The following is a 57671-nucleotide window of genomic DNA, read 5'->3' on the forward strand; positions in this document are numbered from 1 at the left end:
CACCTCGGCCTCTCGCAGCTTGTGGATGATCTCTTCGGAACTAAAGCGCTTCTTGGGCATGGTCCAAATCTCCTTGGTCATAGTTTATGAACAATCGATCTGGATCAGTTTTTTCAGGTCAGGTCAGGTTTCGCGATTCGCCACTCTTGTAAAGAGCAGGTAGTTTTGGTTGACTTCGGTCCCCACTGTGGTCACGCGCTGTTCCGGCGTGCCGACCGCCTCGGTGATCGTTTCGATCTTGGCCATTCTTAACGAGGGGCCCAAGTCCGGAGCCTCAGTGTAAGTGTGCTTGGTTTGCGCACCCTTACGATCGGTCACCGTGTCCACGCGACGAAGGACATCCACAGCTTCATCGTAATAAGTGGTGCTGACGGCACCTCGGCGATCGGTTGCGCCACTTAATTTGCGGGGCGCACCGCTGGCGGGTGAGGCTGCCAAGCCGTAGGTAGTGACCTCGCCCAACGCGTTCGTCACGATTGAACCGCCTTGCGCGGGATAGGTCAGATGCACGCCATCGAAGCCACCGTCATGCGTGCTTGAGGCAACACGTCCCTTGGTGTCGTAGGAGAACCAGCTGAAACGCCTATTGTCCTCACCCGTCACTCCCGTGAGATAGCGAGGAAACCGGGTATCTTCGTAGTGATAGGTGCGACGGTGTTCGCCAGGGTAAGTCACGGTGGCGACCTGACCACCCGCCGTGTAGGTATAGGCTGCCAGCACTTGTCCGGCGGAACGGATTCTGGCGATCGGAGCGCTGGCACCCAGGCTGTCATACTCAAACTGCAAATTGCGCTCCCTATAACCGATAGAGCTCAGCCGGCCCATCTCATCGTAGTCGTAGCGCATCGTCGATCCATCATGGAAACGACGGCGGATCAATCGTCCGTTGGCTTCAAAATATAATATGTCGTTTCTTCGATACAGAATTAAGCTGCCGACGGATAAACGATCACCGCTGCCGTCGTCGCTTTCGTGAGTAGCATCGGAGAACCACGTCTGTGAACCGTCTGCCTGGATCAGCCCATAACGGATGGTTTCGCTCGAGCTGTTGGGATCCTTGCCGATCGTCAGTCTTATATTGTGCGAATGGGTCCAACCATTACCGAATCCCCCCATCGGCGTGGAAGTCAGCGAGTGGTAGAAGCGGGTGAAACTGATCCAGCCCAAATCGAAGTCGACTTCGGGCTGCATCTTGTCGCCGCTGGAAGGATCGCAGGGGTTGCCGACGCCGCATTGTGCGGGTGGCAATACCGGCCCCGAGTATGTTTTTCGATGATCGAACGCCGTGGAGATCTTGCCGGTACAAACCTTTTGATTTTCATCCCACGACAGGGCCATCTTATTAGGACAGTCGATTAGGCGCGATCTTAAGATGGCAGTCAGAGTGTCGCGCTTAGTAGTGGGCTTGCAGGTCGTTCCGAAGTCCCAAACCTGATACGTCACCGTGTAGGGCGCTTCCTCATGACTTGGACTGCCCTCGATGCCCCCACCCAGGCTCCGCCAGGGCTCCAATGCAATCGTGGTGTAAGGCGAGCAACCGGCGTCGGTGCTGAGCTTGTCGTAGTACCTTCTCTCTGCAGCGACTGCCTGCTCCAGCGTCGTGTGCCCGCCTACATACTCCCAAGGCCCGATGACGATGGGCTCGGGGCTAAGCTCGTAGTGATAAATCGTCCTGTCGCGCAGGATCGTCTGTCTTGCGACGTGGTAGTTCAGCGGACGGCTTTCGCGAACACCGGGCAGCAGGTTGGCGCGGATCGCGTCTTGAACCGCCGACTCGGTTAAGTACGGCCCTGCGGGAGCATCAATGGTGCTCCACGTCTTCTGAGTCTCTTGCGCACCGGCGCTCGCGGCATGAAGCAGAAAAGCCAGGCAGAACGCTCGGCCAAACCACCGCCCCCTTGAAATGGGATGAGGTACATCAGCGTTCAACGCGATGCGACGAATCCATGTGGACATGACTAATTTCCGTAATTGGGGTCGGGCTAGAGATGTACGTGCACTTCTCGGCCGGATGCGATCCCGGTCGAGTGGCTAGACGATTGAGCTATCCATCGCGCGGATGGGCCAGAAGATGTTCGCTGTCTCCCCGGAGTGTCACGGGCAGCGCTGGCGCATTCGATGCCAAGTCCATTTGTACTGCTTCATAGGCTCGGCATTTATGGCGGCCGATTGTCGCTTCTGTTGCGACTGATCCGGGCTCGTCGACTGCCGGATGTTCGTGGTCAGTATACATCTACGCCTGACGTATCAAAGAATTTTTCGTGATAACAGTCTTTGTATCAACGAATCACACATTCGGACCGTCGGCCCTTCCCCATCACAGCTGCGTCGAGATCCGAGCGTCGACAACAACGCAGCCCTGATCGAGTAGATCGTCAGGTCGGATCTTCCGCCAACCAACCGGCCACCCGCCCCGCATCGAACGGCCAATCCAACTCCACCCCCCGCCCCTCATCGCGCAGCACCGGCACCCGCGTCCCATAGCGTTCCTCCAGCGCCTCATCCTCATCGATGAAAACGCTCTCGAACTCGGGTGCGCGCGCTTGCGCCAGCACCTCCAGGGCCAGGTCGCACAGGTGGCAGTCGTCGCGTTGGAACAAAATCAGCACAGTCCGGTCCTGCAAGGGTCGGCGTCAATGCGCCGTGGTATGGCGGGAAACCAGGCCCGCGGCCGCAAACACGGCGCGGGCGATGGCGGGGCACGCGTAGAATAAGCGCCCTAACGCCCCCGCGGCGCGGATCAGCGTCCGGCCGCGCGGTACGCCAGCAACGTCCGACCCCTTTCGTTGGAGCAGCAAGCCCGTGGCAGTCAGCACTTTCGACCTGTTCAAGATCGGTGTCGGTCCGAGTTCCTCGCATACCGTCGGCCCGATGCGCGCGGCCGCGCGCTTCATCGAGCGCTGGCTGATCGAAGGCTGCGGCAGCGGCGAGCCCGGCGCCGATCTGGCGCGCACCGTGCGCGTGCGCGCGGAAGTGTTCGGCTCGCTGGCCCTGACCGGCCGCGGCCACGGCACCGATAAAGCGGTGCTGATGGGACTGGAAGGCCATTGGCCGAACCAGATCGATCCGGACATCATTCCCGAAGCGCTCGCACGCATCCGCAAGACCAAGCGCATCACACTGTTCGGTCGCCATGAGATCGGCTTCGACGAGAAGCACGATCTGATCATGAACAAGCGCCAGAAGCTGCCGTTCCACACCAACGGCATGCGCTTCACCGCCTTCGACGCCGACGGCGCGGTGATCGCCACGCGCGATTACTACTCGGTCGGCGGCGGCTTCGTGGTCAATCAGGACGAAGCCGCCGAAGACCGCATCGTCGCCGATACCACCGATCAGCCTTACCCGTTCCATTCCGGCGACCAGTTGCTCGCCCAGGCCGCGAGCAGCGGCCTGACCATCGCCGAAATGATGATGGCCAACGAACGCGTGTGGCGCAGCGACGAGCAGATCAACGCCAGCCTGGACGAAATCTGGAACGCGATGCAAGCCTGCGTGGCGCGCGGCATCCGCGAGACCGGCACCCTGCCCGGCGGCCTGCACGTTTCGCGACGCGCGCCGGCTTTGTTCGCCGAACTGTCGAACAAACCCGAGGCGGGGATGCGCGATCCGCTGACCGTGCTCGACTGGGTCAATCTCTACGCACTCGCGGTCAACGAAGAAAACGCCGCCGGCGGCCGCGTCGTCACCGCGCCGACCAACGGCGCAGCCGGCATCATTCCTTCGGTGCTGCATTACTACGATCGCTTCTGCCCCGGCGCTACGTTGCAGGGCGTGCGCAACTTCCTGCTGACCGCGGCCGCGGTCGGCATCTTGTACAAGGAAAACGCTTCGATCAGCGGCGCGGAAGTCGGCTGTCAGGGCGAAGTCGGCGTGGCGTGTTCCATGGCTGCCGCCGGGCTGGTCGCGGCGCTCGGCGGTACCACCAGCCAGATCGAGAATGCCGCCGAAATCGGCATGGAACACAACCTGGGCCTGACTTGCGATCCAATCGGCGGCCTGGTGCAGATTCCCTGCATCGAGCGCAACGCGATGGGCGCAGTCAAGGCGATCAATGCCTACCGCATGGCCATGCGCGGCGACGGCAAGCACAAGGTCAGCCTGGACAAGGTCATCAAGACCATGCGCGACACCGGCCGCGATATGCAGGACAAGTACAAGGAAACCTCGCGCGGCGGTCTGGCGGTGAACGTCATCGAGTGCTGAGTCCGCACGCATTGAGAGCACGATGAGCGAACCGCTGCGCCATCGAGATACCGGCAAATGGTTGGGTCGTTCGCCGACCGCGTCGAAGTGTCGTGTCCGCGCTGCGGCCATGCCGGCGCGGTTCGCGCCACCTGGGCGAATCGGCAATGGACCGCGGCCTTCGTCTGCAGCCACTGCCGGCTCGATGCGCGCAGCGAACGCGGTGACTGGCTGGGCAAGGTGCATCTGACCGGCCGGCGTCCCTGCGGCTATTGCGGATATCAGTGGCTGTACGCGAGTCAAATCCGAGACAGCTCCGGCGCTGCATCGATCCAGGCCCAGGATTGCCGGCCGACACCCATGCCCGAGGTGATCTCGGTGGATTGCCCGATCTGCAAGCGCGACAGCAACGTATCTATCGAGGCCTACCGCGAGCGCGACCGCGAAGGGCACGACCCGCACTTCGGCCTGCCGCTACGCTTGATCGAGCGCACCCGCGCGGGCCTGTTGTGGGCCTATAACGCCGAGCACATCGACGAACTGCGACGATACGTCGCCGCCAACCAACGCGAACGGCGCTGCACGATGTCCAACAAGACCATGATCTCGCGCCTGCCGACCTGGATGAAGCTCGCGCGCCATCGGCCGATGATGCTCAAGACGCTCGACCGCTTGCGCGCCAGGCTGGACGATTCCCGCGCCGCATGAGCGCGATGCCCTGCATCGTCCTGCCCGGCCTGGACGGCACCGGCGAGCTGTTGGACGACTTCATCGCGGCGATGGCGCCGCAGTTCGAAACCACGGCGATCGCCTATCCGCGCAAGCAGGCGTTGGGCTACGACGAACTGGTCGAATTCGTGCGACCGCAATTACCGACCGACGAACCTTATCTGTTGATCGGCGAATCGTTCTCCGGACCGATCGCGATCCGTTTGGCCGCGCAGCAGCCACCGCAGTTGGCCGCACTGGCGTTGTGCGCCAGCTTCGCGCGTTCGCCGCGGCCGCCGTGGTCGCCATTACACGCGGGCGCGCTGCCTTGGTTGACCGGGCTGATGCCGGTCCATCGCATCCCGCACGTGCTGGCCGCGGCCTTCATGCTCGGCGCCTGGGCGACGCCGCGCTGGCGCATGCGCCTGGGCGCAGTATTGGATGCGCTGGAACCGACAGTGATCCGGCATCGCCTGGATGAAGTCGGTTCGGTCGATGTCGGGGCATCCCTGCGGCAGGTGGCTTGTCCGCTGCTATATCTGCAAGCCACCCGAGATCGTTTGGTGTCGGCCGACAGTCGGCGTTGGATCGAACGCTTGGCGCCGGGCACGCGCTGTGTCGAGATCCAGGCGCCGCATTGCGTTCTGCAGGCCCGTGCCGAGCGGGCAGCGCAGGCGATCAAGACGTGGTACGGCGATGTTGGTGGGGCCGGCTTCGATGCCGATTGCGGGCTAAAGGACACAGCCGAGTTTGATCGCGATCCGGGCGGAAAGCGTCGGGGCTGAAGCCCCTCCCACAAAAGCGGACGCAAAGCGTTTCATGCTCTCGTTCAGCACCAGTGGCTGTGCCGAAACGAAATCTCTTGTGGGAGGGGCTTCAGCCCCGACGCTGTCCGATCAGCCGCGACCGACTTGCACCGGGCCCAACCATCGCAACGCGACACCCACAAGCCATCCACCAGCTCAGGGCGATTCGCTCACCTGCGGCAACAAGCGCCCGCACCAGTGGGCCGGGCAAACCACGCAAACGACCCGCTCCGCGCGGGCGATGGCGCCGCCATAAACGGCACGGCCGCTCCACATCCAGGCGGAACGGGCCGATTTCATCGTGTTTTGCCGCGCAACATGGGTCTACTATCGGCGCAGAGCCAGCCGGAGTTCCCGTCCATGCCAGCCCGCCTGAGCCGTCGCGACTTCCTCAAATGCAGCGTGGTCGCCGGTATTTCCGTGTACGTCGCCGCGCCCGGCAGCGCCGCGCTGGCGGCTTTGTTCGAGAAGGAACGGCTGCGGCCGCTGCCCTGGGACCCGGCCACCGGCAAGGTGCGCTATCGCACCGACGCCACCGCCAAGGTCAGCGGCGAGAAGATCTTCAGCTACGACATGCGCTCGCGCGACATGCCCGGATGGCCGCGCGAACAGGCCCACGCGATGCTGCTGCGCCTCACCCGCGCCGACAAGGTCTACCAAGGCTTCGACTTGTCCTCGCTGCCGGCCGACCTGCGGCCCGACCGCACCGTCACCGCCGCCGATCTCGCCCGCGATGGCGTCGCCTTCCCGCAGTTCTACGGCGAGGACATGCTGCTGCCGGAAGGCAAGACTCCGGCCTATCTCGGCCATGCCGTGGCCCTGCTGATCTGGCACGACTTCGCCCGCTTCCGCGCGGCCAAGAGCCGGCTCAAGTTCCGCGACGACTTGATCCGCTGGGGCGAACAAACCGGCCCGATCGAACGCCCGCCGTGGGCGACGTTCCGCTACGTGCGCGTCGGCGGCGCCGATGCGTTCGCCGACGACGTCTATTCCAGTTACAAGGACACGGTGCTGTTTCCCACCGGTTACAAAAAACATAACCCCGAATGGGTGCTCGGCGACGCCGGCGGCAAGATCGACGCGCAGGGCATCGCTCACGCCGATGCGATGGCTGCCGAACTCGATCGGCCCGAGCCGGACAAATGGGTGATCGAACGCGAGTACTTCTCGCAATCCATCGACACCGCGGCGATGGAACTGGACAACGCCAACGGCTGGTTCGATGCCGCGACCGGCACCGTGCATCTGGTCAGCGCCACCCAATCGCCGAACGAAATCGCCGAACAGGGCCCACCGATGCTCGCCGCGAGCCGCTTCGGGGTGAAGCGGCTGGTGCTGCACCCGTGCTACACGGTCGGTTACGGCTCCAAGGACCACAACCCGTTCCCGTTCATCGCGCTGATGGCGGCCCTGTACGGCGACGGCCGGCCGGTGCGCCTGGCCAACGATCGCTACGAGCAGTTCCAATCCAGCCTCAAGCGCCACAGCTTCCGTATGCACTATCGGCTCAAGCTCGACCGCAAGAGCGGAAAGTTCGAAGTCTTCCACGGCCGCATGCTCGGCGATGGCGGCGGGCGCATGAATTTCTCACCCTCGGTCTGCCTGGTCGCGGCGACCGCGGCGCAATCGATCTATTACTTCCCGCGCAGCGATCTGAGCAGCACGGTGATCGCCTCGCGCGCGCTCGACGCCGGCTCGGCGCGCGGCTACGGCACGCTGCAGAGCATGGGCGCGACCGAGATGCTGATCGACGAGATCGCCGCCGAACTCGAGCTCGACCCGATCGAACTGCGTCTGCGCAACGTGTTCGCCACCGGCATGAAGAACACCCAGGGCGCGATTCCCGGCGGCGCGCAACGCGCCGATGAGGTGCTGCGCAAATCGCGCGAACATCCGTTGTGGACCGGCCGCGCCAGGCGCAAGGCCGAGTACGAAGTGGCGCATCCGGGCAAGTGCTATGGCGTGGGTTTCGGCTGCGTGCAGAAGGATTTCGGCACCGGCGGCGAAGCCGCGTTCGCCGAAGTCGCGATCTCGCCACAAGGCCAGGTGCTGCTGCGCCATATCGGCGTGGAGATGGGCACCGGCATGGCCACCAGCCAGGCTGCGGTATGCGCGCAGTGGTTGGGTCGTCCGGCCGACGAGGTGCGCACCGGCGAAACCCAGTGGCCGGAGCTGCCTATGGTCGCCACCGACGATCCCTGGCTGATGTCGCAGGCGACCCAGGATGCGCACGTCGGCAATCCGCGCTGGACGCCGAACTACGCCAGTCCCAGCAGCGCCAGCAATTCCTCGTATTTCTTCAGTCACGCCACGCGCGAAGCGGCGCGACTGTTATTCACTCAAGGCCTTTGGCCCGCGGCCTTGGCGATCTGGGGCAAGGGTTTCGGCGGCGGCGAGCTGTCGCCGTTGGCGGTGCGCCGCGAGGATGCGCGCTGGGTCGACGGCAAACTCACCGCGGGCGGGCTGACGCCGCTGCCGTTCAAACAGCTCATCGCCAAGGTTTATGAGTTGGGGCTGGCCAGCGGCGCGGTCGTCCACTATCTCAATCGCTGGCAATGGACCGAAGCCGAGTTCCCGTTGCCGGGCGACACGCGACTACCGCTGGACGGCATCGCGTTGCGTTGGGGCGACGGCAGCGCCGGCGGCATCGGCACGCCGACGCAGAACGGCTATCGCATCGTCGAACGCAGCCGCGTGTATTACCCGCCGGTGCAACGCAACAACGCCGGCGTGGTGTATTACAGCGCGATCGGCACGATCGCCGAAGTCGTGGTGGATACCGCCACCGGAAAGGTCGATCTGCTCAATCATCATTCGGTGCTCGAATGCGGTACGCCGATCGTCGCCGAACTGGTTTCGAGCCAGTTGCAGGGCGGCCTGGCGATGGGCATCGGCCACGCATTGCACGAGTTCCTGCCGCTTTACGAAGGCGGCCCCGGCGAAGGCGATTGGAACTTCAATCGCTACGCCCTGCCGCGGGCGCGCGATGTCGCGGTGTGGCAGCAGACCGGCGAACTGCTGCCGCCGATTTCCGAAACCGACCCGCCCAAGGGCATGGCCGAAGTGGTGATGATTCCGATCGTGCCGGCGATCGTGAACGCCATCGCCCATGCCACCGGCCACCGCTTCCGCGAACTGCCGGTGACCGCGGACAAGATTCTGGCCGCCTATGCGGCCGCGGCCACCGGCGCCGGCCCGGCGGCGCCCACGAGCGCTCGCGCCGCGGCGCAGGAGACCCCCGCATGAGCGCCTCCAGCCTGCGCCTGATTCCGCTGTCGCTGACCGTCAACGGCCGCGCGCACGGGCCGATCGACGTGCCCGACGACATGATGCTGGTCGACGTGCTGCACGAATACCTCGGCCTTACCGGCACCCGCTTCGGCTGCGGCCAGGGCGTGTGCCGCGCTTGCACGGTCATCGTCGACGACGCCCAGGGTCCGCGCGAGGTGCGCAGTTGCATCACCGGCGCGCACTACTTCAACGGCAAGCGCATCCGCACCGTCGAAGGCCACGCCAAGCACGACGACGCCGGCAAGCTGGTCGAACTGTCGCCGGTACAGCAGGCTTTTCTGGATCATTTCAGTTTTCAATGCGGCTATTGCACGCCGGGTTTCGTCAATGCCGCGACGGTGCTGTTGGAGCGGCTCGGCAAGCAGCCTGTCAAACGCGCCGAAATAGAAGAGACGATCACTCAAGCCCTCAATCCCCATTTGTGCCGCTGCACCGGTTACGTGCGCTACTACCAGGCGGTTAAACAATTGGTGCTGGAAACTCCTGGCTTGATAGACGACGGCCCGACTCCGGAAGAGCTTCGCCAAATCGAGAGAGACGCCCGTGGATAGACGTCGCTGGAAACGGTTGATCGCATGGCTGACGCTACTCGCTGTCATCGCTCTGTTATGGGTGGGCGGAATGCGACTGGCTCAGTGGTGGAATGGCCGAGGCCCTACCTTGCACGTCCACGCAGAACCCGCGCTGATCGAACGCGGCCGCTATCTCGTCGCCGCGGCCGACTGCGCCGCCTGCCATACCGCCGACGGCGGCGCGCCGTTCGCCGGCGGCGTACCGCTGGCCTCGCCGTTCGGCACCATTCACGGCACCAACATCACGCCCGACGCGGACACCGGCATCGGCCGCTACGACGCCGACGATTTCTTCCATGCCCTCACCCGCGGCGAAGCGCGCGACGGCCATCAGCTGTACCCAGCGATGCCGTACGTGTCCTACAAGACCATCGCCCGCGAAGACAGCGACGCGATCTATGCGTACCTGATGAACCAATTGGCGGTGCCGCAAGCCAACCGCGCCAACGGCGTGGGTTTCCCGTTCAATATCCGCACCGGCATCCATGCCTGGAACTGGCTGTTCGCCGGCGCCGACGCGGTACCCGCATCGCAGGGCGAATCGGCGGCATGGAAACGCGGCGAATACCTGGTCGAAACCCTGGGCCATTGCGGCGAATGCCACAGTCCGCGCGGCTGGTTGGGCCAGGTCGATCGCGATCGGCCGCTTGGCGGCAATAACCGGCTAGGCCGTTTCGCCGCACCCGACATCACCCCGAAAGGGCTCAACGCGCGCGGCTGGGATCGCGCGAGTCTGCGCGAGTACCTGTCCACCGGCGTCGCCGCGCCGGCGGTGGCCTCCGATGAAATGCTCAAGGTCGTGAACCTGTCCACCAGCCGGCTCAAGCCGGACGATCTGGATGCGATCACGGTGTATCTCACCGGCGATGCGCCGCTTGACCGGAGCGCAGCCGCTACGCCGCCCGTCGCGCCATCGAGCGTCGCCGATGCCTCGCCCGCGCGCGATCGCTATCTCGCACTGTGCGCCGGCTGCCATGGCCGCGACGGCGCCGGCGTGCCGCACGTCGCGCCGGGGCTGCGCGACAACAGCAGCTTGCGCGATACCGATCCGCACAACCTGATCGTCGCGATTCTCGACGGCTTGCCCGAACACGACTTGCCGGGCCTGGAGCGGATGCAGGAAATGCCCGGCTTCGCCGACTCACTCGACGATGCGCAGATCGCCGAGCTCGCGCAGTGGTTGCGTGGCCGCCATGGCAGACCGACGCAAACGGTGACGGCCAAGCAAGTGCGAGAGTTGCGCGAATCGGCCTCCGACCACCACTGAGAAAGATTTCCGTCGAAAGTCTTTTGTCGAAGGAATCTCGTAGGAGGTCTTTTGTGGGAGGTCTTTTGTGGGAGGGGCTTCAGCCCCGACGCTTTTCGGCCGGATCGCCCGCAACTGCAGCAACCCCGATCGAAAAGCGTCGGCGCTGAAGCCCCTCGCACAAAACGTCTCCAGCAACCGCGCGCACTCACAGCGGCTAGGATGTAAGCACCCCATCGCGTAGATCCCTCCGATGCGCACCGCCGCCCTCGCCCTGCTGCCCGCCTTGCTCGCCCTGTCCGCGCACGCCGCCGAACCCGCGCCGCCTTCTTACGGACCCGAGCTGGAAGGCTTCGATTACCCTCACCCGGTTCACTACTTCGCCGTGCAATCGCAAGGCGACCCATTGCGAATGGCCTATATGGACGTACGCCCCGACCGCCCCAACGGCCGCACCGTGGTGCTGCTGCACGGCAAGAATTTCTGCGCGGCCACCTGGGAGTCGACGATCGCCGCGCTGCGCGACGCCGGTTATCGGGTGATCGCGCCGGATCAGATCGGGTTCTGCAAATCCAGCAAACCCGTCCATCATCAATACAGCCTGCACGAGCTGGCCGCCGACACCAACACTTTGCTGCAAGCGCTGAACATTCGGCACGCGACGATCGTCGGCCATTCGATGGGCGGCATGCTCGCCGCGCGCTATGCGCTGATGTATCCGCAGGCCAGCGACCGGCTGGTGCTGGTCAACCCGATCGGCCTGGAAGACTGGAAAGCGCTCGGCGTGCCCTGGAGCAGCGTCGACGACAATTACGCGCGGGAACTCGGAACCACCGCCGCGACGATCAAGCGCTATCAACAAGAGGTCTACTACGGCGGCCAATGGAAACCCGAATACGATCGCTGGGTAAACATGCTCGCCGGCCTGTATGCCGGGCCGGGCCGAAAAACGGTAGCATGGAACCAGGCGCTGACCTCGGAAATGGTGTTCACCCAACCGGTGGTGTACGAGTTTCCCAAGCTGCGCGTTCCGACTACGTTGTTGATCGGCCAGCGCGATCGCACCGCGATCAATCGCAATCTGGCTCCAGACGAACTCAAGCCCCGCCTGGGGCTGTATCCGCAGCTCGGTCGCGCCGCCGCGCAAGCGATTCCCGGCGCGACCCTGGTCGAGTTCGACGATCTAGGCCATTCGCCGCAAGTCGAGGCGCCGGATCGGTTCAATCGGGCTGTGCTGGACACCTTGGACGCGCGTCCCTGAGCGGGCGGTTCGTCCATCGTCTTGACCGTGCCGTGTGGGTTCGAAGATTTTGTCGAGCCCCGAAAGCACCCGTATTCGGGGATCGGCGCAGGCTAGCTCACGCTGCGCTGCGCAGTCTGCGATACCGATGGGGTCCAGAGCTCGAACGCCCGCAACCGTCGGCCCGGCCAACAGCCGGCAAACACGCATCTACGTCGACCTGCAGGCCGCACATACCGTCTTTCAATGTAGCCAACCGCTAATCGCGCACCTGGGCCACTTTGCGGAAGGTCAACGACACGCGCCGATGACGGGGGCCCGAGGCTTCCTTCTTCCGCTTGGGGATTTCGTGCGTCCACTGGGTTCGCGCCGGTCCATCCAGCACCACGGCGCTGTATCGAGGCAACGGCAACTCGATTTTTCGCTTCTCCGGACCACGAAACACCATGGCCCAGGTTTCGCACAGGCTCACCGTGACAATGGGCCCGACGAAACAATCCAGGCAGTCCTTGTGCGCCGAAATACCCTGATTGGCCAAGTACTCATTGACGATGACCTGATCCGGCATTTGCTGCACCACATTGCGCTCCAGCAACCGCTTGCCCAACCGCTCCGCCCAGTCCGGCAACGGACCCAGATAGGCGCTTCGATCGATCTTGCGTTTGCCGTAGTCGTATTTCCAGCCGTAGTGCTGCACCCGACGGGCCAAGTCGTCCAACCACTTCGACGCGTCCACCAGCGACAGTATGGACTGCTCTTCTTCCGGCACTAGAAAGTCAGGCATGACCTCGACTCCAGGGGGGAGCTGACCATCAGGCTCGGCGACCCGATGCCGGACACGGCTGCGAGGCGCCGACTGGCTCGACGCCTGGCTCATAGCCGGCACCGGATCGGCGTCCACATGGGTGCTTCCCGGCGGTTCCGGCAGTCGCGCAGCAATGCTTCCATTGCTGATCCAGGCGAGAAAGCGCTGCTTGTCGAGTTGCTCGATCAGTGCGTCTTGGCTGTCGAGCACGAGTTCCACATCGCCGGTCGCCGCCAAGCTCCGGTCGCCGTCCATCCGCACACTGCCGCTGCCTGCGATTTCCACTGCGCGATCGCGCAGCACCAGCGTTTTTCGAACGCAGTCGGGCTTGTGTTCACGCGCCAGCGCAAGCGCGGCCTCGCTCGTACTCGGGTCGGCCAGATCGGCGCGATACCAGCGTCCTCGCGGGCTGCCTCCACGCAGTGCCAGCAACTGATCGCCGGCGAACAAACGAATGCGCTGCCGCACGGTCCAATGGAACTGGTCCGTCGGAACCTCCGGCCACATCGCCGGTTCGCGTTCGCCGGCGGCATCGTCGGCGAATTGCCAGATACGCAAAGCCAACGCCTTGCGCAGTATCGGCAACCCACGGAAATTAAGCGGAAGATCGCGATAACCGGTGATCATGCCGGCGAGCATGGCTCCGGTCCACCAAACCGCCGGCGGCATCGCCGGCAGATCGTCCTTCCAGGTTTCGAAGCGTTCGATCCCGGGGCGCAACAGCAGCAGCTGCAATACCAACCCAAGCGGGTCGCGGTCGCCTATGCCGGCATCTACCGTCTCCCGATCAGCCAGGATATCGCGCGTGTGCTGCCGCAGCTTATCGAAATCCGACTGCTGCTCCGGCGCCAGCCGCTCGCGAATGGCTTCGAGAATTTCTTCGACATGCCAGCTGTCGCGCAGCCGCGTCCGGCCGAATACGGACAACATCGCTTCCCACAGCGAAGGCCTACGTGCCGACCGGTCGCCATGCCAAGGCGCATCCAGCCACCATGGGGCGGCGGCGATCACTCCGGCGGAGCTTGCGACCCCGCCTCTGGACAAGCTGGCGCATAGAAGATCGAGCCACGGATCGATGGCCGGCACGGCCCAGGTCGCAGCCGCGGCCGCGCCGCGCATCGCGTCCCAATCGCGAGGCGTACACAGCATTCGTGACGGCCGAGGCGGATCAGCGCTCGGCGCCTGCACCTCAAATCCGTGAACATGGATCGGTTGCTCGGGCTCGCCCACGTTGCTGAGCCCTTTGGCCAGCGCCACCAGGCGTATCGCATCAGAACGGCTGGAAACAGCGAAGGACTCCACCGCGAACAAAGGCAACGGCCCAGGCCAAAGCACCTCTTGATCGGCGGTAGTGAGACGGTCGAGGGTATCCTCGCGCCACTGCCCGTCCCGCAAGACGGGCACACGCAGGCCGGCCAATCGCGACGGCTCGAACCATGCGATCACCGTGATCCGGTCTTCGATCTGCCGACCGCAGACTTGCGCCACACCCAACTGAATCGCGTGCTCGTCCGGCTGTATCGGCCACCACTCGTCGGCCAGGAACGCAAGCCAAGTGCGATGATCCATCGCCACGCCCAACTGGACCGGCGTTCCCGCACTCTCCTCCCGAGCCGACTGCTCACGATCTGTCGAAGGCAGCAAGCTCATTTGGAGGTCGTTCATCGCTGGAGCAGGTCGGGGCCGGGCAAGCCAGATAGTTTATGGGGTGGCAACGCATCGGGGCCGTCGACCAGAGTGAGTATGTCCCGTGCCCGTGCGCACAGCATATACATTCGTCGGGCGTCCACCACCTCTGTGGCGGGCAACGAGCGCTCCAAGTCCTGCAGAAATACGGTATTGAACTCCAGGCCGATCGCCGATTCACCGGTCAGCACCGTCACCCCGCGATCCATGGTTCGGATCCTGTCGTGCCCCTGAGGCTCGGCGCTGACGTAACCTTCGACCCGCACGTCCTTGCCCAAGGTTCGGGCCAGACCCTCGGTCAGATGCTGGACCTCGTCCATGCGACGGACGATCAAGCCCACGGAACCGCCGCGATTGCGATAGTGCAAGGCCACCGCCGCCGTCAGCGCGTCCAACCCTGAGAACCGCGCCAGACGCGGCAGGTCCCCGGAGGGCGCTCGGGCCACTGTCGCCGGCGGAACCTGTGCGGCGCGGTGAAAATATTCGGCCAAACGCGCGATCTCCCGCGTGTTGCGATGGTTGACCGACAGCAATACCGGATTCGTGCCGAGACACCGGTAGATGTCGAGGATGCTCGCGCGGCCGGCGCTGGTCGTCTGATTCTCATCGGCGAACACCGTGACGACCTTGGCCACGAAGCGAACGATCCATTCGAAAAATCCCGCCGGAAGATTTTGCCCTTCGTCGATCAGCACATGCTCGATATGCGGCGTGATCCCGCGCTGTTGATAATCGGCGATGATCCGCACCCAGTCGTAGTTGAATGGGCTGGGCTCCGGCGCATAGTTCCCGGTGTTGTCGTAATAATGCTTGGAAGCGAACTGATGCATCGTCGACGCGCCGAAGCCCTCGTCCCCGCCCAATGCCTCGCGCGCCAGCTGGGTTGCCAATCCCACCAGCAGCTTGTTGCGGGTTATCACCAGAACATTCTGGCCGGTGTTCACGATGAAATTGGCGCGCATCACCGCCAAGGTGGTCTTGCCCGAACCCGGCGGCCCCACTACGAACAAATGCCGGTCGTGCGGATGTTCGTAAACCTTCATCTGCTCTTCGATCAGATCGTCCAGCTTAGGTAATCGCATCGCGCCTCTCCATGTTCATGATTTCCTGCTTGGGCCTGTGCAGCAAGGCGTACGAGATGTCGACGAATCCCTTATTGGTATCCATGAATCGTTCTTCATCCTCTTTCGCCAAAGCGAATCCGTGGCGGATCAGTGCATCCCTGAATTCGGGATACTTGCGATTGGCATACCCGTGCGCGCTATTGATGTGCAGCACCGATTGCGGGCCCGGGCCGATGCGGTTCAACGTTGCGGCGATCGCTTCGGCCATAGGCGCCGCGTCGACGGTCGGGCTGCCGAGCAGATAGGAAATCACCGCCAGCGAATGCCCCCAATTCGGAGGATCGCAGTGGACCGAAGCCAAGTCCGCGAAAAATGCGGCGCGGGTGTCCGCATGCACTCCACCAACCAGCCGGGCGCCTTCGAACAGGCGCTGAGCCAGATTTCTCATCGAGGCTGCGCGATCGACGCCGTAGTAGCGGAATGGCTCCCCAGCGCCGACGACGCTGGCGTACACCAACCCGGCGGTGAACGGTCCGCAACCGATGTCGAGCATGTTGTCGGCCGCCGACCGGCCGGGAGAAAGGTGTTCGAACGCGTGCCGCAATTCGTCCAGGTGACGGGGCTGGTTGTATTTCGCGTAGAACAGTGCGCGGTCGTCGGCGCTGAACATCACCGCCTTGCCATCGACATGCAACGCCACGGCGCAATCGAAGTCCGCTTGTCCGCTGCCGATGACTTCCTTGAATACCCGATGTTTCGGGCAGCCCATCAAGGTATCCGCGACCGAGCGCGGGTCGCTTTCGATCCTGTCGTGCACGTCCCGCTGAAGCAGTGCCTCCAACCACTGAGCCAGATTCATGCCAAATCCCTTTAGTTCCCCCTGCGCATCCCAGCCGTCGGCATTCGCATTTTCCGCTCATCGTTGTGAGTCGACCGTGGCAGCGATCCGAGACTAGGCATCGCCTATGCGGGTGGCAAGAGATGAACGCACATAACCGGATGATCGAAAGAAAAGCCCATAAAAAACACGTACTGAGCCCGTTAAACAAAATCGATATATGGAAAATATGTGCCTTCTATTACGGCGACACCCAGGCGCCGCCTGCCGAGACGTCCTGCACCCATCGCCTCCGAACCAGCCCCTCCTTTGCTGAAGGCCCGACGCGGCAACCAGCCGCCGACGCACACCCGTCCATACAATTGTCTCTCAGACAATTGCTTGTCCGTTTCAGGGCAAATCTCCGCGCGCCGGCGCGTTGCGCCGCAACATTTATGCGGATTCAATACTCACGTTGTCAGTCAACGCGCAAAGCGATCTGTGAACTGCGACGCAAAGAACGATGCGGCAAGTTGACAACGTTGTCAGCGAACTTCAGTTTCGCCTCCGCAACCAGCACGCGAACTGTGAACGCGAGGGGTACCGGGCCAGGGCCGCACTGCCGGCCGGACCGGGCTCGCACAGCACGCGGGCGCACCGACAGCGACATCGCACGGACCGGTTTATCGCCCGGTCGCGCCGCCCCCGCGGCAGTGCACGGCACCACCGAACACCGACGGCGGCCAGTCCGCCGATCACTCGAGGAGGCTCCAGCCTCCCATGCACGACGGAAGGTTTGACGGCCTTCTTTCAGTACGGGCGGGAAACGCCGTCGGCCGGTCATGGCCGGCGAAGTCTTGACTATGCACGGGAGAGAGGAAGCACCATGAGACATGCACGGTCCACCCAACTGTTGTTGTCGTCCATGCTCGCCGCGTCGTCGATATCGACGGCGTATGCGCAAGCCGCCTGCAATGGCGTCGCTGCCTGGAACGCATCCACCATTTACGCCGCCGGCGACAAGCTGACCTACCAGAATCGTCTTTACCAGGCCACCGGCCCGATCTGGAACACGCCGCCGACGCATTGTCCGAGCTGCAACTACTACGTCGATCTGGGCGTGTGCGGCACCGGCCCGGGCAACACTCCGCCGACCGTATCGCTGACCGCACCGACCAACGGCGCCAGCTACAGCACCGGCGCCAACATCGCCGTCAGCGCCAACGCCGCCGACAGCGACGGCACCGTCGCCAGCGTCGAATTCTTCCGCGGCGCGGCCTCGCTCGGCGTCGACACCACCTCGCCCTATGGCGTGACCTGGAACAACGCCACCGCCGGCAGCCACAGCTTCACCGCCGTGGCCAAGGACAACCAGAACGCGACCACCACCTCCAGCGCGGTCAGCGTCACCGTCAGCGGCGGCTCGTCCGACACCACGCCTCCGAGCGTCCCGGGCGGCCTGAGCTCGCCTTCGCAGACCTCCAACAGCGTCTCGCTGAGCTGGAACGCTTCGACCGATAACGCTGGCGGCAGCGGCGTGGCCGGTTACGACGTGTACCGCGCCGGCAGCATCGTCGGTTCGCCGACCAGCAACAGCTACACCGCCACCGGCCTCAACGCGAGCACCAGCTATAGCTTCACCGTGCGTGCGCGCGACAACGCCGGCAATGCGTCGGCGCAGAGCAGCGCGGTCAGCGCGACCACCAAGCCGGCCGCTCCGGGCGGCAGCAAGAAGGTGATCGGCTACTTCGCCCAGTGGGGTATCTACGGCCGCAACTACCGGGTCAAGAACATCGACACCAGCGGCTCGGCCTCCAAGCTGACCCACATCAACTACGCCTTCGGCAACGTGCGCAACAACCGTTGCGAAGTCGGCGTGACCGTTCCGTCCGATCCGAACACCGGTGCCGGCGGCGACGCGTTCGCTGATTACACCAAGGCCTTCCAGGCCGGCGAAAGCGTCAGCGGCGCGGCCGACACCTGGGATCAGCCGCTGCGCGGCAGCTGGAACCAGCTCAAGCAGCTCAAGGCCAAGCACCCGAACATCAAGGTGTTGATCTCGCTCGGCGGCTGGACCTGGTCGCGCAACTTCCCGAGCGCTGCGCGTCCTGAAAACCGTCAAGCCTTCGTCGCTTCGTGCGTCGACGCCTACATCAAGGGCAACCTGCCGGTCACCGACGGTGCGGGCGGCGCGGGTGCGGCGGCCGGCGTGTTCGACGGCATCGACATCGACTGGGAATACCCGGTGGTGTGCGGCATCGACTGCCCGGCGGCGCAACGTCCCGAGGACAACGCCAACTTCACCGCCTTGATGGCCGAGTTCCGCCGCCAGCTCGACGCGGTGCGTCCGGGCCTGTTGCTGACCGTCGCCGTCGGCGCCGGCATCGACAAGATCCGCGTGACCAATCCCGGTGCGTACCACCAGTACCTGGATTACATCAACGTGATGACCTACGACTTCCACGGCGGCTGGGACGCGTCGACGAACCATCATTCGGCGCTGTTCGCTTCGCCGAGCGATCCCTCGACCGGCGACGTCAAGCTGTACAACTCCAACGACGCCATCGAAGCCTTCCTCTCGCGCGGCGTGCCAGCCTCCAAGCTCAACCTCGGCATCGGCTTCTACGGCCGCGGCTGGACCGGCGTGGGCAACACCAACAACGGCCTGTATCGGCCGGCCAGCGGCGCGGCGCCGGGCACGTACGAGCCGGGCATCGAGGACTACAAGGTGCTCAAGAACAAGGCCGGCACGGTCTACACCGACAACACCGCGGTGGCGACCTGGAAGTACGACGGCAGCACCTTCTGGAGCTACGACACGCCGGCGCTGATCGGTCAGAAGATGAGCTACGTCAAGACGCAGAACCTCGGCGGCGCGTTCTTCTGGGAGTTCAGCGGCGACGACGAGCAGGGCAGTCTGGCCACCGCGATCAGCAACGGCCTGAAGTAATCGAAGTAAGACTCGCCAAAGCCCCTCTCCCGCATGCGGGAGAGGGGTTGGGGTCAGGGCCTCCCCCACGTCGCCCTGCTCCACCTATCGCTTGAAACGCTTCGCGCGTTTCCAAGTCCAAGTTTTGCAAAGCCGCGACGAGCGATACGTCCCGGTCATCTGCAGCGGAGCGCCGGTCACCCCCCCGATCGGCGCTCCGATTTCGTTTTCGCTCCGCTGCAATCGCCGGCGATCGTCACCTCGTTGAAGAACGCCTCGACCAATTCGATCAATACCGCCACGCCGCGCGGCAACTGACGCCGGCTCGGATACACCGCATACAAGCCGCTGCTGCGCCGAACGTATTGCGGCAGTACGCGGACCAGCCGTCCCTCATGCACCTCGTCGGCGACCGTCATGACCGGCATCAGCCCGATGCCGAGCCCGGCGCGCACGGCGCGCAACTGGCTGAGCAAGGTGTTGGCGGCGAAGCGTCCGCCGACGCGGACTTCGACCGCGCCTTCCGGGCCGTCCAGGCGCCACAGGGTTTTGCCTTGCGCCGACAGCGCGACCACGCAATCGCTCGCGGCCAGCGCGGCCAGGCTTTCGGGTTCGCCGCGCGCGCGCAGATACTCCGGCGTCGCCACCAGGATCAGTTCCTGACGTCCGTCGAGCCGGCGCGCGACGTAACTGGAGTCTTCCAACTCGCCGGCGCGGAAGGCGACGTCGATGGCGTGTTCGATCAGATCCACGCGCGCATCGCTGAGCATGAATTCCAGTTTCAGCAGCGGATGCTCGGCGAGCAGACCTTCGACGCGCTGTAGCGGAAAGAATTCGAAGAAATCCGCCGGCACCGCCACGCGGACGGTACCGCGCGGCACCTGGCCGGTCTCGCTGAGGCGAAGTTGCGCGCTTTCGATGTCCTCGATCCCGGCCACGCAGCGCTCGAAAAACTCACGCCCGGCGCTGGTGAGGCTGAGCTTGCGGGTGGAGCGCTGCAGCAGACGCGCGCCCAACTGCTCCTCCAGTTGCTGCACCCGCCGGCTGACGGTATTGGCCGGCTGGTCCAGCCGGCGCCCGGCGGCGGCGAAGCTGCCGGCCTTGACGGTCTGGACGAACACGGCGACGGCATTGATATCGAGCACGATTACTCGCAAATCTGGATGACTGAAATACAATTAACCCACTTTCTGGAGCAATAGGCCAGGGCCTATCGTGCCGCTCAATCCCCGATTTCGAGCGCCCCCGACCCCATGCTTCGCCCCACCCGCCCCACCTCCCCGCTGATCTGGATCCTGCGCATCGTCCTCGCCGCCGCCCTGCTCGCCGCCGGTGCCAGCAAGCTGCTCGGGCTGCCGTTCCAGGTGCAGATGTTCGAAACCCTGGGCTTTGGCCAATGGTTCCGCTACTTCACCGGCGCCACCGAACTGGCCACCGCCGCGCTGCTGCTGTCGCCGCGCACCGGCTTCATCGGCGGCCTGTTGCTGCTCGCGACCATGCTCTGCGCCGTCGCGGTGCATGTGTTCTTGATCGGCGGCAGCCCGGTGCCGGCGCTGTTGCTCGGCGCGATGGCCGGCTTCGTCGCCTGGCGCCTGCGGCCTCTCGCCGCGGCGCACGCATCCGCTTGATCGTTCCCCCCGACTTCCAAGGAACCGCAATGCCCCGTATCGCCCTGATCATCGGCAGCACCCGCCCCAACCGTTTCGCCGACGTCCCCGCGGCCTGGATCCAGGCCGGCGCGCAAGCCCGCGGCTTGAAACTCGACACGCTGGATCTGCGCGATCACCCGCTGCCCTTGTTCGAAGAACCGCTGCCGCCCGCCTACACCGGCGGCGCCTACCAGAACCCCGCCGCCGAAGCCTGGCGCAAGCGCGTCGGCGAATACGACGCCTACATTCTCACCGCCGCCGAGTACAACCACGGCCCGACCGCTGCGCTCAAGAACGCCCTGGATTCGGCGTTCGTGGAGTGGATCAACAAACCGGTGAGTTTCGTCGGCTACGGCGGCGTGGGCGGCGCGCGAGCGGTCGAGCAACTGCGCCAGCATGCGATCGAGTTGCAGATGGCTCCGATCCGCAACGCCGTGCATATCGGCCTGGAGCCGTTCATCGGCATCCTGCAGCAAGGCCGCGCACTCGACGATTACGCCTATCTGGTGCAAGCGCGCGACGCGATGTTCGATCAGCTGTTGTGGTGGGCCAACGCGCTCAAGACGGCGCGGCTGCAAGCGGCGGCTTGAGCGCGGGCGGTTGTGACGGCCCGCCTGGGCGAGGCCGTCGTTTCGCCGAGGTCGACCGCGATTACCGGTCGACGGCGTTATCGGATCGCGCGCGGCACGGCTCGATCAAACTTGCTCGATCAAACGTGCTCGATCAGGCCTGCTCGATCATGTCTGCTCAATCATGTCTGCTCAATCGAGCGCGGCTCAGTCGATCGGCCGCCACACCGGCTTGCCGCCGCGGCCGGGCACCCGATGCATCGACGGCGGCATGACGTACAAGACCTCCAGGATCAGTTCCGGCGGCAGATCGTCGATCCCGTCGACCAGATCGTCGCACTAGTGTCTCGGCGCGCCGCCACGCTCACGGCGCGGGCTTGCGCGGCGCCTTGTTCCTGCTCTTGGCCTTCGGCTTGACCGGCGACGGCGCGGCCGGCGACGTGCCGCCGCGATGCGACATCGCCGCCACGCGCTGCGCGGCATTGGCGCGCAGGTCCATGTAGAACAGCTGATAGTCGTTGACGTGCTGATCGCCGCCGAACCACCACTGTCTCCATTCGCCGTCGGGCAAAGTCACCGAAAGCAGGCCGTCGTCGCAGCGCGCCGTCACCCGGCCGGGCAACGGCTCGGGCAACGGCCGGTCGCGTTCGGCATGGACCGCGCCCAGATGCGCCGACAGCGGGCTGGTCTGTCCGTCGGCACGCCAGGTAACCGGATTCACGCACAGCAAGCGTGGCTGCTCGCTCGTGCGATAGCCGCCGGGATACCAGGCGCGCACGCGTTCGAACCGCTCCGGCCGATCCTCGCCGGCCTCGAAAGAGTTGTAGAAAACCGCGCAGCCGGTCTGCTGCGGCGTCGCACATAACGGCACGCCCGGAATCGTGAGCCGCAAGGCGTCCGCGGGCACCGCAGCGCCGATCAGATATGCCGCCACCAGGCGCTTGCGCAGCGAAGGATCGGCCGCCAGGTCGGACATCAGTTCCGATACCAGACGTAACCCGTGACCGCTGCCCTGGCTGTGCGCGGCAATGATGAAAGGCCGGCCCTTCGACCACTGCTGCAGGTACGCGCGGAACGCCGCGCGCACGTCGGCATAGGCCAGATCCAGGGCCCGATCGCGATCGGCGTCGGACGCCGACAGATAGCCGCTGAGCGACATCTGCCGGTAATGCGGCGCGTAGATCCGCCCGCTGTCGTTGAATGCACTGGCCTGCGCGCGCAGGGTGAACTCGGTGCCGCGGTTGGCCTGCTCGTCGTCCAGCGGCTGATTCCAGCGCTTGCGCGAGAAGTACGTGGTCGGGTGGATGAAGAACACATCGACCGGCGCGTCGCGCTGGCGGTTGCGCATGCCGATCGGCGTCGCGTCGGAGTCGTCGCGCTTGCCCGGCAGCGCGGCCCAGGCCGTTTCATCGCGATAGTCCGGCGCGCCGGGCTCGGGCGTGCGGTCGAAAGCGTGCTTGGGATCGAGCATCCGCGCACAGCCGCCGCAGGCCACCAGGATCAGAACCGCGAGCCATGGGATCGTCTTCATGCGTGCCTGCGAACGTGAGCTGCGCGGACATCGCGCGTGGCCGGCCGGAAGGGGCGACCGACGCATTCTAGGGCCAGGCTCCGCCGATCTGGCGAACGAACCATACGGAGTGTGCCGACATGGCATGCCGAGGTTTGCGCGGCGCCGGCGAGTCCGAACTGGCTGAACGAAACAGAGGCTGGGGGCTGATGTGAGGAGCTGGACGCGCCCTGGTACGGCTTGGGGCGCAGCGCTGCGGAGGGCTGCGCGGTTGGCGGGGTGGCGCGGTCGCGGCTTGCGCCGCTCCTACAGGGGGCCGGCCGATGGCGACCTGGTTTGTTGGGTTGGAGCTGCGCGAGCTGCGACCGCGGGGCTACGGAAGCCGGCGTGGGTGGCGGGGTGGCGCGGTCGCGGCTCGCGCCGCTCCTACAGGGGACAGCAGATGGCGGCGTGGTTTGTTGGGTAGGAGCTGCGCGAGCTGCGACCGCGGGGCTACGGAAGCCGGCGCGGGTGGCGGAGTGGCGCGGTCGCGGCTTGCGCCGCTCCTACAGGGGGCCGGCCGATGGCGACCTGGTTTGTTGGGTAGGAGCTGCGCGAGCTGCGACCGCGGGGTTACGGAAGCCGGCGCGGGTGGCGGAGTGGCGCGGTCGCGGCTTGCGCCGCTCCTACAGGGGGCGCCGATGGCGGCGTGGTTTGTCGGGTTCGGGCAGGTGATGCGCGTGCCGCGCTTCAACCCACCAGGCGCAGCACGTCGTCGAGCAGCCCCGCCGCGGTGACTTCCGCGCCCGCGCCCGGGCCCTGGATCACCAGCGGCTGCGCGCGATAGCGATCGGACCAGATCGCGACTTTGTTGTCGGTACCGGCACCCCCGGCCAAGGGGTGATCGCCGGGCAAGGATTCCAGCCCGACCTTGGCGCTGACCCGGCCGTCCTCGGCGCGTTCCAGGCGCGCCAGGAAGCGCAGCTTTTCGCCGTTCTTGTAGGCCTGCGCATAGCGCTCGCGCAGTGCGTTGTCGAGCGCCGGCAAGGCGGCGTCGACACTGTCCTTGGACAGGATCGCCAGTTCCGGCGGTACCAGCGAGGCGACCTCGACCTCGCCTGCATCCAGCGCCACGCCGGCGGCGCGCGCAAGGATCAGCAGTTTGCGCCGCACGTCTTCGCCGGACAGATCGTCGCGCGGGTCCGGTTCGGTATAGCCGGCGTCGCGCGCCTGCCGCACCAAGACCGAGAACGGGCGCATGCCGTCGTAGTGATTGAACAGCCAGGCCAGCGAACCCGACAACACGCCGGCGATGGCGTGGATGCGATCGCCGCCGGCCTGCAACTCGCGCAAGCTGCGCAGCAGCGGCAAGCCCGCGCCGACCGTGGCGCTGTCGCCGTAAGCGCTGCCGCCGTGCGCGCAGGCCTCGCGGATCGCGCGCCAACGCGCCAGGCTGGTGCCTTGGCCGATCTTGCACGCGGTGACCACATGGATGCCCTGCGCGAGCCACTGCGCATGGCGTTCGGCGACCGCCTCGCTGGCGGTGGCGTCGATCACCACGCGCGCGCCGCCGTCGCCGAGCGCCCCGGCGACATCGTCGAGCGCGCTGGCGTGCGAGGAGGCGGCCAGCGCGGTGACCGCGTGCTCGGGCACGATGCCGCCCGCGTCGACCGCGGCGCGACGCGAATTGGCCACGTGCACCAGCGACAAGCGTTCGCCCAGCGCGCTGCCGCGCCAGCTCGCCAGCCGCGCGATGACCGCGCCGCCGACCGTGCCGGTGCCGAGCAAGGCGACCCGCACGGCCGCGTTGGCGACCGGCGCGCGCGGCTGCCCACGCGAGGCGAGCGCATGCAGATGGCTTTCGGGCGACGCCGCGGCGATGAATTCGCCGCCCGCGTTGCCGTGCAGGGCGCTGGCCGCGACGTTCATCGTTTGACGCGCGCCGCCGTGGCCACCACCGCGCTCGCGCGGTCCAGCGCGGCCTGCAGATCGGCCAGCAGATCGTCGATGTGCTCGATGCCGACCGACAGACGCAGCAAGCCGTCGCCGATTCCGGCGGCGGCGCGCGCTTCGGGCGACATGGCCGCATGGGTCATGGTCGCCGGATGCGCGACCAGGCTTTCCACGCCGCCCAGCGACTCGGCCAGGGTGAAGCAGGTCAAACCCTCGACGAAGGCGCGCACTGCGTCCACGCCGCCGTCGATCTCGACGCTGAGCATGGCGCCGAAACCCTTCTGCTGGCGCGCGGCCAGCGCATGGCCCGGATGCGATTCCAGGCCCGGGTAATGGACCACGCGCACCGCCGGATGGTTGTCGAGCAACTCGGCGATGGCCTGGGTGTTTTCCTGGTGCACGCGCAGGCGCGCATCGAGCGTGCGCAGGCCGCGCAAGGTCAGGAACGCATCGAACGGCGAGCCGGTCAGGCCCAGCGCGTTGGCCCACCAGGTCAGTTGCTGGTGATGCTCGGCGGTCTTGGCCACCACCGCGCCACCGACCACGTCGCTGTGGCCGTTGATGTACTTGGTGGTCGAATGCACGACCAGGTCCGCGCCGAACGCGATCGGGCGCTGCAGCGCGGGCGACAGGAAGGTGTTGTCGACCACCGTCAGCGCGCCCTTGGCGTGCGCGGCTTCGATCACGAATCGCAGATCGGTGATGCGCAGCAGCGGGTTGGACGGGGTTTCGATCCAGACCACCGCCGGATCGGTCGCCAGCGCTTCGGTCAGCGAACGCGGATCGGTCAGATCGGCGGTGACCAGCTCGAACGCGCCCTTCGCCGCCAGCGCGTTGAACAGACGCCAGCTGCCGCCGTAGCCGTCGTGCGGCACCACGATGCGGTCGCCGGGCTTGAGGAAGGCGTGCAGCACCAGGGTGATGGCCGACATGCCGGTGGAGGTGATCACGCCGCCCGCGCCGCCTTCGAGTTCGGCCAGCGCTTCGCCGAGCAGATCGCGGGTCGGATTGCCGCTGCGGGTGTAATCGTACTGACGCTTCTGGTCGAAGCCGGCGAAGCTGAAGTTGGACGACAGCACGATCGGCGGAGTGACGGCGCCATGCGCGATGTCGCGGTCGATGCCGGCGCGCACGGCGGCGGTACAGGGATTGCGGGTGATGCCGGGGGTCGATTCGATGCTCATGGGGGCCGCTCCGTAGTTATGAATGCTCAGGCGGCCACCGACGTACAGTCGGCCAACGCTTCGCGAAGAATGGTGTCGATCTGGGCTTGTTCTTTCAGGCAGGCGTCGTGGCCGTAGATCGAGCGCAGCACGCGCAGGCGAGTTTCGCCGCGCAGACGCTCGATCAGATCGTAGGACTCGCTCAACGGGATCAGCCGATCCTCGGTGACCGCGACCACGGTGACCGGGACGCAGATCGCGGCCGGGTCGACCTGCTGCAGATCGATCGATTCGGACAGGCGCAAGAACGCGGTCGGCGAGGTGCGCGCGACGTACTTGTTGCCGCAATGGTCGAGGTAGTCCTCGGCAGCGACGCGCACGCGGCCGTCGACCACCTGCGCGGCGCCGAAGCGCTCGGCGAATTCTTCCGGAGTGCGGTAGCTCAGCACCGCCAGTTCGCGCGCCAAGGCCAGGCCCTGGCTTTCGTCGCACTGCAGCGCGCCCAGTGCGACCGCGCGGCGCTGCAGCGCGCGCCAGGCGGCGGCATACGGATGGGCGCGGTGGGTGCCGCTGATCGACACCACCTCGCCGACGCGGTCGGGATGACGCGCGGCGAGTTGCAGGCCGATCATCGCGCCGTAGGAATAACCGACGAAGGCCAGCAGGCGCTCGATCCGCAGCGCGTCGAGCAGCGCGGCGATCGCATCGGCCTGGTCGGTCGGATCGATGGCGATGTCGAGCGAACCGTCGGCGCCGATCCAGTCGAAGGACACCAGGTGGTAACGGGTCGGATCCAGCGAACGGCCGGCGCCGACCTGGCATTCCCACCAACCCTGCTCGCCGAACTCGCGGCTCGGCGACAAATGCTTGTGCGCCGAGATTCCGCCCGCCACGAACACCGCCGGCAGCGAAGCATCGCCCTGGGTTTCATAGCGCAGCGTCAGCGCGCGGCGGCCGGAATGACGCAGTTCGAGCTCGACCCGCACTTCGCCGCGGGTCGCGGCGTGGCGGCCGGCACCGGGACGCTCGAAAGCGATCGGCGCGGCGGCGGCGGAGTAAGAGCCGAAGCTGTCGGCGCGGTCGTAGGCGGCGGTGCTGGGGGCGAAGCTCATGGCGGTCATCCGAAGTGAACGGGGCCACCGAGTTCGCAAGTCGCGCACTCGCATCGCTGCGAGCGTTCGCAACCATCTTCCGACCAACGCCTCGACGCCTCTGATGGGCGCGGGCGGGCCGCAGGAATTGGCACCTTCACGCGGCTTGCGCCGCCTTGGGTTGCCCCGGCTTCAAAGGGCCTGTCCCTCTGCCGGTCTCGATGGATGGGCACAGTCTGCCCAGCGCCGGAGGGCATGTCAATCGCTTCATCCGCATATAGCGATTTATTATTTACCCCGGCCCGGCCCGCGTCGACACGACCTGTGTCACAAAGCGTTTCCGGCCGCCCCGGTTGTCATCGCGCCCGCATACACTTGCCGCGATGAATAGCCGTCTAGTCGCCGCCGCCCTCGCCAGCCTGCTGCTGTCTGCCTGCGTCACCCGCCCGGTCGTGGACACCGCCCCGCGCATCGTCAGCGCCGGTCCTGCGGACCTGCGGGTGGTGCCCGAGCGCTTCGTCTCCAAGCCCAGCCCGCAGGACGAACTGGACTCACTGGCGACTTGGCCGGGCGAGGACGGCTCCACCTGGCTGATCGCCAGCGCCAAGTCGACCCACCAACTGGCGGTCTACGACGCCGACAGCGGCGAACGCCTGCGCAGCATCGGCGAGAAAGGCGCGGCGCTGGCGCAATTCAAGCGTCCCAACGGGCTGGCGGTGTTCGGCGACTATCTGTTCGTGGTCGAACGCGACAACCACCGCGTGCAAGTGCTGCGCCTGCCCGGCTTCACCCCGCTGGCCAGTTTCGGCGAGGCGCAGCTGCGCAGCCCCTACGGCGTGTGGCTCCACGAGGTCGAGCCGGGCGAACTGGAGGCCTACATCACCGACAGCTTCATGTACGGCGACAAGTTCGACCGGGTGCCGCCGCTGGCCGAACTCGACCAACGCGTGCGCCGTTACCGCTTGCGTTTCGACGAAGACGACCGCCTGTCCAGCGAATACCTGGGCGCGTTCGGCGATACCAGCGAGGACGCCGCGCTGCGCATCGTCGAGTCGATTTCCGGCGATGCGGCCAACGACCGCCTGCTGATCGCCGACGAAGACCCGCGCCACCTGTCGACCCTGCGCGAATACACCCTGGCCGGCCGCTACACCGGCCGCCACATGCCCGACCGCAGCTTCCACGCGCAGACCGAGGGCGTGGCACTGTGGAACTGCGCCGGCGGCGCCGGTTATTGGATCGCGGTCGACCAGTTGATGCCGCACACGGTCTTCCACGTGTTCGACCGCGATACCCTGCAGTCGCAGGGCAGTTTCCGCGGCGAAGTCACCGCGCACACCGACGGCATCGTCCTGCACGCTGCCGGGACCAAATCGTTCCCGACCGGCGCGCTGTACGCCGTCAACGACGATCGCTCGGTGGTTTCGTTCGATCTGGGCGATATCGCCCGCGCTTTGCAACTGCAACCGGGCTGTCTGAACTGATTCGTCCCGCCTGCTCTCATTGATCCCGACCCAGCCATTCGCTCATTCCACCATGCCGCGTCCGACTTCCTCCGCCAAACGCCGCATCGCCGCCTGCATCGTCCTGACCGTGCTCGCCGCGCATGCAGTACACGCGGGCAAGCTGTATCGCTGGACCGACAAGAACGGCATTACCCACTACGGCGACCGCGCACCGGCCTCGGCGCCGGCGTCGGAAGTCACCGTGATCCCGTTCCGCGCCGAGCCCGGCGCGATCGCCCGGCTGCGTGTGCAGCAGGACGGCGACCGCTACCTGGCCTGGGCCGACAACACCTTGTCCGGGCCGATCGAAGTGCGGCTGGATTTCACCCACAGCAACAACATCATCGGCAGCCCGCTGCTGCCGGCCAGCGCCACTCTGGCCGCGCGCAGCAGCGCGGTGGTCAGCGTGCTCAGCGCGCAAGACCCCGCGCGCGGCGGCGATTTCGAACTGAGCATGCGCTCGGTGCCGGGCGACCCGAGCGCGCGCCCGCGGAACACCGACTACCTGCTGCCGCTGCAGCAGCAACAGTTCCGCATCGACCAGGGCTACGGCGGTCATTTCAGCCACACCGAGCCCGAGCACCGCTACGCGATCGACTTCGCCGCCGACATCGGCACGCCGGTGCTGGCCGCGCGCGAGGGCACGGTGATGCAGGTCGAATCGGATTTCGACAAGGCCGGATTGAACCTGGAGAAGTTCGGCGACCGCGCCAACTTCGTGCGCATCCTGCACGACGACGGCAGCATGGCCCTGTACGCCCACCTCAAGGACGGCGGGGTGATCGTGCGGGTGGGCCAGCGCGTGCGCGCCGGCCAGCAGATCGGGCTGTCGGGCAACACCGGCTTCAGCACCGGCCCGCATCTGCATTTCGCGATCCAGGTCAACCGCGGCATGCGCCTGGAATCGATCCCCTTCCGGATGACCGGGCCGCAGGGGCCGTTGCGGCTGTCGAGCGGCGCGCGCTAGACCGGCCGAAGCCTTGTAGGAGCGGCGCGAGCCGCGACCGCGGGGCCTCAAGCTCGCGCCGGACGCCGGGATTCGCGGTCGCGGCTCGCGCCGCTCCTACAGGGAGCCCCCGGGCACTGCCTCGGTCCGCGGGTATACTCCCCGCCTCCCCGTTACCTGCCGACGCGCCCCGGGCGCGCCGTTCCCATGTCCGAAGTCTCCCAACAAGCCCTCCGCCGCCGCACCTTCGCGATCATTTCGCACCCCGACGCCGGCAAGACCACGCTGACCGAAAAGCTGTTGCTGTTCGGCGGCGCGATCCAGATGGCCGGCTCGGTCAAGGGCCGCAAGGCCGCTCGCCATGCCACGTCCGACTGGATGGCGCTGGAAAAAGAGCGCGGCATCTCGGTGACCTCCTCGGTGATGCAGTTCCCCTACGAGGACTGCGTGATCAACCTGCTCGACACGCCCGGCCACGCCGACTTCGGCGAGGACACCTACCGCGTGCTGACCGCGGTCGACTCGGCGCTGATGGTCATCGACGTGGCCAAGGGCGTGGAAGAACGCACGATCAAGCTGATGGAAGTCTGCCGCCTGCGCGACACGCCGATCATGACCTTCATCAACAAGCTCGACCGCGAAGGCAAAAGCCCGATCGACCTGCTCGATGAAGTGGAAAGCGTGCTCGGCATCCAGTGCGCGCCGATCACCTGGCCGATCGGCATGGGCCAGCGCCTCAAGGGCGTGGTCCACCTGATCACCGGCGAAGTGCACCTGTACGAACAGGGTCGCAACTTCACCCGCCAGGACTCGACCATCTTCGCCTCGATCGACGATCCCACCCTGGAAGCGCGCATCGGCGCGCCGATGCTGGCCGAATTGCGCGAGGAGTTGGAACTGGTCGAAGGCGCCTCGCATCCCTTCGACAAGGCCAAGTACCTGTCCGGCACGCAGACCCCGGTGTTCTTCGGCTCGGCGGTCAATAACTTCGGCGTGCAACTGCTGCTGGATTTCTTCGTCGAACACGCGCCCTCGCCCAAGCCGCGCGAATCTACCGTGCGCGAGGTCCAGCCGGTCGAAGAAAAGCTCACCGGCTTCGTGTTCAAGATCCAGGCCAACATGGATCCGCAGCACCGCGACCGGGTCGCGTTCATGCGCATCTGCTCGGGCAAGTTCAGCGCCGGCATGAAAGCCTTCCACGCGCGCACGGGCAAGGAAGTCAAACTCGCCAACGCGCTGACCTTCATGGCCAGCGATCGCGAGATCGCCGAAAGCGCGTTCCCCGGCGACGTCATCGGCATCCACAACCACGGCACGATCTCGATCGGCGACAGCTTCAGCGAAGGCGAGAACCTGTCCTTCACCGGCATCCCCAACTTCGCCCCGGAATTGTTCCGCCGCGCGCGCCTGCGCGATCCGCTCAAGCTCAAGCAGTTGCAGAAGGGCCTGGCGCAGTTGTCGGAAGAAGGCGCGACCCAGTTCTTCCGTCCGTTGATGAGCAACGATCTGATCCTCGGCGCGGTCGGCGTGCTGCAGTTCGATGTGGTCGCCTACCGCCTGAAGGACGAGTACGGCGTGGACGCCAGCTTCGAGCAGGTCGGCGTCGCCACCGCACGCTGGATCCGCTGCGCGGACGCGAAGAAGCTCGAAGAATTCCGCGACAAGAACGCGCTGAACCTGTCCGTGGATGCGGCCGGGCAGCTGGTTTATCTGGCCCCGACCCGGGTCAATCTGCAACTGGCGCAGGAACGCGCGCCGGGCGTGGAATTCCTGGCCACGCGCGAACACGCGCATGCGGTGGCGATCGACTGATGTCGCCGCCGGGCCAGGGATGGCTGTCGAGGTGGTGGGCGTACTTGCTGAGCAAGCGCAGCGAAGTCGCCGCGCTCGATTACAAGGACGCCTACATGGGCAAGGTCATCGTCGACATCCATCGCCTGCGCAGCGACAAGGCGCAGGCGATGGCACCGTTGCGGGCTGTGCATCCGATCCATCGCATCGACCGCGAATCGGCGCTGCAGGCGACCCGCGCGCGGGCGCAAGCGCTGATCGCGCGGCGCGAGGAACTGTTGGCGTACGGGCGGCTCGATCTGGCCGCGCTCAACGAAATCATTCCCTCGGTATCGCAGATCAAGGTCGTGCGCGAGGGCGAACGCTGGCTGGCCTTCGAAGGCAACGGACGCCTGTACGCGATGCGCGAAGCCTTCGGCGAAGACTGCGATTTGCTGGTCGAAGTGGAGGAATACCGCTTCGCCAAGCCGCATAAGATCCTGCGGCGGCTACGGCGGATCCGCCGTTTGAACATGCTTGATTGATCGGGCTTGATTGATCGGGCTTGATTGATCGGGCTTGATTGACCGGGCTTGATTGATCGGACTCGAGTGATCGGGATCGAGTGATCCGGCCCGAGCCGATCCGGCCCATCGGCTCGCGGCGAGAACGCTCCGCGGCGAGGCTTGAGCTCCGGCTCGACCATGAAGCCACGCTGCTTCGCCCATCGGCGTTCGAGTCCCTCCCATCAGAACGCATGCCGCATCGCCTCGACCGTCCCGCCGCTGTCGCGCCCATGTTGCGCGGCACCATTGGCTAGGATCGAAGACGCCGGAGGATCCGGCGTCCAAGCGAGGGGGAGTTATGTATTGGTTGGGTGTCGTGCTGTGTTTGATCGGTGGTCTGTGGATCGTCGTCAACGCCTTCCGCAAGAGCATCTGGTGGGGCTTGGGTTCGCTGATCATTCCGCTGGTCGCGTTGGTATTCGCGATCATGAATTTCGCCGAAAACAAGATTCCCTTGGCGATCTATGTAGTCGGCATCGTCTTGCTGATCGTCGGCATGCCGTCGGGAGCGAGTTACGGCGCACCGGCCTAGCCGAGCACGCATCGGGGCGCGCCGCGCGTTCGCCCCGATGCCTCACGCGGGCGAGACGTCCCTTTCGCTAGCGGCCGTCGGCCGCCGCACCCGTGATCCGGGTCGCGAATCGGCATCGATCCGGCCTTAACTGAAGCTGGCCGTTCGCCTGCGCGGCGAGCATCGGCCCCGGACCGCGCTAGGATGCAGGGACCATGACCCTCGCCCATGCCCCCGCTCACGGCGAACATTCGATCCGTGAAGAAATCGCCAACGCCCTGACTCACGGTCTGGGCGCCACCGCCGCCCTGGCCGGCGGCGCGGTGATGATCACCCTGGCCGCGCTGCACGGCGACGCCTGGCAGCTCGGCAGCGCGATCGTGTTCGGCATCAGTCTGCTGCTGCTCTATCTGGCCTCCACGCTGTATCACGCGATCCAGCATCCGGTGGTCAAGGGCCGGCTGAAGGTGTTCGACCACTGTGCGATCTATCTGCTGATCGCCGGCACCTACACCCCTTTTACTTTGATCGGCCTGCGCGGCCCGTGGGGCTGGGGGCTGTTCGCGGCGATCTGGGGCCTGGCCTTCGCCGGAATCGTGTTCAAGCTGTTCTATACCGGCCGCTTCAAACTGCTGTCGACCCTGATCTACATCGCGATGGGCTGGCTGGTGCTGGTCGCGATCAAGCCCCTGCTCAACGCGCTCGACGCCTGGACCCTGGGCTGGCTGCTCGCCGGCGGCATCTGCTACACCTTCGGCACGGTGTTCTATCACCGGCCTTCGCTGAAGTACTCGCACGCGATCTGGCATCTGTTCGTGGTCGCCGGCAGCGTTTGCCATTACATCGCGGTGCTTTCGCAAGTGGTGCCCTCGCCCGCTGGCGCCGTGCCGGCCGCCTGAACGCTGCATCGCGCGTCCACGGCGTATTCACCCTCGCTTTACCGCAGGATGGGGAGGGTGGGGCCAATCTGAGCCAACCGGTTACATCGGCATCGGCCGAACCGCGCCATATCGCGGCGCGCTCCACGCCGCGGCGATCGGCCTTCGTCATCGAACGATGAACACATCTTCCACATCGCCCGCATCCACCCCGCCATCGCCGGCCACGCGCGAAAGCGGCGGGTTTTTCCGTCGCCATCGGTGGTGGAGCGCGCTGGGCGCGATCGCCCTGGCGATCCTCGCGCTGGTGCTGCTGTGGGATTGGAACTGGTTCAAGGGACCGATCGAACGCCAGGTCGAAGCGCGTACCGGCCGACGCCTGGAAATCGCCGGCGACCTCGACGTCGATCTGGGCCGGGTGCCGGTGATCCGCGCCGATGCCCTGAGCTTCGCCAACGCGTCGTGGGCCAAACAGCCGATGATGGCGACCGCGCAACGGCTGGAACTGTCGATCGAGTTCTGGCCCTTGCTCAAGGGCGAGGTCCGCATTCCGCAGATCCGACTGACCCAGCCGCGGGTGAACCTGCAGACCGATCCCTCGCACGGCGGCAACTGGGTGTTCGAACGCGGCGGCGGCGGCGAGTTGCCGAAGTTCCGCAAGATATGGATCGAAGACGGCCGCATGGAATTCCTCGATGCCGCCGGCAAGACCGATATTCGCCTGGCCGTGAACAGCCGTCCGCCGCGCCGCGAGGACGCCGCGCCGCCGGTCGACGTCGAAGGCGGCGGCCGCTGGAAGAACAGCGCCTTCACCCTGCAAGGCCGCGCCGAATCGCCGTTGGAACTGAGCCAGGCGCAACGCCCCTATCGTTTGAACCTTCGCGCCGCGGCCGGCGCCACCCGCGCGCATGCGCGCGGCGAACTGGTCGACCCGTTCCATCTGCGCGACTTCGATCTGCGGTTCGCCTTGGCGGGCAAGAACCTGGCCGACCTGTATCCGCTGATCGGCGTGGCGATTCCGCCGACCCCGCCGTACGCGCTCGACGGTCGCCTGCAGCGCGACGGCGTGCGCTGGAACTACCGCGATTTCACCGGCAAGGTCGGCGACAGCGATCTGTCCGGCGACGCCAGCGTCGACACCGGCGGCGCGCGCCCGTATCTGCGCGCCGATCTGATCTCCAAGCGGCTGGACTTCGACGACCTCGCCGGCTTCATCGGCGCGCCACCGGAAACCGGGCGCGGCGAAACCAGCAATCCCGAGCTGGCCGCGTTGAACGCGCAATTCGACGCCAAGCCACGACTGCTGCCCGATACGCCTTACCGGCTCGACAAACTGCGCGCGATGGACGCCGACGTGAAGCTCAAGGCCGCGCGCATCAACGCGCCCGGCTGGCCGCTGGACGATATGCAGGCGCATCTACTGCTAGAAGACGGCTTGCTCAAACTCGATCCGCTGAACTTCGGTGTCGCCGACGGCGACATCCGCTCGACCATCACCATGGACGCGCGCAATCCGACCATCCGCACCCGCGCCGACATTCAAGCGCGCCGCCTGACGCTGGCCAAGCTGATGCCGACGATCAAACTCGGCCAGGACGCGGTCGGCAAGGTCGGAGGCCGCATCGCCCTGAGCGGCAGCGGCAATTCCATCGCCAAGATGCTCGGCAGCGGTGACGGCAGCGTCGCGGTCGGCATGGGCCAGGGCCAGGTCAGCAATCTGTTGATGGAATTCGCCGGCATCGACCTGGCCGAGATCATCAAATTCAAGCTGACCTCCGACCGCAAGATTCCGATCCGCTGTGCCTTCGGCGACTTCTCCGTGAACGACGGCGTGATGACCGCGCAATCGCTGGCCTTCGATACCAGCGACACGGTGCTGGTCGGCACCGGCACCATCAACCTGCGCGACGAAAAACTCGACATGGTCGTTCGTGCGCGGCCCAAGGACCGCAGCCTGCTGTCGTTGCGCGCGCCGCTGATCGTCACCGGCAGCTTCAAGCAGCCCAACGCGCGGCCGGACTACAAACGTCTGGGATTGCGCGGCGCCGCGGCGATCGCGCTCGGCGCCATCGCCCCGCCCGCGGCCTTGTTGGCGACATTGGAACTGGGGCCGGGCAAGGATGCCGGCTGCGCCGCGCATACGATCAATTGAAGACGACGCAGCTGAACACGACGCAGTGGGCGCGCGCGAATCCGCGCGCGGGCCGGGCCGCATCTTGGCGGACGCTGCGCCTCAGCTTGCGCTGCCTCAGCTTGCGCTGCCTCAGCTTGCGCTGCCTCAGCTTGCGATGTAGCGCTGCAGATGATCGAGTTCCTGCTGTTGATCCTCGATCACCGCCTTGACCAGGTCGCCGATCGAAACCACTCCGACCACCTGCCCGCCTTCCAATACCGGCAGATGGCGGATGCGTTTGTCGGTCACGATCTGCATGCAGCGATCGGCGCTGTCGCCCAGGCCGACGCTGACCACCTGCGCGGTCATGATGTCGCGCACCGGCGTATCGGCAGACGAACGTCCCTGCAGCACGATCTTGCGCGCGTAATCGCGCTCGGACAGGATCCCGGCCAAGCGGCCGCCTTCCATCACCAGCACCGCGCCGATGCGTTTTTCGGCCATCAGCCGGATCGCGTCGATCACCGGCGCGTCGGGTCCGATCGCGAACACCTCAGCGGCTTTCGCCTCCAACAGTTGCCTTACTGTGCGCACGGCCATCTCCTTCCGCGAGCGGGGGATCGAGCTGGGAAAAGCGGGTCTGCCCCGAGGATACTCCTGCGGCGGGCTGCCAAGTGTCGACAAGATACAAAGGCCGCTGCTTGGATTCCTCGTACAGCCGGCCCAGGTATTCGCCGATCAGGCCCAGCGCGATCAGTTGCACGCCGCCCAGGAACAGGATCACCGCCATCATCGTCGGCCAACCCTGCACCGGGTCGCCGAACAGCAGCGCCTTGAGCACCACCTTGGCGGCGAAGGCGAAGGCCACCAGCGCGGTGATCAGGCCCAGATAGGTCGCCAGCCGCAGCGGCGCGGTCGAGAAACTGGTGATGCCCTCCAGAGCCAGATTCCACAGCCGCCACAGATTGAACTTGCTGCGACCGGCCACCCGCGCCTCGCGGTGGTACGGCAGGCCGACGCGGTTGTAACCGACCCAGCCGAACAGGCCCTTCATGAAACGGTGGCGTTCGCGCAGCTGCCGCAACGCGTCCAGCGCGCGCGGCGAGAGCAGGCGGAAATCGCCGGTGTCGGCCGGGATCGGCGTGCGCGAGAGCCGGCCGATCACCCGGTAGAACGCATGCGCGGTGCTGCGCTTGAACCAGCCCTCGCCTTCGCGTTCCAGACGGGTGCCGTAGACATCGTCGTAGCCTTCGCGCCACCGCGCGACGAACTGCGGGATCAGCTCCGGCGGATCCTGGCCGTCGGCATCCAGGATCAACGCCGCGCCGGTGTCGACGCGATCCAGCCCGGCGGTCAGCGCCGCCTCCTTGCCGAAATTGCGCGACAGACGCAGCAGGCCGACCCGCGGATCGTGCGCGGCGAAGGCCTGCAGGATGCTCCAGGTGGCGTCGCGACTGCCGTCGTCGACATACAGGATGCGGCCGTCGACGCCGTCGGCGGCCAGCGCGTCCAGCGCCGCGGCGATGCGCGGCTGCAGCAGGGGCAGGCTCTGCGCTTCGTCGAAGGCGGCCAGCACGACGGTGACGCGATCGCGGTTCATGCCCGGCATATTAGCGGCGGCCGCACCGGCGCGAGCGTGATCGCCCGGACTCACTCGATCTGCTTGAGGTAACCGCTGCCGCCGATGTAGCGCATTTGCCGCTGGATCGCCCCGGCGCGGCGCTGCACGTACGGACCGGGCCGGGCGATGCTGTAGCGCTTGGGATTGGGCAGCACCGCGGCCATGCGCGCGGCCTCGGCCGGACCGAGCTGGCTGGCGTCCTTGCGGAAATAGGTGCGCGCGGCGGCCTGCGCGCCGTACACCCCGTCGCCGAATTCGGCGATGTTGGCGTAGACCTCGATGATCCGGCGCTTGGGCCACATCGCCTCGATCAGCAGCGTGTACCAGGCTTCCACGCCTTTACGCACCCAACTGCGGCCGCTCCACAGAAACAGGTTCTTGGCGGTCTGCTGGCTGATGGTGCTGCCGCCGCGGACCTTGCGGCCGCGCTCGTTGTTCTTGCGCGCCTTCTCGATCGCCTTGAGGTCGAAACCGAAATGCTCGGCGAAGTTCTGGTCTTCCGAGGCCACCAGGGCCACCGGCACGTTGCTGGAGATCTCGTCCAGATCGCGCCAGTCGTGGGCCATGCGGAAGCCGAAATCGCCCGAAGCCCAGGCGTCGAACTGGCGGATCATCATGAACGCCGAGAACGGCGGATCGATGAAGCGCAGCGTGACCACCTGCAGGATCGAGGCCAGCGCGAACAGGAACGGCAAGGCCAGTAGCCAACGCAACCAGCGGCGGCGGCGCGAGGGCGGCGCGGCGGACGCCGGCAGCGGCGCGGCGGTGGCACGGTCGGTCAAGCCTTGCACCGCGGCGCCTCCGTCCCCACTCTTGCGCCAAGGCGGATGGCCCGTCGTAGTTCGGGTCCAACCATGGGCGAACTACGTTCCGGTCGCGACCGCATTGCTACCCTCTCCCCTTCACAGGCACGTGCGCATTATCCGCGAAGCCGCGCCCGCCGCGTTCGTCGGCACGCGATCGACGCACGGCGATTCCAGAGTACGACCATGACCGACCCCGCCTCATCACCAACCGCCCCGCTCCAGGCCGCCCCATCCGACGAGAGCGACCGCCTGACCCGCTTCATCATCGAAACCGCCGGCGTGCGCGGCGTGCGGGTGCGCCTGCACGATACCTGGCAGCAGATCCGCGAGCGTGCGCAGTACCCGGCGGCGGCGGCCGAGATGCTCGGCGAGGCCGCGGTAGCCGCGGCGTTGTTCACCGGCCACGCGAAGGTCGACGGGCGCCTGTCGGTGCAATTGCGCGGCGAAGGCGCACTGCGGACTCTGTTTGCCGAATGCACCGCGGCCGGCACCTTGCGCGGCATCGTCCAATTGGCCGAGGACGGCGGCGAGGTCTCGCGCGATCTGCGCGACCTCGGCCCGCAGGCGATGCTCGCCATCACCATCGAGAATCCGGCCCTGCACGGCCGCGATCCGGTCCGTTACCAAGGCCTGGTGTCGCTGGAATCGGACTCCCTGGCCGGCGCCTTCGAAGACTATTTCCGTCAATCCGAACAATTGCCCACCCGGCTGTTGCTGGCCGCCGACGAGCGGCAGGCGGCCGGGCTGATGCTGCAAAAGCTCCCCGGTGACGAGGGCGACGATGATGGCTGGGCCCGGGTCGGGGCGCTGTTCGACACCCTGAGCACGGACGAATTGCTGGAACTGCCGACCCAGACCCTGCTGACCCGCCTGTTCCACGAAGACGGTGTGCAGCTATTGGGCGGCAAGCCGCTGAGCTTCGCCTGCTCGTGCTCGCGCGAGCGGGTCGAGGCCATGCTGGTCTCGCTCGGCCGCGAGGAGGCCGATGCCGCCGCGACCGCGGCCGATGGCGAGGCCCACATCCGCTGCGAGTTCTGTGGCCAGAGCTATCGTTTCGACCGTAACCAAATTGCCGGTCTGTTCGCCGCCGCGGCCGCTGAAATCCAGGCCCCGCAACGGGTACAGTGACCCTGCCGACGGTCGGCGGGACGCGGTTCTGGGACCGTTTTCCGATTGTTAAATAAACATAAACCGGCTATAGTCGATTTTGAGAAATGGGGAACTCGACCGGTTTCATCCGGTCTTAACCACGGTCCGCGCTCAACGACTTTCGATGCTCAAACACCTGCGCCAGTTGCCGCTAGTCCTGACGCTCGCCCTAGGCGTGGCGACGGGTGCGCACGCGCAGGCCAAGCACGACACCACGTATTTGCCGGTGTGGAACCAGAACAACGGCAAGCTGGAGTACCTGCTGCAGCTCGAGCCGGCCGACAAGGCCGCCGCCGCGCGCTGGAAAGTCGGCGCCAACACCTTCGACGCCGCATTGGGCCTCGATTCCGGCGACGGCCTGGGCCTGGTCTGCGACCGCAAAACCGGCCTGGCCGGCGCGATCGGCAACCTCGCCAATCACTGCATGCTCGCCGCGCTCGACGACGACGATCGCGACAGCAGCCGCCAGATCGGCGCGGGCGTCAGCCTCAGCCGTCCTGGCGGACGGGTCGGCGTGACGCTCGGTTCGGGCCGCGACACCCTGCCCGGCTGGCTCAGCCCCAACAACCGCACCAGTCGGGTCGATCAGAACACCCTTACCGTCTACGGTCAGAAGAACATCGGCCGCGAGGCGATGGTCTCCATCGGCGGCACCTGGGCCCGCGCCAAGCTGATTCCGGCCGGCGAAATGCCCGGTCTGGCCGATCGCTGGAGCAGCAAGAGCATCACCATCGGCGCCGGCTACGGCAATTTCGGTGCCAATATCGTCGGCCGCGTGGTCGATACGCCCGGCCAGCCGGGTCAATGGGAAGGCCTCGGCGTCGGCCTGACCTGGCGCACGCCCTGGAGCGGTCAGCTCACCGTCGGCGCCGAAAACGTGGTCACTCGCGGCAAGAATCCGTTCGCGCCCGGTAACGGCGAAAAGGACGAGGGCACCGTGCCCTACGTCCGCTACGAACAAGACCTGTAGTTCCCCTGCTTGCTGCGCACCGCATGATCGCGGCATCGCGCGGCGTGCGCCTGCGCTTGCGCGTCCGGATGATGGTCGCCCTGCCCGTTGATCGCACCGACTGAGGCACCTGGCCGGCACCAAACCCCGCTTCGAGGACTCCGCCGCTACGGCCAAACGGCGTTATGGCCGTGCCAATCGCCATGCCCGGGCGTACCTGAACGAAATTGTTTGTTTTTGTACGAGGGTACCAATGCCGCACCCGGCGACGCTCATTTGTGGAAAACGCGCATGCGCGCCCGCGCCTGCGAAGCCCTCGCCGCCAGCCTGCCTACGGCCGAATGAATAGGGAAATTCCCCACAATTTCATCCAGTTAATGCCAGGCCGCAGGAGCAAAAGTACGCAAAAGTACGGTCGCGGCACCGCGAAGCGGCTCTTTCGGGGACGTCACAATCCGACACTTAACGACACTTTAATTTTTCCGACCTGACGGTTAGCATCGGCGAACCTTGCTGGTCTTGGCGTTTTATTTGACGCTTCCGGCCGGGCAACACGGGTACATCAGACCGATTTTCGGAGAGAGAGAATGACTTTCAAGACCACCCAGCTCCGCGACGCGATCACCTTCGCTCTCGCGGTGGGCACGACGGCGATCGCCGGCGGCGCCGTAGCACAGGAAGCGAGCACTGACGCTCAGAAAGAAGCCACCACGCTCGACCGCGTCGAAGTGACCGGTTCGCGTATCCGCCAAGTGGATATCGAAACCTCGCAGCCGGTGCTCAGCATCAGCCGCGCGCAGATCGAACAGCAGGGCTTCCAGTCGGTCGCCGACATTCTGCAGAACATCTCCGCGGCCGGTACCCCTACGCTCTCGCGCGCATCGCCGCTGTCGGCCGGTGAAGCGGTCGGCGGTTCGTTCATCAGCCTGCGCAACCTCGGCGCCAACCGCACCCTGGTGCTGGTCAACGGCAAGCGCCTGGGCGTCACCACCGGCGGCCTGCAGGACATCTCGACCATTCCGGCCGCGGCTGTGGAACGCGTTGAAGTGCTGAAGGACGGCGCCTCCTCGATCTATGGCTCCGACGCCATCGGCGGCGTGGTCAACATCATCACCCGCACCAACTACGAAGGCATGCAGGCCAGCGCCTACTACGGCCAGTACGGCGAAGGCGACGGCACCATCCAGAAGGTCGACCTGGTGATGGGCGCCCGCGGCGATCGCGGCTCGTTCACCGCCGTGGCCGAGTACGCCAAGGAAGACGCCGTCCGCTCCAGCGACCGCGAGTTCTCCGAGTTCCCGCTGGGTCAGTACCATCCGAACCTGAGCTGGACGCCGGTCAGCCAGCACGGCGGCTTCGTCAGCTCGCCGACGGTCAACACCATCCCGGGCATCACCTATCCGCCGGCCTCTGGCACCAATCCGCGCCGCGAAGTGCGACTGACCCTGAACCAGGGTTCGGACCCGCGCAATCCGGCTAGCTACCGCCTGCAGAACCAAACCGCACCGAACGGCGACGTCAGCAACACCAACTCGCAGACCGACCTGCGCACCCCGCTGGAACGCAAGTCGATCTACATCAGCGGTTCGTACGACATCACCGACAGCATCCGCTTCCGCGGCGATGCGGCGTACACCAACCGCACCGCCGACCGCACGGTCGCCGGCTATCCGTTCCAGTCGATCACGTTCAACAACCGCACCACCAACGTCTCGGTCGATCCGAACAGCTATTTCAATCCGCTGCCCGGCCAGACCATCAGCAACTGGTGGCGCCGTACCTGGGAAGTGCCGCGCACCTCCAGCAGCGACATGGACCAGCTGCGCATTACCGGCGCGATCGAAGGCACCTTCGAGTTCGCCGACCGCACCTTCGACTGGGACGTCAGCTACCTGCACAGCAGCAACAAGGTCGTGCAGTCCAGCTACGGCAACCTCAATCTGGCCAACGTCGGTCGCGCCGTGGGTCCGTCGTTCCTCAACGCCAACGGCCAGGTCCAGTGCGGCACGGCCGCCGCGCCGATCGCCATCGGCCCGGATGCCGGCCAGTGCGTGCCGTGGAATCCGTTCCTGGCCTTCGGCGTCAACGGCCCGGGCGGCTTGACCGGCAACCAGGCGCTGCAGGACTACCTGTTCCAGGAAGAGCATGCGACCGGCGAAACCACCACCCAGGTCGTCAGCGCCAACCTGACCGGCTCGCTGTTCGCGCTGCCGGGCGGCGATCTGGCCTTCGCGGTCGGCGCCGAACACCGTCGCGAGCGCGGCGCGTTCACCCCGGATGCGCTGTCGGTCAGCGGTAACTCGACCAACCTGGCTTCGCGTCCGACCGAAGGCGGCTACACCGTCGACGAACTGTACGCCGAGCTCCAGATCCCGGTGCTGTCCGACGTCATCGGCGCCAAGGAGCTGAGCTTCAGCCTGGCCAGCCGCTACTCCGACTACGACACCTTCGGCGACACGGTCAACAGCAAGTTCGGTTTCAAGTGGAAGCCGATCGACAGCTTGTTGGTCCGTGGTACCTGGGCTGAGGGCTTCCGCGCGCCGACCATCGCCAATCTGTACGGCGGCGGTTCGCAGAGCTTCGTGTTCTACACCGATCCCTGCGATCCGGTGAACGGCGCCGCTCGTACCGACGCGGCCGCCCGCGGCCGTTGCGCATCGGCGATCTCCAACTACGCGGCCTTCCGCCAGTTGCAGCAGGGCTTCGTAACCACGCAGAGCGCTCAGCCGCAGACTCCGATCCCGTTCTTCCAGGGCGTGGCCAATCCGAACTTGACCCCGGAAACCTCCGAGTCCAAGACCTTGGGCCTAGTGTGGAGCCCGGACTTCATCCAGGGCCTGGGCATGAGCCTGGACTGGTGGAAGATCCGCATCGAGAACACGATCGTCGCCGACACCGCCGGTCAGATGCTCAGCGACTGCTACGTGCAGAACATCGCATCGCGCTGCGCCAGCTTCACCCGCGATCCGGTGCTGGGCATCGTCAACAGCATGCAGCTGAGCACGCGTAACGCCGGCTACCAGGAAACCGAAGGCTTCGACTTCGACGTCAACTACCGCTTCGACACGAGCATCGGTAATTTCGTGTTGAACTGGCAGAACACCTACGTCGTGCGCGACGAGTTCAAGACCACCGATGCCGCGGGCGTCCTGCCGCAGCAGAACGTGGGCTTCGCCAGCTCGGCCGGTTCGAACTTCCGCATCCGTTCGAACGCCAACCTGAGCTGGACCAAGGGCGCCGTCGGCGTTACCTGGGGCGCGCGCTACTACTCCGGCCTGAAGGAAACCTGCCTGAGCGCGGTTTCGTTCCCGGAAGAGTGCAGCGATCCGGGCTACCGCGCCGCTAACCCGTCGCAGACCCGTCCGATCAACAAGCTGGGCAGCAACACCTTCCACGACTTGCAGGTCCGCGTGTCGGTGCCGTGGAACGCCACTGTCTCGATCGGCGCCAACAACGTGTTCAACCACCTGGGTCCGCAGATGTACTCGCAGCCCAACGCCAACACGGTCTACAACGGCGAGTTCGACATCGGCCGCTTCGTGTACATGAAGTACCAGCAGCGCTTCTAAGTAATTCTGCTGCACCGCAACAACAAACACGGCTCCCTCGGGAGCCGTGTTTTTTTATGCCAACGCCAACGCCGTCGCAATGCCTCATGCGACAGGAACCGGCCTTTAACAACACTTTAATTATTTCTCCAAGCCGTCTACTATCGGGCCGGCTTTGCCAATTTAGGCCTTCAGTTATGCGCCGTTTGGCTAGCTCCTTTGCATGGGACCCGTTCGTTTCAGGACAGACTTGGAGAGAGAGATGACCCTGAAGACCACCAAATTGCGCGATGCGATCGTATTCGCGTTGTGCGTGGGCGCGACCAGCCTGGCCGGTACCGGCCTGGCCTCCGCCCAGGACGCCGCGGCACCCGCCGCGCCGGCCGCTGAAGACGCCACCACCCTGGACCGCATCCAGGTCACCGGCTCGCGTATTTCGATTCCGGGCCTGACCACCAACAGCCCGGTCATGACCGTCGATCGCGAAGAGATCGATCGTATCCAGCCCTCTTCGGCCGAAGACTTCCTGAAGTTGATGCCCGGCGCGGTGCCGTCGATCGGCCCAGGCACCAACAACGGCACCAACGGCGGCGCAACCGTCGATCTGCGCGGCCTCGGCTCCAACCGCACCCTGGTGCTGATGGACGGTCGCCGCGTGGTTCCGTTCAATCTGCAGGGCGTGGTCGATACCAACGTCATTCCGATCGCCTTGATCGACAGCGTCGACGTGGTCACCGGCGGCGCTTCGGCGGTGTACGGCGCAGACGCCGTCGCCGGCGTGCTCAACTTCGTGCTCAAGCGCAACTTCGAAGGCATCGAGGTCAACACCAGCTACGGCCAGTCCAGCAAGCAGGACGCCGATCGCCGCAACACCGACGTAACCATGGGCGTCAATCTAGACGACGGCCGCGGCAACGTCGTGCTGAGCCTGAGCAAAACCGACAACGATCCGCTGCTGCAGGGCGCGCGCGACTTCAGCGAATTCAACTTCGACTCGCTCAGCGGCGACCCCGGCGGCTCCGGCACCGGCATCCCGACTCGCGTAACCCGCTTGGGCCACATTGACCCGGCCACCGGCGCGTTCACCGGTCGGACCGTGCCGTTCAACTTCAATCCGTTCAACTTCAACCAGACCGCGCTCGACCGCTGGCAGGCCACTACGCTCGCCCGTTACGAGATCAACGAGCACGCCGAAGCCTACGCCCAGGCGCTGTACACCCGTTCGAACGTGTTCTCGCAGATCGCCCCGGGCGGCCTGTTCGGCGACACCTTCACCTACAACGTCGGCAACCCGCTGATCCCCGACGCCGCGCGCCAACAGTTGTGCGCCGAATTCGGCGCACCCGGCATCAATTGCACACGCGGCAGCACCGACACGGTCACCACCGGCATCTTCCGCCGTACGACCGAATTGGGAACCCGCTACTCGGACTTCCAGAACAAGACCTTCCAGGGCACCGTCGGTCTGCGCGGCGCGATCAACGACCGCTGGCGTTACGACGCCTACTGGTCGCACGGCGAAGCCGATCAGTTGCTCGTACAGGGCGGCTTCCTGGCCAAGAGCAAGGTCGAGCAGTCGCTGCAGTCGATCGACGGCGTCAACTGCCTGAATCCGCTCAATGGCTGCCGCCCGCTGAATCTGTGGGGTGTGGAAGGCTCGATCACTGCCGACTCGAAGAAATTCCTCGAAGTGTTGACCTTCGCCACCCAGCGAGTCGAACAGGAAGTCTGGTCCGGGTCGGTCAACGGCGATCTCGGTGACAACTTCAAGAGCCCGTGGGCCGATTATCCGATCGGTCTCGCATTCGGTCTGGAAGGACGCAAGGTCACCGCGCAGAACCGCGCCGATGCGGCATCGCGCGATCCCTTGGAAGTACTCGGTGCCGGCAGCGCGAACCCGGACATCGACGGCCAACTGAGCCTGAAAGAGGCTTACGTCGAAGTTATCGCTCCGATCATCAGCGGCAAGACCGGCGCCCACGCGCTGAACTTCGAAGGCGGCTATCGTCGCAGTCAGTTCAAGTCCGGCCCGACCGACGTCTCCTACGGCAGCTACAAGTACGGCCTGGAATGGTCGCCGATCGAACAACTGCGCTTCCGCGGCATGTTCCAGCGCGCGACCCGCGCGCCGAACGTCAACGAGCTGTTCCTGCCGATCATCACCCAGCTCGACAACGCCGACGCCGATCCGTGCCAGTTCGACAACATGAACCTCGGCGATGTCGGCGTGGCCGGTACCTTGACGAACCTGTGCATGCAGACCGGCGTGCCGCTGAGCGCGGTCGGCGAGGTCAGCGAGCCCAGCGCCTATCAGGCCAACATCTTCCAGGGCGGCAACCCGCTGCTCGGACCGGAAACGGCCGACACGCAGACGCTCGGCTTGGTCTGGCAGCCGTCAGAAGACTTCTCGATCACGTTGGACTACTGGAAGATCAAGATCGACCAGGCGATCGAAAGCCGCACCCTCGAGGACGTGCTGAACAACTGCTACAGCGCGGCGTTCAATCCGACCCGGGACATCAACAACCCATTCTGCCAGCAGATGATCGGCTCGCGCGACGCGATCAGCGGCGGCATCGACGGCGACGCGCGCGGTCCGTTCCTGGAACTGACCAACGACGGCCGCGTCGAGACCGCGGGCTGGGATCTGGGCGTTCGCTACGGCTTCGAGATGTCGAACGAGTGGGGCCGACTGGACTTCGCCCTGGATCTGACCAAGACCGACTCCTTCGACTTCAAGGCCTCGTCGATCACCCCGGTCCGCGACTGCCTGGGCTACTACAGCACGGCGTGCAACACCGTCGCGGGCATCATCTACGACTACAAGTCGAACTTCCGCGCGGTGTGGTCGATCAAGGACTTCGAACTCGGTCTGAACTGGCGCCACCTCAGCGCCCTCGACGTCGAGCCGAGCAACAAGCCCTGGTTCGATGCCTACCGTTCGATCGATGCGTACGACTACTTCGATCTGTCGATGGCCTACGAACTGCCGTGGAACGCCCGCGTGACGCTCACCGTGGCCAACCTGGCCGACAAGCAGCCGCCGGTGGTGGGCAGCAACATCGGCAGCACCGCGGTCAACAGCGGCAACACGTTCCCGCAGTTCTACGACACCCTGGGTCGCTACTACACCATGGGTATCAAGTTCCGCTTCTGATAAGAAACACGTAATCCGAGTCATTCAAAGGCGGGCTTCGGCCCGCCTTTTTTTGTCCGCGATTGGCTCAAGGTCATGCACCCAAACGCCGAGGGCGGGCGAGACGACGGCGCGATTCGCCGTCGTCTCGCCCGCCCTCGTGGTTTTCGCTTAGCGCAAGTCCTGGAACGATCTCAGCGGCCCGCCAAGAAATCCCGATGCGCGCCCATCATCGCGTTGACCATCTCGCGCTCAGCCAGCGACAGCAGCGGATTCCACACGTCGAAGATCAGCACCACCCGCAGCTCGTCGCTGTCGTTGCGCGCTTCGTGTTCGATCGAATCGTCGAAGATCAATACTTCGCCGACCTTCCACTCGCGCCGTTCGAAGCCCACGCGGTAGGTGCATTTCTCCGGCACGATCAGCGGCAGGTGCACGACCAGGCGCGCATTGGTCTCACCGTGGTGCGGCGGGATGTGGGTGTGCGGCGCCAGCGCGGAGAACATCGCGTTGGGGCAGACGTCGGTGATGGTGGCCATCTCCACCGCTTCCAGCGCTGCGCGGGTCTGCGGGCAATGGGCCAGGTGCTCATGCACGGGCTGGGAATAGCTCCACAGCTTGTAGGTGCTCCAGCGTCGCGAATGATTGAGTTCGCGCCACTGGTTGACCGGATCGCCGGGCTGGTACTCGATGTATGGGGTGAACTCGGCCTGCTCGTTGCGCAGCACCTCGCGCATTTCGCGCAGGATGTCGTAGGTGCGGCTTTCCAGTTCCGGCACCCATGCGAATTGTTCGCGATCGAAGAACGGAATCGCCGGCAAGCGCGGCACGCATAACTGGTTGCAATCGGCGTGGTAGGGCTTGGTCCGGCCGACAATGATCGAAGCCGCCTCGTCCCAACGGCCGAGTGCGCCGGCTTCCAGCGCAGCGCGCGGTCCGCCGACGCGGTGGGCCAGGTACTCGGCGAATTCTTCGCGGTGCTGAGCGACCTTGGTCTGCGCATGCAGCAACTGCGCTTTAAGCATCTCCGGCCAATGCGGCTGAGGCGGCGCGACGGTCAGCGCGTTTACGTAGGCCTGCGCGGCCGCGCGCGCGTGGCCTTGGCGCTCGAACCAGGCGGCCTTGGCCAACAGTCCGGGCAGGAAGTAGGCATCGAGCGCGAGCGCGGCGTTGATGGCCTCCCACTCGCCGTCGTGCTGACCGCGCTCGCGCTGAATCATGCCGATCGACAGCAGGATCATCGGGTCGTTGGGCGCGGCCTGATGCGCGGCTTGCAGCAGCTCGAGCGCGCCGGCGCTATCGCCGCGTTGCAGGGCGTGGATGCCCAGGCTGTACAGCGCCTGCGGATGTTGCGGGGCGAGCGCGCGGACCTGATTCCACAGCCGCTCGGCCTCCTGCCAGCGGCCGGCGCGCGAAGCCAGACCGGCGGACTGCACCAGTTGGTTGATCTGATCGTTCAAACCCCTCTCCCGCCGCGCGCTGCGGCCTGCCGGCGCGGCCGGCGATAGCGGAAGCATACGATCGCGCTTGCGCGCTGGCCACGTTCGCGGATGGTCGGCTCGGTGTTGGTCCAGCGGCGGTGGGTACGCCGATTCAGACACCGGTTCGACTCAGGCCACAAACCGTCGGGGCTGAAAGCCCCTCCCACAAAAGCTCTCGAGGCCCAATGAGGCGGCATGTGCGCGGCGTTGGAAGCTGTCCGAACGAAGGCCACTCAGTCTTGGCTGAGAAGGGCCTGGGTCGCGACGCTCTTCGATCGGATCCGAATCGCGCGGGTTCGATCAACCCCGCTTTCCCCGAACTAACCGACCCAGAACTAACCGAAGCGAACGCGAACACCGCCTGTTCGAATCCGCTGGTATCGCGGCTATCTCACTCGAGTTGCAGCGTGGCATCACCCGAGAACGTCTCGATCTTGACCTTGCCGCTGCCGCTGCCGTAGCGGTGCTCGAAGCTCGAACCCGGGCCGTGCTTGGGACGCTGGACCTGCGCGTCGGGCGCGTTGAGGTCGCCGCTGAAGCTCTGTCCGCGCACGGTCGCCGACACGTTGCGCGGCAGGGTCAGGCGCACGTCGCCGCTGACCGTTTCCAACGAGACCTCGGCGCCGTCGGCGAGCGCTCCGGCGATGCGCAGATCGCCGGACACCGAGTTGCCGGAGATCTTGCTCAAGCGCGTCTGATTGGCGGCCACATCGACCCTGCCCGAGACCGTTTCCACATCGACCTCGCCGCTCAGGCGCCCGCGCAGGTCCAGATCGCCGCTGACGGTCTGCGCCGAGACCTTGGCGCTGTTGAGGGTCAGGCGCAGGTCGCCGCTGACGCTCTCGATTTCCGCATCGCGCGGCGCGCCGGCCACGATCACGTCGCCGCTGACGCTGTCGATCTTGAGCTCGCGCGAGGCCACGCCGTTGACGTCGACCGTGGCCGAGACGGCATCGATGTTCAGCGCCACCTGCAGCGGCACGGTCAGGTGCAGCTCGGTGGGGCCGCTCTTGTCGCCGCCGGCCAGGAAGCCCATGCCGCTACCGCGGTTGGGGTAGCGCACCTTGATCGACAGCTCTTGGCGATCGCCCTCGATGTCCAGCTTTTCCACGCCCTCGCCGAGCGTGCCTTCGATCTTGACCTCGGGACGGTCCCAGACGCGGACCTGGATCAGGCCCTTGACGTTGTCGATCTCGATGCTGCCGAGCGGGTCGATCGACCGGGTCTGGTTGATCGGGGTGGCGGCGAAGACGGGCAACGCGACGGCCAGGGCGACGGCGAGCAAGCCGGTCGCGGGCAGGCGGCGGAGAACGCGGCTACGTGTGCTGTGGCGGGCGGATGTCATGGGGGCGTTCTCCTGGGATCAGGTGTAGGCCACGCGCTGAGCCAGCGCGAGGCGTCGTGCGTAAGTACGGCGCAGTTGCTCCAGCAGCAACCGCGAATCGGGGTCGTGGGCCAGCGCGTCGAGAATCAACGCGGCGTTGCGGTCGAGTTCGTCGAACGCGGGCTTGAGCGCGACCGCCTGCTGAGTCGCCGGCTCGATCTCGAGCATCGCCGCCTGGTACTGGCGGGTCATGCCGTCGGCTTCGCGCTGCATCAACGTGGCTGGCGCGGCGGCGCTCGCGACCTGGGTCGGCGCGGAGCCGGCCTGGCCTTGCGGGCCGCGGAACTGGCTGCCGATGCCTATCGCCAGCGCAGCGACGCCTGCGGCCAGCGCCAACGGCGCCATCCAGCGGTTGCGCGAGCTCTCGCGCGGCCGCAGCACGGCCACCGGCGCCAGCGAGACCGGCGGCGGCGCGTCCTGGACGCTCGGTGCCGCGACCGGCGGGGCTTGTTCGCCCAGCCGCGCCGCGATGCCCGACCACAGATCGCGCGCGGGCGGCTGGTCGCGACGCATCGCTCGCAACTGCCAACGCAGCGTGTCGGGGAGCTCGCCGTCGGGGGCGTGGTCGGGGTCGCGATCGTTCTGGTTCATGCCTGTTCTCCGAGCCGGGTGCGCAGCAGACTGCGCGCGCGGTGCAACTGTGCCTTGGAACTGCCGACCGCCATGCCGAGTTCGGCGGCGATCTCTTCGTGCTTCCAGCCTTCCACGTCGTACAGCACCAGCACGGCGCGAGCGCGCGGCGGCAGGCTGGCGACGGCGCGTTCCAGGTCCATCGACAAGGCGGTCACGTGGCCGGCCGAATCGGCGCTGCCGAGCGTGTCGAACACTTCCTCGTCGTTGTCCTCGAACGGACGGCTGCGGCGACCGCGAAGTTCCATCAGCGCGGTGTTGACCGCCAGCCGATGCAGCCAGGTGCCGAAGGCCGACTCGAAGCGGAAATTCGGCAGCGCCTGCCAGGCGCGGACGAAGGCTTCCTGGGTCAGGTCCTCAGCGCGGGCGCCGTGGTAACCGACCAATCGGGCGATCACGCCGTGCACGCGGCTGGCGTGGCGGCGGTACAGCGCCTCGAAGGCAGCGACCCCGCCGGACGCCGCCGCGGTCACCAGGGCGCGGTCGTCGTCGGCTTCGGTCGCTAGTGCGGCATCGGGCATGGTGTCGTTCACGGCGGTCAGCATACTGAGTCCGATGCGGGGTCGGGGCTCAGGGTTTAAGGCTGGGGAGAAACGTCGGGACGTCCGGCGACGATGATGCCGTCATGTCCGCAAGACCCTGCGGGCTTGCTTCTGAAGCCCCTCTCCCGCTTTCGGGAGAGGGGTTGGGGTGAGGGGCGAGCCGAGCCGGCGTAAGCAGCCGTCGTTCGCGTGCCCTCATCCGCCCTGTCGGGCACCTTTCTCTCGCAAGCGGGAGAAGGCAAGCGGAGCTTTAGCCCTTCAACGCCGCCGCGATGCGCTGCTGCTCATCGTGCAATGCCTGCGGCATGCGCGGGCCGTATTCGCGCAGGTATTCGCCGATGCTGTCGAACTCGGCGCTCCAGCCGGCATGGTCGAAGCCGAACAGCTTGGCGTGGGCTTCCTCGTTCAAGGACACGCCATCGAGGTTCAGGTCGCCGACCTTGGGCAGATGGCCGATCGGCGTTTCCGTCGCGCCGGCCTCGCCCTTGACCCGGCCGATCATCCACTCGATCACCCGCAGGTTGTCGCCGAAACCCGGCCACAGGAACTTGCCGTCGTCGCCCTTGCGGAACCAGTTGACGTGGAAGACCTTCGGCAACTTCGCGCCGTCGCCGTCGAAGGATAGCCAATGCGCGAAGTAATCGGCGAAGTTGTAGCCGCAGAACGGCTTCATCGCCATCGGATCGCGGCGCATCACCCCAACCGCACCGGTCGCGGCGGCGGTGGTTTCCGAGCCCATCGCCGCGCCGACCAGCACGCCGTGGGTCCAGTCGCGCGCTTCGAACACCAGCGGCACCAGGGACGCGCGGCGGCCGCCGAATACGATCGCCGAGATCGGCACGCCAGCCGGATTCTCGGCTTGCGTCGAATAGCTCGGGCACTGCTTGGCCGACACCGTGAAACGCGAGTTCGGATGCGCCGCCGGACCTTTGGCCGCATCGAACGCATTGCCGCGCCAATCGGTGACCGGGGTCTGGCCGTCGTCGAGGCCTTCCCACCACGGCTGATTGTCGGCGGTGATGCCGACGTTGGTGAAAATGGTGTTGGTCTGGATCGAGGCCAGCGCGTTCGCATTCGACTTGGTCGAAGTGCCAGGCGCGACGCCGAAGTAACCGGCTTCGGGATTGATCGCGTACAAACGTCCATCGGCGCCCGGACGCATCCAGCAGATGTCGTCGCCGACCGTCCACACTTTCCAGCCGGCCTGGCGATAACCTTCCGGCGGAATCAGCATGGCCAGGTTGGTCTTGCCGCAGGCCGACGGGAACGCCGCGGCGACGTAATGCGTCTCGCCCTGCGGGTTCTCGATGCCGACGATCAGCATGTGCTCGGCCAGCCAGCCTTCGCTGCGCGCCTGATGCGAAGCGATGCGCAGCGCGTGGCACTTCTTGCCGAGCAGCGCGTTGCCGCCGTAGCCCGAACCGAACGACTTGATGGTCAGCTCATCTGGGAAATGCATGATGAAACGGCGCTCGGGATCGAGCTCGCCGATCGAATGCAGGCCTCTGACGAACTTGCCTTCGCGCTCGATGCGCTTGAGCGCCGGCGCGCCCATGCGCGTCATCACGCGCATGTTGGCGACGACGTACGGCGAATCGGTGATTTCCACGCCGCAACGCGCCAACGGCGAGTCGATCGGACCCATGCAGTACGGAATGACGTACAGGGTGCGGCCGCGCATGCAGCCTTCGAACAGCGCGTCCATCTTGGCGTGCGCTTCGCCCGGCGCCATCCAGTGATTGTTCGGACCGGCGTCTTCGCGTTCGTTGGTGCACACGAAGGTCAGATGCTCCACGCGCGCCACATCGTCCGGATGCGAGCGGTGCAGATAGCTGCCCGGATGGGTCACGTCGTTGAGGCGCTCCAGGGTGCCGTCGGCCAGCATCTGCGCGATCAGCGCCTGGTTCTCGGCATCGCTGCCGTCGCACCACTGGATATTGTCGGGCTGCGTCAACGCAGCCACCTGCGCCACCCATTCGTTCAATGCGGCAAGGGAACTGCCGGCGCTCCCCAGCGCCGCAGTCGTGGGGGTAGCGTCTTTGGAAATGGCATTCACGGCAATGGTCTCCAGCCGGGGGACAACGGTAAGGGAACTGGTTTTCAGGACGAGGGAATCAGCGTGGCCATCATGTGTTCGACATAGGCCTCGAACTCGTCGTGTTGCATGCGGGTCTGGTGCAGTTGCAGGTTCAACTGCAGGAAGCCGACGTAGGCGGCGTAGAGCAGGCGGGCGCGATGCTGCGCATCGGTGCGGCTCAGGCCGGCCTGGCGGAAGGAAGCGGTGAGGTAATCCAGGCGGCGCTCGGACACGCGCCCGATCACCGGCTGCACGGCGGGATGGTCCAGCGCCTTGAGCAGTTCGGAATAGATGACGTGCGACTTGACCTCGTGCGCGACGAGGTGGAACAGCGAGCGCAGGCGCTGGCGCGGATCGGGAATCGGTTCGAGCTGGCCGAACACGGTTTCCTGCTCGACCTTCTCCCAACGCTCCAGCGCGGCGACCAGCAGCGCGTCGCGCGACGGGAAATGCCAATAGAAGCTGCCCTTGGTCACGCCGAGCCGGCGCGCGAGCGGTTCCACCGCGACCGCGGCGACGCCTTGCTCGGCGATCAGATCGAGCGCGGCCTGGGCCCAGTCGTCGGCGCTGAGCCGGCCACTGCGTTCGGGCTTGTGATCCGTCTTGGCTTCGCCGGCGGGAGCGGCGGCGGACGGGGCGTCGAGCTTCGGCTCGGGCTTGTTCGAGGCAGACTGGTTCATGGACGGCAAGTTTAACCATACGGCATGGTCGGGAACAGTACGCAGTGCAGCAAAAAGCCGGGTTTCGGGATCGCGGAATCGGGATTCGTGAAAAGCGGCGGGAAAAACGGCTATTCAGTGCTGCACTGCAACAGAGAAACCGCGGAGAGGCTGGCGAAAACCGCAAGAGCCGCCGTACTGGCGGGACCTGACGGCCGCTGTTCGCCGGCTTGGTTGACAGCACCAGAACGCAATTCCATACTCGGCCGTATGTTACCCGTTTGATGCCAGCGTTTGAATAGCGATCGGACCGGCGGCGCAAGCCCCTTTTCCGCGAATTCGGCGCCGACATCACGCGAGCCCCACTAGCCTGAGTACAGCCGCATCCTCTGGAGCGCCGTCATGAGTATCGCGATCCCCTTCCTTGCTTTTCTCCTCATCGGCGCGGTCGCCGCGTACCACCGCCTGCGTCTGCCGGTCTGGGCCGCGTTGACCGCCACCGCGCTGGTCGCCTGCTGGCTGCTCGGCGCCAATCAGATCGCGACCATCGTCGCCGCGGTGCTGGTGGCGCTGATCGCGATCCCGCTGCTGGTGCCGGCGATCCGCCTGCCGCTGATCACCAAGCCGCTGCTGGGCTTCTATACGAAGATCCTGCCGCCGCTGTCGGAAACCGAACGCACCGCGCTGGAAGCCGGCACGGTCGGTTTCGAAGGCGAGCTGTTCTCGGGCAAGCCCGACTGGCAGCAGTTGTTGTCGCAGCCCAAGCCGGAACTGAGCGCGGAGGAACAAGCCTTCCTCGACGGTCCGACCGAAGAGCTGTGCAAGATGACCAACGATTGGCAGATCACCCACATCGACGCGGATCTGCCGCCGGAGATGTGGGAGTACGTCAAGAAGAACAAATTCTTCGGCCTCAACATTCCGAAGGAGTACGGCGGCCTGGGGTTCTCCGCGCTGGCCAATCACAAGGTCATCCAGAAGCTGGCGTCGGTGTCGAGCGTGGTCAGCTCCACCGTCGGCGTGCCCAACTCGCTGGGCCCGGCCGAACTGCTGATGCATTACGGCACCCAGGAACAGAAAGACCATTACCTGCCGCGCCTGGCCGACGGCCGCGAAGTGCCCTGCTTCGGCCTGACCGGTCCGTGGGCGGGTTCGGACGCGACTTCGATTCCGGACTACGGCATCGTCACCATGGGCGAGTGGAACGGCGCGCGCGTGGTCGGCGTCAAGCTGACCTTCGATAAGCGCTACATCACCCTGGCGCCGGTCGCCACGCTGATCGGCCTGGCCTTCCGCATGTACGACCCGGACGGTCTGGTCGGCGACAAGCGCGACATCGGCATCACCATCGCGCTGCTGCCGCGCGACACCGCCGGCGTCGAAGTCGGCCGCCGCCACTTCCCGCTCAACTGCACCTTCCAGAACGGCCCGATCCACGGCAAGGAAGTGTTCATCCCGCTGAGCCAGTTGATCGGCGGCGAAGCCTACGCCGGCAAGGGCTGGCAGATGCTGGTGGAATGTCTGTCGATCGGCCGCTCGATCACTCTGCCCTCATCGGGCAGCGGCGGCGCCAAGATGGGCGCGATCGTCACCGGCGCGTATGCGCGCATCCGCAAGCAATTCGGCTTGTCGATCGGCCGCTTCGAAGGCGTGGAAGAAGCGCTGGCGCGCATCGCCGGCAACGCCTACGCGATCAGCGCGTTGTCGCAGGCCACCGCTGCGGCCGTGGCGCGCGGCGAAAACCCGGCCGTGCCGTCGACCATCGCCAAGTACCACTGCACCGAGATGGCCCGCGAAGTCGCCAAGGACGTCATGGACATCCACGGCGGCAAGGGCATCATCCTCGGGCCGAAGAACTACGCCGGCCGCAATTGGCAGGCGCTGCCGATCATGATCACGGTGGAAGGCGCGAACATCATGACGCGCTCGCTGATGATCTTCGGCCAGGGCGCGATCCTGTGCCACCCGTGGGTACTCAAGGAAATGAAGGCGGCGATGCTGCCCGACAAGGCCGAAGCGCTGCGCGAGTTCGACAAGAACCTGTTCGGCCACATCGGTTTCGCGATTTCCAACGCGGTGCGCAGTTGGTGGTTCGGCCTGACCGCCGCGCGCGTCGGCGCCGCACCGGGCGATGCTTATACCCGCCGTTACTATCGCAAGCTCAACCGTTATTCGGCGACGCTGGCGGTGATGGCCGACACCTCGATGCTGCTGCTCGGCGGCAAGCTCAAGTTCAAGGAATCGCTCTCGGGCCGTCTGGGCGACGTGCTGAGCCAGCTTTACATCGCCAGCTCGATGCTCAAGCGTTACGAAGACCAGGGCCGTCCGGCCGGCGATCAGCCGCTGCTGGCCTGGGCGTTCCACGACTGCGTGCACAAGATCGAACTCGCGCTGTCGGGCGCGCTGCGCAACTTCCCGATCCGTCCTGTCGGCTGGCTGCTGTGGATGATGATCTTCCCGTGGGGTCGCCGCGCGCAGGCGCCGAGCGATCGTCTGGGCCATCGTGCGGCGTCGTTGCTGATGTCGCCCAACGACGCCCGCGACCGTCTGGCCGAAGGCGTGTTCACCACGCCCTGCGCCAACAACCCGGCCGGCCGCATCAACAGCTATCTGCAGAAGGTGATCCTGGCCGAGCCGGTGGAGCGCAAGTTCCTCAAGGCACTGAAGAACAGCGACATTGAAGCGCTGGACTTCGTCAGCCAGCTCGACGAGGGCGTGCGCGAAGGCTGGATCACCGTCGAGGAGCGCAAGCAGTTGGAAGAGCTGCGCGAGATGACCATCGACGCGATCAGCGTCGACGACTTCGACGCCGCCGAACTGCGCTCGGCCGGCTACAAGCCGCGCCAGGCCGAGTCTGGCCACGGCGATACGCGCGCGGCGGCGTAAACCGGATCCCACGCATGCATCGCGACGTTTGAATCGCAACGGCGGGCCTTCGGGTCCGCCGTTTTGGTTTGGGGCCGACGCGATCACGCACGTACAACACCTCTCTCGCGATTCCTCCTGCCGTCATCCCCGCGAAGGCGGGGATCCAGGGCTGTATCGCGACATGATTCTGAAGTCTCTGGATCCCCGCCTTCGCGGGGATGACGGCGGTGACGCACGCCCCCTCTCATTAACGAACCCAGGCCCCGCCCATGAGCGCCAACGTCCTGTCCCTGTACCGCAAACTCACCCGTTACCCCGCCGGCCATTGGCTGTTCACCCGAGCGGTCTGCTTCAAGGCGCCCTACTTCGCCAGTATCCGCCCGCGCTTCGAATCGCTGGAACCCGGCCGTTGCAGCGCGACCATGCCGCATCGACGCGCCATCACCAACCACCTGGGCACCGTGCACGCCATCGCGATGTGCAACCTGGCCGAACTCACCGGCGGCGTGATGACCGACGCCAGCATTCCCAAGTCGATGCGCTGGATCCCGGTCGGCATGAGCGTGGAGTACCTGAAGAAAGCCGTCGGCACCCTGCGCGCGGTGGCCACGCCGGCCGCGCCGATCATGGAATCCGACAGCGGCTACGATCTGCCGGTGATCGTGGAAGTCACCGACCCCGCCGGCGAACCCGTGTTCCGCGCAAAAATCGCAATGCGCGTCTCGCCCAAACCCAAGCGCGATTAACCCAAGCCCCTGTAGGAGCGGCGCAAGCCGCGACCGCGCCAACCCAATAACGCCGCCACTCCACCCGAGCCGCGCCCATGACCGCCACCGCTTGGATTTACCTGGCCGGCCTGCACAGCCTCGCCTTCGCCTTCTTCCACATGGCGTTCTGGAAGCTGTTCGGCTGGGGACGCACGCTGCAGAATGCGACCGTGGCCGATCGCGCGATCGTGCAGATTCTCAATCTGCGGTTGATCTATGTGTTTCTCGGCATCGGGGCCTTGTGCTTCGCCTTCACCGAAGAGTTGCACGGCACCGCGCTGGGGCGCACGGTGCTTGCCGGCATGTCCTTGTTCTGGGTCGGCCGTACGATCGAACAGTTCGTGTTCCTGCGGATCAATCGGCCGATGGTGCACGTGTTGACCGCGCTGTTCGTGCTGGGCGCCGTGATCTTCGCGGTCCCGCTGTTCCTCTAAACCAGCCAGAAAGCCGCAAACCCGACCCGCCTGTTTCCCTCTTTGGAAATAAAAGGGCCAGGGGGAAT

At 65.8% G+C, this 57671-nt stretch carries 44 protein-coding genes and 1 riboswitch; of the genes, 25 read left to right on the forward strand and 19 right to left on the reverse strand.

Annotated features, from left to right (window positions below):
- Positions 1-123: 123 nt before the first annotated feature.
- Together ACTOWJ_RS18595 and ACTOWJ_RS18600 are read right to left on the reverse strand one after the other, a co-directional pair.
- The gene (locus tag ACTOWJ_RS18595) at positions 124-1956 is read right to left on the reverse strand and encodes a DUF6531 domain-containing protein (RefSeq protein ID WP_441336112.1); all 1833 of its coding nucleotides are present in this window, start codon (positions 1954-1956) and stop codon (positions 124-126) included.
- A gap of 419 nt (positions 1957-2375) precedes the next feature.
- The gene (locus tag ACTOWJ_RS18600; RefSeq protein WP_441336113.1) at positions 2376-2609 is read right to left on the reverse strand and encodes a glutaredoxin family protein; all 234 of its coding nucleotides are present in this window, start codon (positions 2607-2609) and stop codon (positions 2376-2378) included.
- 193 nt (positions 2610-2802) lie between these two features.
- On the opposite strand from ACTOWJ_RS18600, the gene ACTOWJ_RS18605 reads away from it, so the two are divergent.
- The 8 genes from ACTOWJ_RS18605 to ACTOWJ_RS18640 all read left to right on the forward strand — a co-directional run bounded on the left by ACTOWJ_RS18605 (position 2803) and on the right by ACTOWJ_RS18640 (position 12069).
- Positions 2803-4206, forward strand: coding sequence for an L-serine ammonia-lyase (locus tag ACTOWJ_RS18605; protein WP_441336114.1), 1404 nt, complete (start codon positions 2803-2805; stop codon positions 4204-4206).
- Positions 4207-4263: 57 nt separating this feature from the next.
- The gene (locus ACTOWJ_RS18610) at positions 4264-4893 is read left to right on the forward strand and encodes a hypothetical protein (protein ID WP_441336115.1); all 630 of its coding nucleotides are present in this window, start codon (positions 4264-4266) and stop codon (positions 4891-4893) included.
- Positions 4890-5678 (forward strand): alpha/beta fold hydrolase, encoded by a 789-nt coding sequence (locus ACTOWJ_RS18615; RefSeq protein WP_441336116.1) that lies wholly within the window; start codon positions 4890-4892, stop codon positions 5676-5678. The genes ACTOWJ_RS18610 and ACTOWJ_RS18615 overlap by 4 nt, the downstream gene beginning before the upstream one ends.
- Entirely contained in the window at positions 5644-5955 is a 312-nt protein-coding gene (locus ACTOWJ_RS18620) for a DUF6053 domain-containing protein (RefSeq protein ID WP_441336117.1), read from the forward strand. The genes ACTOWJ_RS18615 and ACTOWJ_RS18620 overlap by 35 nt, the downstream gene beginning before the upstream one ends.
- Positions 5956-6059: 104 nt before the next feature.
- Positions 6060-8945: a xanthine dehydrogenase family protein molybdopterin-binding subunit gene (locus tag ACTOWJ_RS18625; RefSeq protein WP_441336118.1), complete on the forward strand. Its 2886-nt coding sequence runs from the start codon at positions 6060-6062 to the stop codon at positions 8943-8945.
- On the forward strand, positions 8942-9541 hold the full coding sequence (locus ACTOWJ_RS18630; RefSeq protein WP_441336119.1) for a (2Fe-2S)-binding protein: 600 nt from the start codon (positions 8942-8944) through the stop codon (positions 9539-9541). Before ACTOWJ_RS18625 ends, ACTOWJ_RS18630 begins: the two co-directional genes overlap by 4 nt.
- Before the next feature lie 109 nt (positions 9542-9650).
- A complete protein-coding gene (locus ACTOWJ_RS18635) occupies positions 9651-10829 on the forward strand; it encodes a c-type cytochrome (RefSeq protein WP_441336120.1) in 1179 nt (392 codons plus the stop codon).
- Between the two features lie 232 nt (positions 10830-11061).
- Positions 11062-12069, forward strand: a complete 1008-nt coding sequence (locus ACTOWJ_RS18640; protein WP_441336121.1) for an alpha/beta fold hydrolase — start codon at positions 11062-11064, stop codon at positions 12067-12069.
- Between the two features lie 238 nt (positions 12070-12307).
- Here the strand turns inward: ACTOWJ_RS18640 and ACTOWJ_RS18645 are convergent, their stop codons facing one another.
- From ACTOWJ_RS18645 to ACTOWJ_RS18655, 3 genes are read right to left on the reverse strand one after another with little or no spacing between them, the layout of a single operon-like run.
- The gene (locus ACTOWJ_RS18645) at positions 12308-14503 is read right to left on the reverse strand and encodes an alpha-ketoglutarate-dependent dioxygenase AlkB (protein ID WP_441336122.1); all 2196 of its coding nucleotides are present in this window, start codon (positions 14501-14503) and stop codon (positions 12308-12310) included.
- An 11-nt stretch (positions 14504-14514) separates the two neighbouring features.
- Positions 14515-15621 carry an AAA family ATPase gene (locus tag ACTOWJ_RS18650; RefSeq protein ID WP_441336123.1) on the reverse strand — a complete coding sequence of 369 codons (1107 nt, stop codon included), beginning with the start codon at positions 15619-15621 and terminating at the stop codon, positions 14515-14517.
- The gene (locus ACTOWJ_RS18655; protein ID WP_441336124.1) at positions 15608-16462 is read right to left on the reverse strand and encodes a hypothetical protein; all 855 of its coding nucleotides are present in this window, start codon (positions 16460-16462) and stop codon (positions 15608-15610) included. The genes ACTOWJ_RS18650 and ACTOWJ_RS18655 overlap by 14 nt, the downstream gene beginning before the upstream one ends.
- 883 nt (positions 16463-17345) lie before the next feature.
- Between ACTOWJ_RS18655 and ACTOWJ_RS18660 the strand changes: the two genes are divergently transcribed.
- A complete protein-coding gene (locus ACTOWJ_RS18660) occupies positions 17346-19370 on the forward strand; it encodes a glycosyl hydrolase family 18 protein (protein WP_441336331.1) in 2025 nt (674 codons plus the stop codon).
- 176 nt (positions 19371-19546) lie between these two features.
- Here ACTOWJ_RS18660 and ACTOWJ_RS18665 read toward each other — a convergent pair whose 3' ends face one another.
- Positions 19547-20494 (reverse strand): LysR family transcriptional regulator, encoded by a 948-nt coding sequence (locus ACTOWJ_RS18665; RefSeq protein ID WP_441336125.1) that lies wholly within the window; start codon positions 20492-20494, stop codon positions 19547-19549.
- A gap of 108 nt (positions 20495-20602) precedes the next feature.
- Between ACTOWJ_RS18665 and ACTOWJ_RS18670 the strand changes: the two genes are divergently transcribed.
- Together ACTOWJ_RS18670 and ACTOWJ_RS18675 are read left to right on the forward strand one after the other, a co-directional pair.
- Positions 20603-20977 (forward strand): DoxX family protein, encoded by a 375-nt coding sequence (locus ACTOWJ_RS18670; RefSeq protein WP_441336126.1) that lies wholly within the window; start codon positions 20603-20605, stop codon positions 20975-20977.
- Between the two features lie 29 nt (positions 20978-21006).
- On the forward strand, positions 21007-21588 hold the full coding sequence (locus tag ACTOWJ_RS18675) for an NADPH-dependent FMN reductase (RefSeq protein WP_441336127.1): 582 nt from the start codon (positions 21007-21009) through the stop codon (positions 21586-21588).
- 343 nt (positions 21589-21931) lie between these two features.
- Here the strand turns inward: ACTOWJ_RS18675 and ACTOWJ_RS18680 are convergent, their stop codons facing one another.
- The 4 genes from ACTOWJ_RS18680 to metX all read right to left on the reverse strand — a co-directional run bounded on the left by ACTOWJ_RS18680 (position 21932) and on the right by metX (position 27284).
- The gene (locus ACTOWJ_RS18680; RefSeq protein ID WP_441336128.1) at positions 21932-23098 is read right to left on the reverse strand and encodes a DUF3089 domain-containing protein; all 1167 of its coding nucleotides are present in this window, start codon (positions 23096-23098) and stop codon (positions 21932-21934) included.
- A gap of 708 nt (positions 23099-23806) precedes the next feature.
- A complete protein-coding gene (locus tag ACTOWJ_RS18685) occupies positions 23807-24985 on the reverse strand; it encodes a homoserine dehydrogenase (protein ID WP_441336129.1) in 1179 nt (392 codons plus the stop codon).
- Entirely contained in the window at positions 24982-26193 is a 1212-nt protein-coding gene (locus ACTOWJ_RS18690) for an O-succinylhomoserine (thiol)-lyase (protein WP_441336130.1), read from the reverse strand. Before ACTOWJ_RS18690 ends, ACTOWJ_RS18685 begins: the two co-directional genes overlap by 4 nt.
- A 26-nt stretch (positions 26194-26219) precedes the next feature.
- Positions 26220-27284, reverse strand: coding sequence for a homoserine O-succinyltransferase MetX (metX, locus tag ACTOWJ_RS18695; RefSeq protein ID WP_441336131.1), 1065 nt, complete (start codon positions 27282-27284; stop codon positions 26220-26222).
- Positions 27285-27353: 69 nt separating this feature from the next.
- Positions 27354-27491, reverse strand: a riboswitch (SAM riboswitch).
- Positions 27492-27646: 155 nt separating this feature from the next.
- Here metX and ACTOWJ_RS18700 point away from each other — a divergent pair.
- From ACTOWJ_RS18700 to ACTOWJ_RS18730, 7 genes are all read left to right on the forward strand, one after another.
- The gene (locus tag ACTOWJ_RS18700) at positions 27647-28747 is read left to right on the forward strand and encodes a phytase (RefSeq protein ID WP_441336132.1); all 1101 of its coding nucleotides are present in this window, start codon (positions 27647-27649) and stop codon (positions 28745-28747) included.
- A 52-nt stretch (positions 28748-28799) separates the two neighbouring features.
- Complete coding sequence (locus tag ACTOWJ_RS18705) at positions 28800-29735, forward strand: peptidoglycan DD-metalloendopeptidase family protein (RefSeq protein WP_441336133.1); 936 nt, start codon at positions 28800-28802, stop codon at positions 29733-29735.
- Positions 29736-29921: 186 nt separating this feature from the next.
- Positions 29922-31526: a peptide chain release factor 3 gene (locus ACTOWJ_RS18710; protein WP_441336134.1), complete on the forward strand. Its 1605-nt coding sequence runs from the start codon at positions 29922-29924 to the stop codon at positions 31524-31526.
- Positions 31526-32029 carry a hypothetical protein gene (locus ACTOWJ_RS18715; RefSeq protein WP_441336135.1) on the forward strand — a complete coding sequence of 168 codons (504 nt, stop codon included), beginning with the start codon at positions 31526-31528 and terminating at the stop codon, positions 32027-32029. Before ACTOWJ_RS18710 ends, ACTOWJ_RS18715 begins: the two co-directional genes overlap by 1 nt.
- Before the next feature lie 319 nt (positions 32030-32348).
- Positions 32349-32582 carry a hypothetical protein gene (locus ACTOWJ_RS18720; RefSeq protein WP_441336136.1) on the forward strand — a complete coding sequence of 78 codons (234 nt, stop codon included), beginning with the start codon at positions 32349-32351 and terminating at the stop codon, positions 32580-32582.
- 194 nt (positions 32583-32776) lie between these two features.
- The gene (gene trhA / locus ACTOWJ_RS18725) at positions 32777-33460 is read left to right on the forward strand and encodes a PAQR family membrane homeostasis protein TrhA (protein ID WP_441336137.1); all 684 of its coding nucleotides are present in this window, start codon (positions 32777-32779) and stop codon (positions 33458-33460) included.
- 157 nt (positions 33461-33617) lie between these two features.
- Positions 33618-35591 (forward strand): AsmA family protein, encoded by a 1974-nt coding sequence (locus ACTOWJ_RS18730; protein WP_441336138.1) that lies wholly within the window; start codon positions 33618-33620, stop codon positions 35589-35591.
- Positions 35592-35717: 126 nt separating this feature from the next.
- On the opposite strand, the gene ACTOWJ_RS18735 is transcribed toward ACTOWJ_RS18730, so the two are convergent.
- Genes ACTOWJ_RS18735 through mtgA form a run of 3 tightly spaced genes read right to left on the reverse strand, consistent with a single transcriptional unit; the run spans position 35718 to position 37928 of the window.
- Positions 35718-36146, reverse strand: coding sequence for a CBS domain-containing protein (locus ACTOWJ_RS18735; RefSeq protein WP_441336139.1), 429 nt, complete (start codon positions 36144-36146; stop codon positions 35718-35720).
- Positions 36106-37152, reverse strand: coding sequence for a glycosyltransferase family 2 protein (locus tag ACTOWJ_RS18740; protein WP_441336140.1), 1047 nt, complete (start codon positions 37150-37152; stop codon positions 36106-36108). The genes ACTOWJ_RS18735 and ACTOWJ_RS18740 overlap by 41 nt, the downstream gene beginning before the upstream one ends.
- Before the next feature lie 50 nt (positions 37153-37202).
- Complete coding sequence (gene mtgA, locus ACTOWJ_RS18745) at positions 37203-37928, reverse strand: monofunctional biosynthetic peptidoglycan transglycosylase (protein WP_441336332.1); 726 nt, start codon at positions 37926-37928, stop codon at positions 37203-37205.
- A 234-nt stretch (positions 37929-38162) separates the two neighbouring features.
- On the opposite strand from mtgA, the gene hslO reads away from it, so the two are divergent.
- The 4 genes from hslO (at position 38163) to ACTOWJ_RS18765 (ending at position 46782) form a co-directional block, all read left to right on the forward strand.
- A complete protein-coding gene (hslO, locus tag ACTOWJ_RS18750) occupies positions 38163-39107 on the forward strand; it encodes an Hsp33 family molecular chaperone HslO (RefSeq protein WP_441336141.1) in 945 nt (314 codons plus the stop codon).
- A gap of 145 nt (positions 39108-39252) precedes the next feature.
- A complete protein-coding gene (locus ACTOWJ_RS18755) occupies positions 39253-40098 on the forward strand; it encodes an XOO1806 family protein (protein WP_441336142.1) in 846 nt (281 codons plus the stop codon).
- Positions 40099-40664: 566 nt separating this feature from the next.
- A complete protein-coding gene (locus tag ACTOWJ_RS18760) occupies positions 40665-43646 on the forward strand; it encodes a TonB-dependent receptor plug domain-containing protein (protein WP_441336143.1) in 2982 nt (993 codons plus the stop codon).
- 241 nt (positions 43647-43887) lie between these two features.
- Complete coding sequence (locus tag ACTOWJ_RS18765) at positions 43888-46782, forward strand: TonB-dependent receptor plug domain-containing protein (protein ID WP_441336144.1); 2895 nt, start codon at positions 43888-43890, stop codon at positions 46780-46782.
- A gap of 173 nt (positions 46783-46955) precedes the next feature.
- Here the strand turns inward: ACTOWJ_RS18765 and ACTOWJ_RS18770 are convergent, their stop codons facing one another.
- From ACTOWJ_RS18770 to ACTOWJ_RS18795, 6 genes are all read right to left on the reverse strand, one after another.
- Positions 46956-48221 carry an aspartyl/asparaginyl beta-hydroxylase domain-containing protein gene (locus ACTOWJ_RS18770; protein ID WP_441336145.1) on the reverse strand — a complete coding sequence of 422 codons (1266 nt, stop codon included), beginning with the start codon at positions 48219-48221 and terminating at the stop codon, positions 46956-46958.
- Between the two features lie 412 nt (positions 48222-48633).
- Positions 48634-49587 carry a DUF4097 family beta strand repeat-containing protein gene (locus tag ACTOWJ_RS18775; protein WP_441336146.1) on the reverse strand — a complete coding sequence of 318 codons (954 nt, stop codon included), beginning with the start codon at positions 49585-49587 and terminating at the stop codon, positions 48634-48636.
- Positions 49588-49605: 18 nt separating this feature from the next.
- Positions 49606-50217 carry a hypothetical protein gene (locus tag ACTOWJ_RS18780; protein ID WP_441336147.1) on the reverse strand — a complete coding sequence of 204 codons (612 nt, stop codon included), beginning with the start codon at positions 50215-50217 and terminating at the stop codon, positions 49606-49608.
- Positions 50214-50801 carry an RNA polymerase sigma factor gene (locus ACTOWJ_RS18785; RefSeq protein ID WP_441336148.1) on the reverse strand — a complete coding sequence of 196 codons (588 nt, stop codon included), beginning with the start codon at positions 50799-50801 and terminating at the stop codon, positions 50214-50216. Before ACTOWJ_RS18785 ends, ACTOWJ_RS18780 begins: the two co-directional genes overlap by 4 nt.
- Before the next feature lie 247 nt (positions 50802-51048).
- Positions 51049-52854 carry a phosphoenolpyruvate carboxykinase (GTP) gene (locus tag ACTOWJ_RS18790; protein WP_441336149.1) on the reverse strand — a complete coding sequence of 602 codons (1806 nt, stop codon included), beginning with the start codon at positions 52852-52854 and terminating at the stop codon, positions 51049-51051.
- Between the two features lie 44 nt (positions 52855-52898).
- Positions 52899-53555, reverse strand: coding sequence for a TetR/AcrR family transcriptional regulator (locus tag ACTOWJ_RS18795; protein ID WP_441336150.1), 657 nt, complete (start codon positions 53553-53555; stop codon positions 52899-52901).
- 381 nt (positions 53556-53936) lie between these two features.
- On the opposite strand from ACTOWJ_RS18795, the gene ACTOWJ_RS18800 reads away from it, so the two are divergent.
- The 3 genes from ACTOWJ_RS18800 (at position 53937) to ACTOWJ_RS18810 (ending at position 57603) form a co-directional block, all read left to right on the forward strand.
- Positions 53937-56420, forward strand: coding sequence for an acyl-CoA dehydrogenase (locus ACTOWJ_RS18800; protein WP_441336151.1), 2484 nt, complete (start codon positions 53937-53939; stop codon positions 56418-56420).
- 251 nt (positions 56421-56671) lie between these two features.
- Positions 56672-57148 (forward strand): hotdog fold domain-containing protein, encoded by a 477-nt coding sequence (locus ACTOWJ_RS18805; RefSeq protein ID WP_441336152.1) that lies wholly within the window; start codon positions 56672-56674, stop codon positions 57146-57148.
- Positions 57149-57225: 77 nt separating this feature from the next.
- Complete coding sequence (locus ACTOWJ_RS18810; RefSeq protein WP_441336153.1) at positions 57226-57603, forward strand: hypothetical protein; 378 nt, start codon at positions 57226-57228, stop codon at positions 57601-57603.
- The last annotated feature ends 68 nt before the right edge of the window (positions 57604-57671 follow it).

Origin of the sequence: Lysobacter sp. CA199, assembly GCF_052078715.1 — a bacterium.
Lineage (GTDB): Bacteria > Pseudomonadota > Gammaproteobacteria > Xanthomonadales > Xanthomonadaceae > Lysobacter.

What these genes read in the sequence shown, in the direction of transcription:
- ACTOWJ_RS18805 (WP_441336152.1), top strand. Translation starts at nt 56,672, where the DNA reads ATGAGCGCCAACGTCCTGTCCCTGTACCGCAAACTCACCCGTTACCCC.
- ACTOWJ_RS18810 (WP_441336153.1), top strand. Translation starts at nt 57,226, where the DNA reads ATGACCGCCACCGCTTGGATTTACCTGGCCGGCCTGCACAGCCTCGCC.
- ACTOWJ_RS18785 (WP_441336148.1), bottom strand. Translation starts at nt 50,801, where the DNA reads ATGCTGACCGCCGTGAACGACACCATGCCCGATGCCGCACTAGCGACC.
- ACTOWJ_RS18655 (WP_441336124.1), bottom strand. Translation starts at nt 16,462, where the DNA reads ATGAATCTGGCTCAGTGGTTGGAGGCACTGCTTCAGCGGGACGTGCAC.
- ACTOWJ_RS18765 (WP_441336144.1), top strand. Translation starts at nt 43,888, where the DNA reads ATGACCCTGAAGACCACCAAATTGCGCGATGCGATCGTATTCGCGTTG.
- ACTOWJ_RS18650 (WP_441336123.1), bottom strand. Translation starts at nt 15,621, where the DNA reads ATGCGATTACCTAAGCTGGACGATCTGATCGAAGAGCAGATGAAGGTT.
- ACTOWJ_RS18670 (WP_441336126.1), top strand. Translation starts at nt 20,603, where the DNA reads ATGCTTCGCCCCACCCGCCCCACCTCCCCGCTGATCTGGATCCTGCGC.
- ACTOWJ_RS18720 (WP_441336136.1), top strand. Translation starts at nt 32,349, where the DNA reads ATGTATTGGTTGGGTGTCGTGCTGTGTTTGATCGGTGGTCTGTGGATC.
- metX (WP_441336131.1), bottom strand. Translation starts at nt 27,284, where the DNA reads ATGAGCTTCGCCCCCAGCACCGCCGCCTACGACCGCGCCGACAGCTTC.
- ACTOWJ_RS18705 (WP_441336133.1), top strand. Translation starts at nt 28,800, where the DNA reads ATGCCGCGTCCGACTTCCTCCGCCAAACGCCGCATCGCCGCCTGCATC.
- ACTOWJ_RS18730 (WP_441336138.1), top strand. Translation starts at nt 33,618, where the DNA reads ATGAACACATCTTCCACATCGCCCGCATCCACCCCGCCATCGCCGGCC.
- ACTOWJ_RS18775 (WP_441336146.1), bottom strand. Translation starts at nt 49,587, where the DNA reads ATGACATCCGCCCGCCACAGCACACGTAGCCGCGTTCTCCGCCGCCTG.
- ACTOWJ_RS18660 (WP_441336331.1), top strand. Translation starts at nt 17,346, where the DNA reads ATGCTCGCCGCGTCGTCGATATCGACGGCGTATGCGCAAGCCGCCTGC.
- ACTOWJ_RS18710 (WP_441336134.1), top strand. Translation starts at nt 29,922, where the DNA reads ATGTCCGAAGTCTCCCAACAAGCCCTCCGCCGCCGCACCTTCGCGATC.
- ACTOWJ_RS18800 (WP_441336151.1), top strand. Translation starts at nt 53,937, where the DNA reads ATGAGTATCGCGATCCCCTTCCTTGCTTTTCTCCTCATCGGCGCGGTC.
- ACTOWJ_RS18685 (WP_441336129.1), bottom strand. Translation starts at nt 24,985, where the DNA reads ATGAACGTCGCGGCCAGCGCCCTGCACGGCAACGCGGGCGGCGAATTC.
- ACTOWJ_RS18700 (WP_441336132.1), top strand. Translation starts at nt 27,647, where the DNA reads ATGAATAGCCGTCTAGTCGCCGCCGCCCTCGCCAGCCTGCTGCTGTCT.
- ACTOWJ_RS18675 (WP_441336127.1), top strand. Translation starts at nt 21,007, where the DNA reads ATGCCCCGTATCGCCCTGATCATCGGCAGCACCCGCCCCAACCGTTTC.
- ACTOWJ_RS18680 (WP_441336128.1), bottom strand. Translation starts at nt 23,098, where the DNA reads ATGAAGACGATCCCATGGCTCGCGGTTCTGATCCTGGTGGCCTGCGGC.
- ACTOWJ_RS18755 (WP_441336142.1), top strand. Translation starts at nt 39,253, where the DNA reads ATGCTCAAACACCTGCGCCAGTTGCCGCTAGTCCTGACGCTCGCCCTA.
- ACTOWJ_RS18795 (WP_441336150.1), bottom strand. Translation starts at nt 53,555, where the DNA reads ATGAACCAGTCTGCCTCGAACAAGCCCGAGCCGAAGCTCGACGCCCCG.
- ACTOWJ_RS18595 (WP_441336112.1), bottom strand. Translation starts at nt 1,956, where the DNA reads ATGTCCACATGGATTCGTCGCATCGCGTTGAACGCTGATGTACCTCAT.
- ACTOWJ_RS18615 (WP_441336116.1), top strand. Translation starts at nt 4,890, where the DNA reads ATGAGCGCGATGCCCTGCATCGTCCTGCCCGGCCTGGACGGCACCGGC.
- ACTOWJ_RS18625 (WP_441336118.1), top strand. Translation starts at nt 6,060, where the DNA reads ATGCCAGCCCGCCTGAGCCGTCGCGACTTCCTCAAATGCAGCGTGGTC.
- ACTOWJ_RS18645 (WP_441336122.1), bottom strand. Translation starts at nt 14,503, where the DNA reads ATGAGCTTGCTGCCTTCGACAGATCGTGAGCAGTCGGCTCGGGAGGAG.
- trhA (WP_441336137.1), top strand. Translation starts at nt 32,777, where the DNA reads ATGACCCTCGCCCATGCCCCCGCTCACGGCGAACATTCGATCCGTGAA.
- ACTOWJ_RS18740 (WP_441336140.1), bottom strand. Translation starts at nt 37,152, where the DNA reads ATGAACCGCGATCGCGTCACCGTCGTGCTGGCCGCCTTCGACGAAGCG.
- hslO (WP_441336141.1), top strand. Translation starts at nt 38,163, where the DNA reads ATGACCGACCCCGCCTCATCACCAACCGCCCCGCTCCAGGCCGCCCCA.
- ACTOWJ_RS18610 (WP_441336115.1), top strand. Translation starts at nt 4,264, where the DNA reads ATGGTTGGGTCGTTCGCCGACCGCGTCGAAGTGTCGTGTCCGCGCTGC.
- ACTOWJ_RS18760 (WP_441336143.1), top strand. Translation starts at nt 40,665, where the DNA reads ATGACTTTCAAGACCACCCAGCTCCGCGACGCGATCACCTTCGCTCTC.
- ACTOWJ_RS18640 (WP_441336121.1), top strand. Translation starts at nt 11,062, where the DNA reads ATGCGCACCGCCGCCCTCGCCCTGCTGCCCGCCTTGCTCGCCCTGTCC.
- ACTOWJ_RS18780 (WP_441336147.1), bottom strand. Translation starts at nt 50,217, where the DNA reads ATGAACCAGAACGATCGCGACCCCGACCACGCCCCCGACGGCGAGCTC.
- ACTOWJ_RS18630 (WP_441336119.1), top strand. Translation starts at nt 8,942, where the DNA reads ATGAGCGCCTCCAGCCTGCGCCTGATTCCGCTGTCGCTGACCGTCAAC.
- ACTOWJ_RS18715 (WP_441336135.1), top strand. Translation starts at nt 31,526, where the DNA reads ATGTCGCCGCCGGGCCAGGGATGGCTGTCGAGGTGGTGGGCGTACTTG.
- ACTOWJ_RS18690 (WP_441336130.1), bottom strand. Translation starts at nt 26,193, where the DNA reads ATGAGCATCGAATCGACCCCCGGCATCACCCGCAATCCCTGTACCGCC.